Genomic DNA, 57,671 nt, shown 5'->3' with positions numbered 1-57,671 from the left:
GGAGGTGCAGCCATTCGGCATCGCCCGGCCCGAAATCAGCATGCTCCCTGATGGGGTCCGTAAAGATTGCCACTGCACCTCCATTTGCGACGCCGGTTTGCTAGCGTCGGACGATTGACCTCAAGAGCCTCAATGCTACCGACAGTGAGGCCATATCGTCCGACTCGAGGGCGTTGACCTCATCGAACATGTTCTTGGCGCGCCCCAGCTGCTCGGCGTTCATGGCCTCCCACTCCTTGAGCCGGGCCTCCGGTGCGTTCGCAGCGGACGTCGCGTCCAGCACCGCCGTCGTCATATCCGAAACCGTGGAATACAGGTCGTCCCGGAGCGCAGCCCTGGCCAGCGCCTGCCACCTGTCCTGCCGCGGCAGGGCACTGATCCGTTCGAGCAGCGAGTCCGCATGGAAGCGGTTGAACACCGTGTAGTAGACGGCCGCAATCTCTTCCACGGGGTCCTTGCGGACCCGGGCAATTTTGGCGATGTCAAGCAGCACGAAGCTCTCGAAGAGCTCCGCCCACCGAACGGCGAGCCCTTCGGGAAGCTCCCATTCGCGGCCCTTCTCCAGCCAGCCTGCCACGCGTTCGCGGTCGTCGCCGCGCAGGTAGTCCAGCAGGCGGGCGCGCATGGGGTCCATCAGGGGCTTGAATTCGGACACGACGTCGGCGATGGGCCGGGACACGGTGCCCTGGGTCAGGAGCCACCGGACAGCGCGGTCCAGCAGCCGCCGGATGTCCAGGTGCACCGTGCTCCAGTGCTCGGTCGGGAAGGAGGCGGGCAGGCTGTTCAGCTCGGCAACCATGGCGTCGAGCTCGTAAATCTCCCGCAGGGCGACAAAGGCCTTGGCAACGGCAACCTCGCTGGCGGACGTTTCCTCCATGACCCGGAAGGCAAAGGTGATGCCGCCCAGGTTGATCATGTCATTGGCCACCACGGTCGCGATGATTTCCCGGCGCAGCGGATGGCTGTCCAGCTCGGCGTCGAACCGCTCCCGCAGCTGCTGCGGGAAGTAGGCCCGGAGGGTCTGCCGGAACCAGGGGTCGTCGGCAAGGTCGCTGTCGAGGAGCGCCGATGTCAGCTCGATCTTGGCATAAGCCGCCAGCACCGAGAGCTCCGGTGACGTCAGGCCCTGGCCCTGCTGGAGCCTCTCGCGCAAGGACTCGGTGGTGGGCAGTGCCTCGAGGTCCCGCTTCAGGTCCGCGGATTTTTCGAGCCAGTCCATCAGCCGCTCGTAGCTGGGGCTCCACTCCGCCACCTTGGTCCGGTCATTCAACAGCAGGATGTTCTGGTCAATGTTGTCTTCCAGCACCAGGCGCGCCACCTCGTCCGTCATCGACGCCAGGAAACCGGGGCGTTCCTCTGCCGACAGCTTCCCAGCAGCAACCATACGGTCCACGAAGATCTTGATGTTGACCTCGTGGTCGGAGCAGTCGACCCCGGCCGAGTTATCGATGGCGTCCGTATTGAGAATGACTCCCTGCAGGGCAGCTTCAATGCGGCCGCGCTGGGTCATGCCGAGGTTGCCGCCTTCGCCGACCACCTTGACGCGCAGGTCCCGGCCGTCCACGCGGATGGCGTCGTTCGCCTTGTCCCCCACCGAAGCGTTGGTCTCGGTGCTGGCCTTGACATACGTGCCGATGCCGCCGTTGTACAGCAGGTCGGCAGGTGCCAGCAGGATGGCCCGCAGGAGTTCGGGCGGGCTGAGTTCCGCCGTTTCCGGCGGAAGTCCCAAAGCCGTGCGGACCTGTGCGGATACCGGAATGGACTTGGCCTGCCGGGGATAGACTCCGCCGCCCTCGCTGATAAGGGACTTGTCGTAGTCGTCCCAGGAAGACCTTGGCAACTCGAAAAGCCGCTGCCGCTCAGCAAAGGAGGTCTCCTCGTCCGGGTCGGGGTCGAGGAAAATGTGGCGGTGGTCGAACGCGGCGATAAGGCGGATGTGCTTCGAGAGCAGCATTCCGTTGCCGAAGACGTCGCCGGACATATCCCCGACGCCCACCACTGTGAACGGCTGGGTCTGGGTATCAAGATCCAGCTCGCTGAAGTGCCGCTTCACGGATTCCCATGCCCCGCGGGCGGTGATCCCCATGGCCTTGTGGTCATAGCCAACCGACCCGCCGGACGCGAAGGCGTCACCAAGCCAGAACCCGTACTCCGCCGCCAGGCCGTTGGCGATGTCTGAGAACGTTGCGGTGCCCTTGTCAGCCGCGACCACAAGGTAGGAATCGTCGTCGTCGTGCCTGACAACGTTCGACGGCGGCACGAGCCTTTCGCTGTCGCCTTCAGTCACGAGGTTGTCGGTCAGGTCGAGCAGGCCGCTGATGAAGGTCTTGTAGCTCTCGACTCCCTCAGCCATCCATGCGGCGCGGTCCACGGAAGGATCCGGCAAGTGCTTGGCAAAGAATCCGCCCTTGGCGCCGGTGGGCACGATGACAGCGTTCTTCACGGTCTGTGCTTTGACGAGGCCCAGGACCTCGGTACGGAAATCCTCGCGCCGGTCGGACCAGCGCAGCCCGCCGCGGGCCACCTTGCCGAAACGGAGGTGAACACCCTCAACACGGGGTGCGTACACCCAAATCTCAAACATGGGCCGCGGGAAGGGCAGTCCGTCGATGCGGGAAGGATCCAGTTTGAAGCTCAGGTGCCGCTTGTTCTGGTAGTAGTTGGTCCGAAGCGTGGCCTCGATCAGGTTGGCGAAGGTGCGAAGGACGCGGTCGGCGTCGAGCGTTGCCACCTTCTCGATGGACGCGTCCAGTTCCCGGCGCACCGTCTCCTGCGCGTCCAGCCGCTCCTCCTCCGTGAGTACAGGATCGAAGCGCGCCGTGAAAAGAGCGATGAGGTTCCGCGTGACGTCGGGGTTGGCCAGCAGGGTGTCGGCCATGAAGCCGAAGGAATTGCTGTTGCCCATCTGGCGCATGTAGCGGGCGTACGCCCGGAGTACCGTGATCTGGCGCCAGTGCAGGCATTCGCGCAGGACCAGCCGGTCGAAAGCATCCGATTCCGCAGCGGCGGTGACGGCAGCGCTGAAGGAATCGGCCAGCAGCTCGCCGGTGGAGACGGGGTCCACTCCGGCCGGGTACTTCAAGCCGAGGTCGTACAGGAAGAAGTCGCGGCGGTCAGCCGTTTCAATCTCAAACGGCCGCTCGTCCAGGACCTCCAGTCCCAGGTTGTGGAAGAAGGGCAGGATCTGGCTGAGGCTCTTGGGCTCAAGCATGTACAACTTGACCCGGGCGTCCTCTTCCAGCGTCGCCCCGGCACCCTCCGGAAGGTAGACGTGCACGCCGGGCCGTTCCTGCGGGGCGCCCACAGCCCGTTCCGCCGCCGCGCCGTACTTCTCAAAGCGGGCAATGTCCTCAAGGGCGTCCTCCACCTCGTAGTCCACCCGGTAGCTCGCCGGAAAGGCTTCAGCCCAAATGGCCGCCAGCTCTTTTGCTTCCTCGGCGTCCCGGCCCTCGCGCAGGACCTCGGCGATTCCTTCACTCCAGGAGCGGGCGGCCCGGACCAGCCGCTTCTCCAGTTCCGCCGTGTTGACGTGGTTGACGTCGGCATTCTTCGGCAGGCGTATGCGGAAGAACAACCGGGCGAGGGCCGATTCCGTCATCCGTGCCTCGTAGTCGATGGACACTGCCTGGAACGTCTCCCGAAGCTCCTGTTCAATCCGGAGGCGCACGTTGGTGGTGTACCGGTCGCGGGGAAGGTAGACGACGGCGGACATGAACCGGCCGTAGATGTCAGGCCGCAGGAACAGCCGGGTCCGCCGGCGCTCCTGCAGCTTCTGGATTCCCATGGCAGTAGCGGCCAGGTCGGGGACTTCGATCTGGAACAGCTCGTCGCGGGGGTAGGTTTCGAGGATGCCCAGGAGGTCCTTGCCGGAGTGGGAATCCGGCGGGAAGCCGGCACTGCGCAGGACGGCATCCACTTTCTCCCGGACGATCGGAATGTTGCGGACCGATCCGGTGTAGGCGCTGGTGGCGAAGAGTCCAATGAAACGGCGCTCGCCGTTGACGTTGCCGGCGGCGTCGAAACTTTTGACCCCGATGTAATCCAGGTAAGCGGAACGGTGGACGGTGGAACGGGAATTCGCCTTGGTGATGACCAGCGCCCGCTTTTCGCGCGCCTTTTTCCGCCCGGTGTCCGTCAGGTGCTGGATGTGCGGCGAGTCAGCTGCTGCGCGCAAAAGCCCCAGCCCACTGTCCTCGCGAAGTTCAAGGACGTCTTCGCCGTCGACAGTAACGAGGTCGTACTCCCGATAGCCAAGGAACGTGAAATTACCGTCGTCAAGCCAGCGCAGGAGATCCTTCGCCTGCCGCAGTTCGGCGATCTGCGCAGGGTTGGCCACCTGGTCAAGGCTTTCGGAAATCTGGCGGGCCTTCTGGCGCATTTTGGGCCAGTCCTCCACCGCGGCGCGCACGTCGTTGAGCACCCGGTTCAGGCCCTCGAGGAGGGAGCTTTTCGCATCCTCCGAAATGCGGTTGATTTCGACGGCAATCCAGGACTCCATGTGCGACGCGTCCTCACCCTGGGCAATCAGGTGTGACACGCTGGGCATCGCAGCCGTATCACCGCTGGAGATACCAATATGGGCAGGGACCCTGTTGACCTTGACGAGGTTCCCGGTCTCCTTGTTGCGCGTGGCGACAATGAGCGGGTGGACCACGAGCTTGATGGCGGCATGCTGGCGGACCAGTTCCGCGTTAACCGAGTCGACCAGGAAAGGCATGTCATCCGTGACGACGTAGACGACGCTGCTGTCCTCCTCGTCCACGATGGCGGTCTTAGCCTGGCCGGGGCGGCGTACTGAGGCGACCTCACGATGGTTGTCCGCCCGCGCCACGAGCACCTCGCGGGGGTAGCTCCGCGCGTCCTCCTCGGCCAGATGCTGGTAGTAGTCCCCAATGAAGCCTTCCACGCCTTCCATGGAAAGGGGCTGATCCTCCACGCTGGATCCAGACGACATCGACACACGCCTCCATCACAAGTATTTGCTGCCCCGTCGCAGCTCTTATGGCGAGCCTAGTCCTTTGCCCTGCGCCGTGCTGTGGAAGAAAAGACAGAGGATTTGGACTTTTGCTGGTCAGGTGCACAAACCAGATCACGCACGGCGCGACGCAGGGCAGAATCAGGAGCAGCTTCAAGGAGGAGCGACCCTGCCAGCAATGCCGTATCTGCCGCTCCGGGGTCATATGGCAGGAACTTTTTGAGCTCGAAGGCAGGGCCGAACCTTTCCCAAGCATCCCGCAGTTGGCGTTCAGGGCTTCTGCCCACTGAGGAGGCCCGAACTTTGTTCATAACAACGGTGGGGGACGCCTGCGGCACAGCAGCTTCAAGTTCCGCGAGGCCGCGTACGAGCCGCGGTACTCCGACGGGGTCGGCGGCACCCACGGCAAAGACGGTGTCCGCCAGCTCGAGCGGCCGCAACGTGGCTGCGTTGCGGCGGGGAGCCATGGTGTCAAAGCTCAACTCCTCGTCAGCTTCGAGGCAAAACCCGGTGTCGACCACCACGACGTCGGCGTATTGGCGGGCCCGTTCCAGGACCAGGGCAAGGGCCGGCGCGCGAAGCTCGGTCCACCGGTCCGGCCGGGTTATGCCGGTCAGGACTCGAAAGGTTCCGGACGTGGTGGCCACGGGAGTGGCAATCCTGGCCAGAGCGGCAGCATCGAGGGTTCCCTGGTCCGCCTGCCTGCATGCCTGCGCCAGCCCCGCCGATTCATCCATCAGGCCCAGCACGGCGGCGATGCTTGCCCCGTAACTGTCCGCATCCACAAGGAGTACTTTCTTGCCGTCCGCCGCCATCTCCCCGGCGATGTTGGCAGCAATGGTAGTGCGGCCCGGAGCCCCTGCCGGCCCCCAGACAGCGATGATCCGTCCCGCACCCGGCGTCTCTGGAGACGGCGGTTCTGCCGGTGTGACCTTCAGTGCCGCGCCGGTATCTGCCAGCGAACTCCGGCCCGGCCCATGTGCCCCGGCTCCGGTCAATTGGTCCACCGCGTCCGCAATGCAGGCTGACAGCTCGGCGGAGTCCACCGCCGTCAGCGCGGAAGCCACTCCGATCTTCCGAAGCCTGGCCGCTTCATCCTCGTTGTCAGTCAGCGCGATGATCGCGACTCCCACCGCTCCCAGCCTGTCTACCAGCGATGCGGTGAGCCCCTCCGATCCCTCAGCGATGACGGCAGCCCGGGCAAGTCCGCTCTGGCATGCGGCGAGGAGTTCCGGCAGTTCGGCGCACCGTCTGACAACCGTTACAGGGCCGTGCAGGCGTTCCAGTCCGCCCACCAGATCATCACGGCTCTGGCCGACGGTAACGACCGGGATGCTCATCGGGTTCCGCCGCCCGGATTCCACACAACAGAGATCTTTGCGTCATTGGCCTGCGCTCCGAGCAGGGCCGGCATCCGGTCATCCTCGACAAGGACCATGAGGATCGTGGTCTTGGTGGACCCCAGGGCGGTGGAGCCTTCGGCCACCTCTGCGATCTCGGCGCCGGGAAGGAGGAGCTTTGGCTCACTGAACCCATTCTTTGCATCGGGCTGGGCCACCCAAACGTCGACCCTGGCGCCCTCCACCGCCTGCGACGGAAGCGCCTGGTCGATGGCGAGGGCCACCGGCTTACGGTCCAGCTCGTCCACTTCCCCAAGGCTTGCCCGGGGAACAAGCTGGTCCTTGCCAATCCGCTGCACGGCAACAACGCCCTCCGGAAGGCCTGCTGCAACAGGAATGTAGTGCTGCTCCGTCTCGCCAAGCCGAACTTTTGCCCGCACGACGTTTTCCGGTGTCAACGCTTCACCCACCGCGATCGCATCCCTGGCCGCATAAACCTCGGTGGTCCGATCCGCGCTGTTGACGAGGAAAACAACGCCTGCCACCGACACCAGCACCAGGAGGACGCCCAGCAGCAGGCGGGGGTCTTTCCAGGACGGGCGCCTCAGGCGTGCAGCGGTGGCAGTAGGATCAGGAACCATGCCGTTTCTCCCGTGATAGCCGGCGCCCCCAGTTGGCCGGACACCTCATTGTTACGGCAAGGGCGCCGGAACGAAAGTCATGGACGCAAATGGGGCCAATCTGTGGATAACGACAGCAAACCCGGTCTTGTGATGCAAAATGGATGCATGCCCAGGTTCCTGACTCTGGCGGACGTCGCCGAGCAACTTCAGATCAATTCGCCGGCCGCTTATGCACTGGTTCGAAGCGGAGAACTGAAGGCCATCCAGGTGGGCGGCCGCGGCCAGTGGCGGGTTGAAGAAAAGATGCTTGAGCAATACATCGAGGAACGGTACGCCGAGGCCAGCCGGATGATCCAGGAATCCAAGTCCTCGAAGTCGATGTGATCCGGCCCCTTCATAAAGCCGCTGCTATAGGTCCCTCGCCAGCCGCGCCCGGATGGCGAGCAGTGCCGTAAAAGGAATAGTGGAAACGTGGCTGACGTGGCCGCTGCGGCGCGCCTCGCCGGGCGTGACGGCGGCAAGGTCCAGATAGTCCTTTCCCACTCTGTCAATGACCCCTTCCATCCGCTGGTTGCCCGCGCTGCTTCCGAGGGTTACCGTCAGTTCGGCCCGGTCCCTGGCAAGGGCCCGCAATGCGTTCCCCAGCCCCAGCCCCCGCCGCACCTGTGAAGGTTCTGCGCGCAACGACCTTCCCAGGCCTACGAACCGTGCCGCAGCCGTATAGGGAACCAGAACCTGGTGCGGGTCTTCATCCAGCACCAGCGCGTCAGCCCCGGCATAGCTCACCACCCCGTGGATGGTATCGCCGCTCATCAGGTGGACCGCAATGCGGCAACCCAGGGAGCCCCGCAGTCTGTCCGCGAAGCCGGCGCCCACCATCTCGATTCTTGCGCGCTCGTTGACCTCGGCTTCCAGGGACAGCCTCCCGGATTCGGCGAACTGGCTTTCCATATCGTCAAAAAGGGCAGCCCAGCGCATCCAGTCAGCCTAAGGACTGCATTCACCCACCGTCAATGCACGTAAATTTCTCCTCCAGTGTCTAGACAAATAGAAAGGTCTGCGGTCAAACTGAAGCAGACAGGAGCAAACTGCATCAAAGTGCATCAAAGAGGAATCGGATGACAACGCTGGACGCAAACCGGGGACGGGCTGACGCCGCAATGGCAGTCGGCCTGTTGCTTTTGGGAACCCTGCTTTTCCTGAGTGGCGCCGGACTGGCCGGGCAGTGGCAGGCTTCCCTGGCGGGAAACCGGGCTCTCACTATCGAGCAGCTCTTGGGAACCGCAGCAGCCGTTTCCGGGGCAGTCCTGGTGCTGTGGTGGTGTGTAGCCTTCAGCTGCGCAGCAGGTGCCCTTGTCCTCGAGCGGATCGGGAAGGCAGGGGCTGCCCGGGCGACGCGCAAAGTGTCCCCTGCCTTTATGCAGCGTTTGGTGCTTGCGGCCGTGTCCTTCCAGCTGCTGTCCGGTGCTGCCGCCCATGCCGCGGTTCCGGTGCCGGGGCCTGCATGGGGACCCACACAGGGGCAGGAAGCAACGGTCCCGGCAATCCCGGAAGGTGCACAGCCCGTCCGAAGTGACGGCGGACTTAGTGCACCAGCCACACCCGACCCAACGGTGTCTGTGCAACCAGGAAGCGCCAGTCAAACTCCGGGTGCAGGTGCCAGCGGCTACGCGGAAATGGCAGCCGCGGGCCCGGATCCAGCGTCGGCCGCGTCACCCAGTGGCCAGGACGGTGTCCCGGTACCCGAAGCAGGTTCCTACTCACCCTCGGCTCCTCCGTCATCCTTCAATCCCGGCTGGCAGCCGTCCGCTCCCGTTGTCGACCCCGGATTGCTTGCCGCACCTGCCGCCCGCGATGCTCTCCAGGCCCAGCAGCCGGTTGGCGAGGGGAACGGTGGGGTGGCTGTCCTGTCCGGGGACAGCCTGTGGGACATTGTGTCGGGTTACTTGGGGCCGGGGGCGTCCGATGTGGACATCGCGCTCGAATGGCCGCGATGGTACGAAGCCAACAAGTCCGTCATCGGCCCGGATCCGGACACCTTGCTCCCGGGACAAGTTCTGCTGCCGCCGGCAACTGCATAGCTCCAAACTCCAAACTGGCAGGCACTGGGCCGGCCGGGACCAACTCAAAGAACAAAATGAGGGGAAAACAATGTCCGCAGTTACGCCGATCCGCGCTGCCCAAGGGCGAACATCCACTACACCAGGAACACTCCGGGCGGCCGGTCAGGAAGGGCGGCAACGGCAGCCGGAGCAGCCTCGAAGCGGCATTGCAGGGATCGCCCGTCCACCCGTCCTGAGGTCTGCGGATCCGGACGCGGAAGTGCGCGCCATCATACGCGGCACCATCCAGGCTGCGATGGAGGTTCTGGCCGGGATCCGCCCCGTACATCAGCTCGCGCGCCGGTTGGATCCCCGGTCCCTGGCCAATCTGCAGCACCGCGCAGCTCTGATCAGGCGGGAGTTCGTCCGGACAGGCAACCCAGTATTGGCACGGCTGCACCGGAATTCGACCGTGCGCTCGGTCCGGGTCTGCGAAGTGGCTGACGGCATCTTCGAAGCCAGCGCGGTGGTGATTGATGACATCCGTGCCCGTGCCGTCGCAGTCCGCCTGGAACGCGCCAAGCAGGTTTGGCGGGTAACCGAACTTGTCATCGGCTGACTATGGAAAACAGACAGGTCCGAACCGCGGTCCGGACCTGCCTGCAGCTGGCTGGCAGTCTTGCCAGCCGCCCCGTCAGCGCTTTTTCTTTTTCGCCGGGCGCCGGGCCGCGTCCTGGGCGGCGGCCTTGGCCGGATTTCCGGATCGCCCGGAAGAGCGGGTCTCCACCTTCGTCTGGGTCCCGCCGGTTTCGCTGGGCGCGGTGTACTGCAGCTGTGCCGGCTTCTCCGGAGCTTCCAGGCCGGCCGCTCTAACCTGCGGTTCCAAGTGCTCGGTGTGCCCGCCGGAAGCGTCCGGTACCACCACATCCTGGGCCGGCGTGACTTCCACTTCGAGGTTGTACAGGAACCCGACACTTTCCTCGCGGATGGCTTCCATCATGCTCTGGAACAGGGCGAAGCCTTCCCGCTGGTACTCCACCAGCGGGTCGCGCTGGGCCATGGCCCGCAGGCCAATACCTTCCTTGAGGTAGTCCATTTCGTAGAGGTGTTCCTGCCACTTGCGGCCAATGACCGACAGGATCACGCGGCGCTCCAGCTCGCGCATGCTTTCCGGGCCGATGGCTTCCTCCCTGGCCTGGTACACCAGGCGGGCGTCAGACAGCAGTTCCTCCTTGAGGAACTCGACAGTGAGCCGGGACTTGCCGCCGGCTTCCTCGATGATGTCCTCGGCCGTGACGCTCACGGGATACAGCGTCTTGAGATTGGTCCACAACTGGTGGAAGTCCCAATCGTCGCCGGTGCCCTCGGCTGTGGCGTCATCGATCAGGGCGGTGATGGTGTCCTCGATAAAGAACTGCACTTTCTCGTGCAGGTCGTCACCTTCTAGGATCCGCCGCCTGTCGCTGTAGATGGCCTCGCGCTGGCGGTTCAAGACGTCGTCGTACTTCAGGACGTTCTTGCGCTGCTCGGCATTGCGCCCCTCCACCTGCCCCTGGGCGGAGGCGATGGCCCGCGAAACGAGCTTGGATTCCAACGCGAGGTCATCCGGGACTGAGCTGTTCATGAGTCGCTCGGCGGCACCGGAGTTGAACAGCCGCATCAGGTCGTCCGTCAGCGACAGGTAGAACCGGGACTCACCGGGGTCACCCTGGCGGCCGGAACGGCCGCGTAGCTGGTTATCGATGCGGCGGGATTCATGCCGCTCCGTACCCAGGACGTAGAGGCCACCCAGGTTCAGGACTTCCTCATGCTCGTCCTTGACCGACTGCTTGGCTGCCTCGAGGGCGGCAGGCCACGCGGACTCGTACTCCTCGGAGTTCTCCTCCGGGTCAAGGCCGCGCTTGGCAAGTTCGGCAACAGCTGTGAACTCGGCGTTGCCACCCAGCATGATGTCGGTTCCGCGGCCAGCCATGTTGGTGGCCACGGTGACGGCGCCCTTCCGGCCGGCCTGGGCAACAATCGCAGCTTCACGGGCGTGGTTCTTGGCGTTCAACACTTCGTGCCGGATGCCTTCCTTGGCCAGCAGCCGTGAAAGGTACTCGCTCTTCTCCACGCTGGTGGTGCCCACCAGGACGGGCTGGCCCTTTTCGTGGCGTTCGGCGATGTCCCGGACGACGGCGTCAAACTTGACGGTCTCGTTCTTGAACACCAGGTCCGGCTGGTCGATCCGCTGCATGTCGCGGTTGGTGGGAATCGGCACGACGCCCAGTTTGTACGTGCTCATAAACTCGGCAGCTTCAGTTTCGGCGGTGCCGGTCATGCCCGAAAGCTTGGCGTACATGCGGAAGTAGTTCTGGAGCGTCACCGTGGCCAGTGTCTGGTTCTCGGCCTTGATCTCGACGCCTTCCTTGGCCTCGATCGCCTGGTGCATGCCCTCGTTGTAGCGGCGGCCGGCGAGGATACGTCCGGTGTGCTCGTCCACAATCAGGACTTCGCCGTCAAGGATGACGTAGTCCTTGTCCCGCTTGAACAGCTCCTTGGCCTTGATGGCGTTATTGAGGAACCCGATCAGCGGGGTGTTCGCGGATTCGTACAGGTTCTGAATGCCAAGGTAGTCCTCGACCTTCTCGATGCCGCTTTCCAGGACGCCGACGGTGCGCTTCTTCTCGTCAACCTCGTAGTCCTTATCCGGCTGGAGCCGCAGGACCACCTTGGCGAACTCGCTGTACCAGCGGTTGGTGTCACCCTGGGCTGGACCGGAAATAATGAGCGGCGTGCGGGCTTCGTCGATGAGGATGGAGTCGACCTCGTCGACGATCGCGAAGTTGTGCCCGCGCTGGACCAGTTCGTTACGGTCCCAGGCCATGTTGTCGCGGAGGTAGTCGAAACCGAACTCGTTGTTGGTTCCGTAGGTGATATCGGCCGCATATTGCTGGCGCCGCATTGCAGGATCCTGGTTGGAGAGGATGCAGCCACTGGTCAGGCCGAGGAACCGGTACACACGGCCCATGAGGTCGGACTGGTATTCGGCGAGGTAGTCGTTGACGGTGACCACATGGACACCTTTGCCGGTGAGGGCGTTCAGGTAGGCGGGAGCGGTTGCCACCAGAGTCTTGCCTTCACCAGTCTTCATTTCGGCAATGTTGCCGAGGTGGAGGGCCGCGCCGCCCATCAACTGGACGTCGAAGTGGCGCATCCCCAGGGTCCGCGACGAGGCCTCGCGCACCGCGGCGAAGGCTTCCGGGAGGAGGTCGTCGAGTTTTTCGCCGTCCTGGTGCCGTTTGCGGAGCCGGTCCGTTTCTTCCCGAAGTTCGGCATCGGTAAAGGTCTTGAAGGAGTCTTCGAGCGCATTGATGGAGTCGGCATAGTTCCGCAGTTGCCGCAGGGTTTTTTTGTCACCCGTACGGAGTAGTTTTTCGATAAGTGATGCCACGTGAAAATGCTCCCAGTCTCATGCCGCCGAATTCTGGCGTTTTTAGTCTACGGGAGAGAGAACGGCCAGGCGCCGGTTTCCCTGAGAGCGGATCCGCACCTATAACATCGCCACAGCACGTGCCAGGTCCGGGGCGAGGTCCCCGGCCGGGTGCACCTGCACCTCCTGCAGCCCCAGCCACTGGGCCATAAGGAGCAGTTCAGAAGCGAGTTCGACGGCGGTGTCCGGCGGAGCGTCCGGCTCGCCAAAGGCGGCCCTCGCCAGCAGCTTCCCGGCTGCGCGGTCAGCCTTCAGGTCGACACGCGCCACGATCCTGTCCCTCAGGAGAAACGGCAGAACGTAATAGCCGTAGCGCCGCTTATGTTCCGGGGTGTAGATCTCGATGCGGTAGTGGAAGCCGAACAGCTCCTCAAGCCGCCGGCGTTCGAACACCAATGAATCGAACGGACTCAGCAGGGCCCGTCCGACGGCACTGCGGGGCAGGACGGCATCGACGTGCCGGTAAAGGTCCCGTTCCCAGCCTGCCACTTTCACCGGTTCCAGCCTGCCCAGCCGCACCAGGTGCTCTACCGAGCGCGCCGTTGCTTTTGCGGGCGTGCGGAAGTAGTCGGCGAAACACCGTACGCTTCCGATGCCATGTGCCTGCGCAGCCGCTTCCGTCAGCCGGTGCAACGCCCCTTCCGGATCACCATCGTGGCCGTCGAGGTTCGGCAGCACCCTGCCGGTGAGCGTATACCTGCGCTCGAACTGCTCCGTCCGGGAGGCAGCGGAAACTGTCCCTTCCTCAAAAAGATGCTCAAGGACCCGTTTCACCGCGTTCCAGTTCCAGCCCCAGTTGTCCCGTTGCCTTTCCTCGACGTGGCCGATCCTCGCTGTGAGTTCGGATGCCGTCAAGGGACGGCTGCGCGCAAGGGTCTCAAGTATCCTGGCAGCCACGGCGGCACGCTGGCCGGGATCCATCCGCCCGGCGCCAACCCAGGCGCGTTTCTGCCACAGCAGCAGGTCCTGGTAATGCTCGGGACGGATGTAGCTCGCCTCGTGGGCCCAGTACTCCACCATGCGCCGCGGGTGTGTCCCGGCCATCCGTTGCAGGATGGTCCGGTCGTAGTTGCCGAGGCGCGAAAAGAAGGGCAGGAAGTGGCTGCGCGAGAGGACATTCACGGAATCAATCTGGACGAGCTGGATCCGGGCAAAGGTGCGGCCCACCGTCCGTGACGTCACGGGGCCGGCGGGCCGTCCTTTGTGGAGTCCCTGTGCTGCCAAAGCGATCCGCCGTGCCTGGTTTAGGCTCAGCGGTGCTGACACATCAGTCCTCTCCGGTGGCTGCTGCCACCTCAGGCGTTGGCGGGGGCATCATCCGAGCGGTAGGCAAGGACCTTCTCTTCAATCACCGTCTCCCCGGGTTCGCATTCGTGGTCCAGGGTGATGACGCCATACGTCCAGCCGCGGCGCCGATAGACCACCGACGGGGTGTTGGTCGCTTTATCCACGAAAAGGTAGAAATCGTGGCCGACGAGCTCCATGTTGTCAACGGCATCGTCCAGGGAAAGCGAAGCGGCGGGAAATACCTTGCGCCGGATGAGTACCGGTGAATCACCGGCGGGAATGTCGTTGTCCACGTCGTACGGGGACTTTTCAACGGGCGGGGCCGCAGTGTCATTCCGGTGGCTCGCCTCGACGTACAGCGGTTCGTGGGCACTCGCGGGCTCAAGCGTGGCCGTCGCTTCACGGACAGCCTTTGGGGTGTGCCGGCCGTGGTGGACCTTCTTGCGGTCCTTGGCGCGGCGCAGGCGTTCAAGCAATTTATTGTAGGCAAGGTCAAACGCCGCAAACTTGTCAGCGGCACTGGCTTCGGCACGGATCACAGGTCCACGGCCCAGTACTGTCACCTCAACGGTCAGCTGGTCGCCGGTCTGCCGGGCATTGGTCTCCTTGGAAACCTTGGCATCGACACGCTGGACCTTGTCTCCCAGCGACTCGATTTTAGAGATTTTTTCCCCGGCATATTCGCGGAACCGGTCTGAGACTGTCAGATTTCGTCCGCTGATCTTAAACTCCATGGTGCCCTCCAAATGACTTCGGTGACACGACGGCGGCGCTTCACTGGGCCGATCTGTTTGACAGTCGAGCCCCTTTCCGAGCCGCCATCGACAGGTACCGTCGGTTCCTGGTACCCACCACCGACGTTAGTTCATAGGCATCCGTTATTCATCCTTTCCTGGTTTATTTTTTTCTAAGTCATGGTTGCTTTCACCGGCTGCCCGGAGGCATGGCTGCCGCTTGCCGCATCGGGCGGGCGGGTCGCCGCTAGGACCACCGCGCCGGTCACGATAGCCCCTGCCTGATGGAGCGCGCGGGCCGCCTCCGCCAGTGTCGAACCAGTGGTGAGGACGTCGTCGACAACGATGCAGCGGCGCCCCGCAAGCCTCCCTCCCGCCCGCCGTCGGACCTTCATTGAACTGCGCACCCGCTTGGCACGCGCACCCCGGTCAAGGCCCTTTTGCCCGCCCGGCAACGCCAGGCCTGCCTGGCCGTTCTTCACCAGGACGTCCAGGTGTTGGACGCCCTGCAGCTGCCGGGCCGCCTCCGCCAGGAGCAACTGGACGGGGCTGAAGCCGCGGCGCAGGTATGCCGCCGAACTCGTGGGAACAGGGATGAGGCATGCCGTCTCCCCCTCCCCCGCTGCCGCGCGGACGGCACCGGCGAGCGCACGGCCAAGGCTGGCGCGGATCCGGTGCTGGCCGTGCCGTTTGAAGGACAGCAGCGCCTGGGCAAGTTCCTCCCGGTAGACGCCGGCAGCCACCACGGGCAACAGGACCCTTCCGCCGATGTCCATCAGAACCGGAGCTCCGCTTTCGGCGCGGAAGGGCGCTTTGGTCAGGCGCCTGATCCGCCGGTCACACTCGTGGCAAAGGGCAGAGTCTTCCGCCCCGCAGCACACACAGTCCACCGGTACGGTCAGGGCCAACAGGTCGGCAGCCGCACCTGCCAACTGGTCCACCAGGCCAAGCACCTTACGTTGGTGGTGCGAGCGGTGCCTTGCAGCCCGTTGCGGAGGTGGAAAGAGGTCCGGGTCAACGCGCATGCCGCCGGGAGGCGCCGATCGGGTGGCTTTGCTGCTCATGCCTCCACCCTCGGTGCCGGCAGCGGCGAACACCAGCAGGTCTCCCCTGCATGTGGATAGCGCCAGGCAAACTCACCATCACCCAAGACCCAGGCAACCGCCGGGAGGTCCGCTGCCTATCCAGGGAAGGCCGGATCGATGGGTCCCTTGATCTGCGGCGACCAGCCGTTGCCGAGGCGCTGGAAGACGCCCTCCGCGGACTGTCCGTAGATCTCCTCTGCCCCGTTTCCTGCGCTGAGCGCCACCAGCCCGGGCCACGGCGCAAGCTGCTGGGGCTCTCCGGAGGTAAGGGACAACAGTTCCGGCGTGACGTTGGAGGACGCCGAGCCCTTCATCACGGCAACCGTGGTGTCACTGACCCAGACACCCTGGTCCGGATTGCTGTCGGTAGCCAGCGTGACGGGAGCCGTGAGTTCACGGGGTGTTCCGTCTCCCCCGCGGATGACGCCCGCTACCTGAACCCGTGTTTTACCGTTCTGTTCGGAAATGACCAGTGCACGCACTCCCTCGCGGGAAATCCGGAACTCCTTGACGGTCCGGCCTGCCAGCCAGGCAGGAGCAAGGGTCACGGACGGAACGGAAGCCCCCTCTGCCACCCCGGCGGGACGATACGCAACCACTTCAGTGTCGCCGTTCGCCCCGGGCCCGGCGGTCCAGACCCAGTCGTTCAGCCCGAACGACGGGCGGCTCAACGTGCCTCGCGTGGTGAGGGCACGCGCCGGCTGTCCCGGGGTGATGCTGTACAGCGTGGTCCTGCTGTCATTGAGGAACGCTGCGGTCTGCGATACCGGCGATTCGGCCGGAAGTCGCGGATTCAGGGCGGAAACCGGCTGCATGTCCGGCAGCGGCAACACCCTGTTGTTTTCGTATCTGACCAGCTCGTTGCCGCTGATCGCGATCTGGCGGGACGGGACACTCTTGTCCTGCACAGGCGGAAGCACTGATCCGTCGTCTTCCACCCGCACCAGGTCCTGGTTGGCCCGCAGTTCAACATTGACGACGTCAGGCTGGCTGCGGAACGTCAGCGTCAACTGCATCTGCATCCGAAGGCGGTCCTCGGGCGAGATTTCCATCAGTTCCTTGGCCGTCAGGTCCACCTGGGCAGCACCGGAAACAACAGGGACCGATTCGCGGGCCAGCTTGATTCCCGAAGGGAAGGCACTCGCCACGGCGCCCCGGAGGTAAGGAGCAGGGCCGGCGAGCAGCGCACTGGTCATGGCCTTCACCGTCTTGTTCCTGATGAACCACCGGACATCCGGAACGGCGAACGTGAAGGTGGGGTCGTAGAAATAGATGGGATAGGCCCCGTAGATCACCTTGAAGGTTTCCTCGGCGATGGCGGTGCCGTCCGGTATCGCCGAGATCCGCCATTCCCCGTCCACCTGGGTGACGGTGACCGGAATGTTCTCGATGGTTCCTTCGGGTGACTGCGTGGCGATCCCGTCGACGTCCACCGTGTACGCGACATCGAGCTCGTAGTTGTAGACGTTCTCGGTATCGGTGGCCACCACCCGCGCATTCCGGTAGACCAGCGCGCGCTGGTCCGGTTTCCAGGACACAGCGGAGGCCTGCGTCAGGTACTGCCGTGCGACGGCGTAGTCGTCCTCGTAGCCGCTGCCTGCTCGGTAGAAGTAGTCAATGATGGTTTCCGGTGACGCCCCGGGTTGCGGGGCGGCCGGCAGGAACACCGGAGCATTGAGGTTCCCGGCGCTGCCTTCGCTGCTTTTGCCTACGGGCCCTGAAGTGGGAATGCGGGCGCAGCCGGCCAGGACGAGCAGGAGGGCCAGTAGGAAGATTGCGGCGCCGCCCAGGCGCCGCCGCATCAGGGCGTCTCCTTCGATGTCGGCACCGGAGCCAGCCGCGCTGCGCCGGTTTCCAGGACAAGCATGTTGCGGTTGTCCCCTTCCCGTGGGATGTTGCGCGGTTCACCGGGGAACATTACATCGTCCGGCTCGAGCTGCACCGGAGACTTGTCGATGTCCCCGCCCTGGCGCAGCGGCAGGGTGAGCCGGAAGTTGGCACCGCTGCCCTTCCTGCCCCATGCCTGGAGCCATCCGTTGTGCAGCTTGGTGTCTTCCATCGCGATGGACAGGCCCAACCCACTGCCGCCGGTGGTGCGCGCGCGGGCCGGGTCTGCGCGCCAGAACCTGTCGAAGACCCGGGCGGCCTCGGCCGGTTCCATGCCAATGCCCTGGTCGCGGACAGCAATGCCGACGGCGGTCTGGCTGGCTGCCACAGTGACCGTCACGGGTTTTCCCTCGCCGTGTTCGACGGCGTTGAGGATCAGGTTGCGCAGGATCCGGTCGATGCGCCGGGCGTCCATTTCGACGATGATGGCACCCGCCGGTGCGCTCAGGACGATCTCGGACCCGTACTCGGCCGCGACCGGCGCCGCCCCTTCGATGACGTGGGCAACCACCTGCAGGATATCCTCGGGCTCGGCATCCAGGACGGCCACGCCGGCGTCGAACCGGGAGATTTCCAGCAGGTCGGACAGCAGCGACTGGAAGCGCTCCACCTGGTTGTAGAGCAGTTCGGCGGAACGCTTGTTGATGGGATCGAACTCGTCACGGGCGTCGTAGAGGACCTCTGCCGCCATTCGCACCGTTGTCAGCGGCGTCCGCAGTTCGTGGGAAACGTCCGACACGAAGCGCTGCTGCATCTGCGACAAGGTGGCCAGCTGGGTGATCTGTTCCTGCAGGCTGGCGGCCATGTGATTGAAGGATGCGCCCAGGCGTGCCACCTCGTCCTCGCCGCGGACCACCATCCGCTCCTGCAGCTGGCCGGCCGCAAGCTTCTCCGAAACCATGGCCGCGTGGCTGACGGGGCTGACCACGTTCCGGGTGACATACCAGGCCACCGCCCCGATCAGCAGCACCAGCACTGCGCCGCCGGCCCACAGCACGCTCTGGATCTCGTCCAGGGTCTGCTGCGCGGTGTTCAGGTCGTAGATCAAGTAGAGCTCGTAGACCGTGCCGTTGAAGGTGACTTTGTTGCCCACGGCGATGCCGGGCCGGTCCTCGGTGCCCACCGGAATGACGGTAGACGCCCAGTACTGGTCCTTGCCGGATTCCTGCACGGCCTTCCTCAGTTCCGGCGGAATGACGCTCACGGTCAGTTGGTCCGACGCGCGGGATTCCACCCACCGGTTTCTTGGTTTGGTCTGCTCGGGCATGGCTTCGAACACGTAGCGGCGCTGGATGACCGAGCCGCGGCCTTCCACCGCGTTCAGCGTGTCGTACACCAGGGTGATAACGCTCGACTGGTCGGTGACCTGGGCGCCATCGAACGTGTCCTGGACCTGTTTCACGTTGTAGCGTGTCTCGGACTCCGCCTGGGCCAGGCGCTCCTGGAAAAGGTTGTGGGCAATCTGGTGCGAGAGGTACGCCCCCACCACCGCGAACGAGGTAACGGCCAGCAGCAAGGTGGTGAGTACTGTGCGGAACTGCAGGGACCGGCGCCACCGCCGCTGCAGCGCCCGCCCGATGTAGCGCAGGGCGGGCAGGAAACGCCGGAACCCCATGCGCACCAGCCGTGCCACGCGGAGGGTGACGATCAGGGCTCGGCGCTGCCAGATCATCGCACGGAATGTCAGGCGCCGAACGCTGGGGACCATCCCCTCTGTGCTTTCAGCGCCAGGGCGAAGGCCGGCCGCCCCGGGATGGTGGTCGTCGGGCAATGGCGGTCCGGGCGGAGGAACCTGCGGATCTCTTCCCCCGTCAGAGGCAGCGGGGTCAGACCCCTGCTTTGTAGCCGACACCACGCACCGTCAATACGACTTCCGGAGCTTCCGGATCCTTCTCAATCTTGGACCGCAGGCGCTGGACATGGACATTAACCAGGCGCGTGTCTGCCGCGTGCCGGTATCCCCAGACCTGCTCGAGCAAAAGTTCGCGGGTAAACACCTGCCACGGCTTGCGGGCGAGGGCCACGAGGAGATCGAACTCAAGCGGAGTAAGGGAGATGCGTTCGCTGCCCCGGCTGACGGTGTGGCCGGCGACGTCGATGCTGATGTCGCCGATGCGCAGGGTTTCCGGCGCCTTCTGGTCTCCCGGGCGGAGGCGGGCGCGCACACGTGCCACCAGCTCGGCGGGCTTGAAAGGCTTGGGCACGTAGTCGTCGGCACCGGATTCGAGGCCCCGGACAACGTCTGAGGTGTCCGACTTGGCGGTGAGCATGACGATCGGCACGTCCGATTCGGCGCGGATCTGCCGGCAGACCTCAATGCCGTCCACGCCTGGAAGCATAAGGTCCAGCAGTACCAGGTCCGGCCTGGATGACCGGAATACGTCAAGCGCCTGGGCACCGTCGGCGCAGAAGACCGGCTCGAAGCCGTCATTGCGAAGAACAATTCCAATCATTTCGGCCAGCGCTTCATCATCATCAACCACCAGAATGCGTGCCTTCATAGTTATATATTCGCTTATCAGGCAGGCTTTGTCCTGTTCAGCCGCCTACGGCATGGCGGAATGCTATGACGGCCGACGCCGGAACTATAGGCTGGTGCCATGCCGGACCTTCCCGGGCGCCCTCCCCGGAAGTCGGGCCGGGCGCTGCGGGCAGCAGACGGACTTGTACGGGGGAGGAACAGGGTGTCACCACAGGATTCGGGCCAGCAGTGGCCGGGGCAGCAGCCATGGCCGAGCCAGCAGCCGTGGGGCCAGGGGCACCAGCAGTGGGGCCAGCCGGGCTGGCAGCCGCAGCCGCCGGGCCAGCAGCCGCCGTGGGGACAGCCTTCGTACCCGGGGCCCCCGTCCTACCCCGGTTCCCCCTATCAGGGAGGGCCCAACAACCCGTTCGGCCAGCCCCGCTACGTCGCCCCACCAAAGCCGGGGATCGTGCCGCTCCGCCCGTTGATGTTCGGGGAAATCCTTGACGGCTCCTTCCAGGCCATCCGCCGCAACGCCAAGGCAATACTGGGCGCCGCCCTGCTGGCCCAGTCGCTGACGGCCATCCTCGCCGCCGTCGTCACCGCTGTCACCGCAACATCCATGGGATCGATCGAGGCCTGGGCCGACTCCGCAGCCGCCGAGGACGTGGCCGCACTGGGCATCGGCTTCTTCGCGGCAGTCCTGGTGGTTGCCCTGCTGACCCTGTTTATCTCCGCGGTCCTCCAGGGCGCCATGGTGGTGCCGGTGGCGCGGTCCATCCTCAACCGGCCCACCAGCTTCCGCCGCATGTGGGCGCTGTCCCGTTCCCGGGCGGGAGCCCTGGTCCGCCTGGCGCTGCTTTTGCTGGGGGCTGGGCTGCTGGCCTTCGTGCTCCTGGCGGTCCTTGCGGTTGCACTGGTGTCCGCCATGGAAGGGACCGGTGCCCTCCTGCTGATTCCCGTGGTCCTTGGTTTCATCGCGCTGTCCATATGGATCGCCATCAAGGTGCTGGTCGCTCCGGCCGCGGTGGTTGTCGAGGAACTGGGGGCCGTGGCCGGGCTCCGCCGGTCGTGGGAACTGACCCGCGCCAACTGGTGGCGCATCCTGGGCATCACGGTTGTGATCAGCATCATGGTGGGAATCGTCAGCCAGGTAGTGATGATCCCCGTCAGCCTGCTGACAAGTTTCCTCACCACCGTCGCAACGCCCCATGCCGGAAACGAACAGACGGCAGCCGTCGCTGTGGCGGTCGGCGTGGCAACCGCGGTCCTCGGCGCCCTGGTGGGAGCCCTCGGGTATGCCTTCCAGACGTCAGTAATGGCGCTGCTCTACATGGACCTCCGAATGCGGAAAGACGGACTGGACATCATCCTCCTGCGGCTGATGGAATCCGGCGCGGACCCCGACGGCGTCCCCGGCCGCGGTGCCGCGCCCGGCGTTTCCGGACGGGACGGCCCAGGCCCTGCCTCGGGGGCATGGCCGGATGTCCGCTGAACCGCCGGTCCTGCCGGACGCAGAGGAAGCCCGGCGGTGGGCAGCCGAAGAACTGGCCAAGCCGGAGTACCGGGAAGCAGCCCCCTCCTGGGCACAAACGTTTTGGGAGAACTTCCTGGACTGGCTCTCGTCCCTGGACGGCTCCACCGGGTCCCCCGGGCAGCTGCCTGCCTCGGTGATAGGCATCGCGGTTGTGCTGGTCATTGCGGTTGCGGTGGTCCTCGCCCGGCCCCGGCTGAACGCCGCCGCCCGGCGGCCCGGCGATGTTTTCGAGCCGGGCACCAGCCTTGCTGCAGCAGACTACCGGCAGCGTGCCGAAGCCGCGGCCGCGGCAGGAAAGTGGGGGGACGCCGTCGTCGAACGCTTCCGGGCGCTGGTGGCTTCCGCGGAAGAGCGCGTCATCCTCGATCCGCAGCCGGGGCGCACGGCCGATGAGGCAGCGCGTGGTCTTTCGGCGCCGTTTCCGTTTGCAGCCGCGCGCCTGGAGCGGGCGGCAGGGACCTTTGACGCTGTCCGCTACGGCAACAGGGCGGCCAGCCGCGGGGACTACCAGGAGGTGGCCGGACTGGACGCTGCCCTTGATGCAGCCAGGCCCGGACAGGCCGCCGCCGGTCACGACGCGGCGGTGCGGCCATGACGGATGTCCTGCCCGCCGGCGGGCGCACAACGGGCAGCGTAAATGGGACACCGGGCACCGGGCGGCGTTCCGCCCTTGCCTGGCTCCGCCGGCACCGGGCCCTCTCAGTCTTTGCCGCGGTAGTGGCCGTCGCCCTTGGCATCGTGGTGTGGGGCCAGTTGGCCCCCAAGGGTGACAGCGTACCCCTCTCAACTGGCAATGCCGGTCCCGGCGGTGCCCGGGCAGTCAGCGAAATCCTCGGGCGGCACGGCGTTGAAGTGCAGAGTGCCGGGAAGTTCGAGGACGCCATGTCCGCGCTGGAGGCAGGCTCCTCCCCCACCCTCATGCTGTACGACCGCAGCGGTTTCCTCGATGAGCCCCGGCTCCTTGAGCTGGCAGCAGCGGCCGGCCGGATGGTCCTGGTGGCGCCCCGGCTGGAAACGTTGACCGCGCTGGACAACGACATCCGGCAGGCAGGCGTTGTCCCGGATGCTTCACCTCTGCTCACTCCCGGCTGTCCGCTGCCGGACGCCGTCGCGGCCGGAGAGATCTCGGGGGAACAAGGCTTTGTGTACGACGGCGGCACGTCCTGTTACCGGCCGGCCGGCGGCGCCGCCGGGCTGCTTGCCGTCAGCGCCGACGGCAGGCTGACCGTCCTGGGCAGCACAGCAGTCCTGGACAATGAGCGGCTGGACGAACAGGGGCATGCTGCACTCGCCCTCCGGACGCTCGGCAGTTCGGCGGACCTGGTGTGGTACCTGCCCTCACTTGAGGACCTGGACACGTCCGCATCAGGGCAGACACTTGATGAGCTGGCACCGCGCTGGGTCCATTTCCTGGGACCCTGGCTCCTCGTGGTTGCCCTGGCCGCCATTGTTTGGCGCGGCCGCCGCCTGGGTCCGCTGGTGTTCGAACCGCTTCCGGTGGTGGTGAAGGCGGTGGAAACAGCAGAGGGACGGGCCCGCATGTACCACGATGCCCACGCGGTGCAGCAGGCGCGAGACAACCTCCGGGCCGGAACCCTGGTGCGGCTGGCCGGTAGACTCCGGCTGGGGCCGGGCGCCACGGCAGATGAAGTCATTGATGCGGTGGCCCGCCACCTGGGGCGGTCCGCCGCCGACGTGCGCGGCCTTGTCAACGACCAACCGGGAACGGAACCCCGGCTCGTGGCCTGGGCACAGGGATTGAACAACCTAGAGAAAGAGGTCAGCAGCCGATGAGTGAACACGGCAGCGGTCAGCGGGTCCTGGATCCGATGGAGCACGACTCAGCCCGGCAGGCCCTCCTGGACGTGCGCCGCGAGGTGTCCAAGGCCGTGGTGGGGCAGGATGCCACCGTCACCGGAATGCTGATCGCGCTGCTGTCCCACGGGCATGTACTGCTGGAGGGCGTGCCCGGCGTCGCGAAGACCCTGCTGGTGCGTGCACTGTCAGCGGCGCTGGACCTGGACACCAAGCGGGTGCAGTTCACGCCGGACCTGATGCCCGGTGACGTGACGGGATCGCTGGTGTACGACTCGCACACGTCCGAATTCACGTTCCGGGAAGGTCCGGTATTCACCAACCTGCTGCTGGCGGATGAGATCAACCGGACGCCGCCAAAGACCCAGGCGTCGCTGCTGGAGGCGATGGAGGAACGGCAGGTCTCCGTGGACGGGGTGTCCCGGCCCCTGCCGTCGCCGTTCCTCGTGGCCGCCACCCAGAACCCTGTGGAATACGAAGGCACCTACCCGCTGCCGGAGGCCCAGCTGGACCGCTTCCTGCTCAAGCTCACCATGCCCCTTCCGGAGCGGGGGGAAGAGATGGAGGTCATCCGCCGCCACGCTGCCGGCTTTGATCCCCGGGACCTGTCAGCCGCCGGGGTCCGTCCCGTGGCCGGCGCCGCGGACCTGGAGCGGGCCCGGCATGCGGTGACGGGCGTCGCCGTCGAGCAGGAAATCATCGGCTACATTGTGGACCTGGTGCGGGCCACCCGCTCCGCACCCTCCTTCCTTCTGGGTGTCTCTCCGCGCGGCGCCACGGCCCTGTTGAACACGTCGCGGGCCTGGGCCTGGCTTTCCGGCAGGAGTTTCGTGACCCCCGACGACGTCAAGGCCCTGGCGGTGCCCTGCCTGCGGCATCGGGTGGCGTTGCAGCCGGAAGCACAGATGGACGGTGTCCGTGTGGACGAGGTGCTTGGCAGCATCCTGGCCTCGGTTCCCGTTCCGCGCTGATGGCAGTCTCCGGGCGCTTCGTCCTGCTGGTCCTGCTGGGGACGGTGCCGGTCCTGCTGCTGCCCGGCTGGGGAACGGTACTTGCCGTCCTGGCCGTGCTGGCAGCCCTGGCCACCGCCGACCTGCTCCTCGCCGGTTCACCGAAGCACGCGCGCGTGCTGCGGTCCGAACCCGGCAACGTCACCCTGCACGGGACAACGGAGGCCCGGCTCACCATCCACAACGACGGAAGCCGGCGCCTGCGCGGCACGCTCCGCGACGGCTGGCAGCCGTCCGCGGGAGCGCTGAACCCCGTCCAGCGGATCGGTGTCCCCGCCGGCGAAGGCAGGCGCGTTGCGGTAAGGCTGCGGCCGGTCCGCCGCGGCGACCTCCACGCCCCGCACGTTACGGTGCGGTCCTTCGGTCCCCTGCTGCTCGCCGCCCGGCAGCGCACCTTCGGGTGTCCGGGGACGCTGCGCGTGCTGCCGCCGTTCCATTCGCGGCGGCACCTGCCGTCCAAGCTTCGCAAGCTCCGCGAGCTGGACGGAAAAGCGGCCGTCCAGATCCGCGGGGCGGGCACCGAATTCGATTCGCTCCGGGACTATGTCCGGGGTGACGATGTGCGCTCCATCGACTGGCGGGCAACCGCCCGCCGGTCCGCCGTCGTGGTCCGCACGTGGCGCCCGGAGCGTGACCGCCGTGTGGTGTTGGTCCTTGACACCTCGCGGACGTCGGCGGCCAGGATCGACGACGAGACCCGGCTGGATACCGGCATGGAAGCCGCCCTCCTGCTGGGCGTCCTGGCCGAGCGGGGCGGTGACAGCGTGGACTTCCTGGCCTTCGACCGCCGTCTCCGTGCCCGGGCGGGTTCCGCTGTGCAGGGCAACCTGCTGGGACAGCTGGTCCAGGCCATGGCACCGCTGGACCCGGAACTCATCGAGATGGACTGGCCTGCCGTTCCCGCCCAGGTCCGGGCGGTGACCGCGCACCGGTCGCTGGTGGTGCTGCTGACATCGCTCGACGGCGGCGCACCGGAGGAGGGGCTGCTTCCCGCCGCTGCCCGGCTGGCGCACGACCACGTGGTGGTGGTGGCAGCGGTCCGTGACCCGCAGCTGGATGTCATGCTGAGGGAGCGTTCCGACGCTGCCGGCGTGTTCCGGGCTGCTGCTGCCGAACGTTCCCTCCTGCAGCGTGCCGCCGTCAGCGCAGAGCTCCGCCGGCACGGCGTGGAAGTGGTGGACGCCGAACCGCGCCAGCTCCCCCCGCGCCTGGCAGACATGTACATCCGGCTCAAGGCGGCCGGTAGATTGTGAAACCAGTGATGTCTTTCCGGGAGGAGCTTCGTGAACGTACCGATCTACCAGCAGGTCCTTGGCGCGGACTTTGGCGGGCTGCAGCCTGAACTGCAGGACTACTTTTCGCTGGTGCCCGGCTCCGGAACGTACGGCGTGGGCGAAGGCACGTTCGACGTGGTGGGGTGCCGGCAGGAATGGCTTCGGCCCCTGCTGCGCATGACGGCCGGCGAAGAAGCCTTCTTCCCTGAATACGGGGAAAACATCCCGTTCCGCATCGAAAACCACGCCCACCAGGACCCGTTCGGACGTTCCAGCCTCACGGCACGGCGGGAGATCCGCTTCCCGGGCCGGACCCGGATGTTCCAGGACACCACCAGCGTCACCAGCCGGAACGGGTCCCCGCAACTGGTGGATTACGTGGGCCGCTACCGCCGCATGGTGACAGACCTGAATCTCAGCGTCACGGCGGAGGGACGGCTGCGCGGCGTCTCCGAAGCATCCCGCCTGTTCCTTGGGCCCCTGCGGATTCCGCTGCCCGCAGCATTGGACGCCAAAGCCTACGCTGAGCAGTGGTGGGATCCGGCCGAAGGCCCTAACGGCCGGCACAGGATCCAGGTCAAAGTCATCCAGCCACACATCGGACTGGTCCTGGTGTACGCCGGCGGCTTCGACTACAGGCTGCGCCCCTATACGGGAGGCAGCCCGGCGCACAGCTTCCTGCCCCGCTACGCACAGCCGGACCGCTGGGAAAACCGGATCTAGCAGCTTCTCCGGCTACCCCAGGGCGAGCTGGTTCAGCCCGTCCGCAAGCTGGGTCAGGCGTCCCAGCACGGCGGTGGCTTGCGCCGGGGTGTGCCCCGCAAGCCCCGCCGACGGAGTGACCCGGATGGTGCGCAGGGACGAGGCCGGCAGGCCAAGCTGGCGCCACGGCCGCCACACCGAGTCCACGCAGTCCGCCACTTTTGGAAGCTGCGCGCCCTCGACGTCAAGTGCTCCCGCCCACAGCCGCTTGCCCGCCTCGACTGCGCCGGCGAGTTGCTCCCACTGGCGGGTGGTAAGGGGCTTCAGTGGCACGGCGATGCCGTCAGCGCCCGCCGCAAGGACGGGTTCGAACGGCGCCTCGATGGCTGGAACGGACACCACCACTTCGCTGGCCCCGGCAGCACGGAGGGCATCCATCACCAGCCGCCATGATTCCCTGGCTTCCGAGGGTGCCACCGCCCGCAGTGTGCGGTAGCCGCTGGCGGTGGGGATGGTGCCGGCCAGGACGGCGGCGATCTCCGGTTCATCGAGCTGCACTACCAGCCGCGCTCCCGGAACTGCTGCGGAGACCCGGGTGAGATGGTTTCCGACGCCGGCGGCCAGTGAGGCGGCGAGGTCGCGGCGGGCGCCGTAGTCAACCAGGGCGCGCTCCCCGTTGTGCAGGTGCAGGCCTGCGGCGAGGCTCAATGGCCCCACCAGCTGGACCTTGATCCCGTCGGCGGACGTTTCTTCGGCTCCTGCGACGTCGGCCAGGACGTTGACATCGGTTGCGAGTGCGGAGGCTGCCCGCCGGAAGTCCTTGCCCGGGCGGTCGACAAGCCGCCATCCATAGGGCTGGACGTCAACGGCAAGTTCCTCGAGCAGGGAGGCGGTACGCCCCAGGGGATCGGAGCCCACGCCGCGGGCCGGCAATTCGGCGAGGAACGGCAGGTGCGGCCGGCCAAGTTCGCCACGGATGATGCGCGCCGCTTCGAGGGGGTCCCCGCCCGGCCACGGTCCCAGCGCGGTTGCGGTTACTTCCGTCGGCACTGCCTTCCCCGGTTCAGCGGCAGCCTTATCCGGCCCGGGCCGTTCAGCCACCATCATGCGAGGGCTGAGGCCTGCGGGTGCTGGCCGGACCCGGCGGCGGTCTGGTGGTCCTCGGCTATGGCCTCGTGGTGCCGGATCACCTCACCGATGATGAAGTTCAGGAACTTTTCGGCAAAAGCAGGATCCAAGTGGGCGTCCTCGGCGAGCCGCCGGAGCCTGGCGATCTGCGCGGCTTCGCGCCCCGGGTCGCCCGCGGGGAGCCGGTGGGCAGCCTTCAGGAATCCCACCTTTTGCGTGGCCTTGAACCGTTCGGCCAGGAGGTAGACCAGTGTGGCGTCGATGTTGTCGATACTGGAACGGATTGAGAGCAGTTCAGCCATCACCGCGTTGTCCACCTGGCCGGCCAGGGAACTGGCTGAAGGATCGAAATCATCGGGGTCAGGTGCCGGGAGGTTGTGCTGCGTCATGATCCCAGTCTATGGGCAGGGAGTTAGAGCGCAGCGCGATGGAGGGACCGGGCGGCGTCGATGGTTGCCTGCCCCAGGACGCGGGTCCCTTGGTAGAGGACCACCGTCTGCCCGGGGGCCACGCCGCGCAGCGGGTCTGCCAGCCGAACCACCAGCTGTCCGGAAGAGTCACCGCCAAGCTCCATGCGGGCGGTCGCGGGAACCGGATCACCGTGGGCGCGCACCTGGGCGTAGCAGTCGAACTCCTCGCCGGAGTCAACCTCGGCGATGGGCAGGCCGGCCCACGACACCTTGATGCCGCGGATCTCGTCGATAGCGAGCAGCGCCTGTGGTCCCACAACCACCTTGTTCTCTTTGGGCCTGATCTCCAGCACGAACCGCGGCTTGCCGTCGGCGGCGGGAGTGCCGAGCTTCAGGCCGCGGCGCTGGCCGACGGTGAAGGCGTTGGCACCGGCATGTTCACCCACCTTTGTCCCAGTTTCGTCCACGATGTCGCCGGTGGTCATCTCGATCTTTTCAGCCAGCCATCCTGCGGTGTCGCCGTCAGGGATGAAGCAGATGTCGTGGCTGTCAGGCTTGTTGGCCACCGACAGGCCGCGGCGCTCGGCCTCAGCCCGCACCTCCGCCTTGGAGGGGGTGTCGGCCAGCGGAAACATCGAGTGCTTGAGCTGTTCGTGGGTGAGGACACCCAGGACGTAGCTTTGGTCCTTGGCCCAATCGGCGGCGCGGTGCAGTTCGCGGTTTCCGTCGGCATCCTCGATCACCTTGGCGTAGTGTCCGGTGCAGACGGCGTCGAAGCCCAGCGCGATGGCTTTTTCGAGCAGCGCCGCGAACTTGATCCGTTCGTTGCAGCGCATGCACGGGTTGGGGGTCCGGCCAGCGGCGTACTCATCGATGAAGTCCTGGACCACGTCCTCCTTGAACCGCTCTGAGAAGTCCCAGACGTAGTACGGAATGCCCAGCACGTCGCAGGCGCGCCAGGCGTCGCGGGAGTCTTCAATTGTGCAGCATCCACGGCTGCCGGTCCGCAGGGTGCCCGGCATCCGTGACAGCGCCAGGTGGACGCCGACGACGTCGTGCCCGGCCTCGACGGCGCGGGCGGCGGCAACGGCGGAGTCGACTCCGCCGCTCATGGCTGCTAGAACTCGCATGCTGGCTTTCTGTTGTTGTGGGGAGGGTGCGGGCCGACGGCCGGAAGAGACGCGCCGGCCAGGCGGGCGTGCGGAAACAATGTTCGCCTGTCTATTCTACGGCCTTCTGCGAAACCGCACTCCAATGTGCGGTCAGCGGCCTGCCTGGCCCTGCCGGGCAATGGTGCCGGCGGTTTGGATCGAGGACTCATGTCCGGCCATGCCTGCCTGCCGTGCCCTTGCATAAGCATCCGGAAGGGCCGCCAGCAGGACATCCACGTCCGCCTGGGTGGATGCGTGGCCGAGGGTGAAGCGCTGGGCTCCCCTGGCCGTTTCCTCGTCCAGCCCCATGGCCAGCAGCACATGTGAAGGACGCGGAACGCCGGCGGTGCAGGCGGACCCGGTGGACGATTCCACGCCGGCAAGGTCCAGGAGGAACAGCAGTGAGTCCCCCTCACAGCCCGGAAAAGTGAAGTGCGCGTTCCCGGGCAGCCGGCCGGCGCCCCGCGCACCGCGCAGGACGGCGTCGGGCACGCGCTCCAGGACGCCGTCAATCAGGCGGTCGCGCAGCGCTGCGATGCGTTCAGCTTCCGTGGCGAGCGCCGCCGTCGCAGCTTCGGCCGCAGCGGCGAAGGCCGCGATGGAGGCCGTGTCCAGGGTGCCCGAGCGGACGTCCCGTTCCTGTCCTCCGCCGTGCTGGACCGGCGTCAGCTTCACCGCCCGTCCCAACAGGAGCGCGCCCACCCCCACCGGGCCGCCGATCTTGTGCCCGGAGATGGACATGGCGTCCAGGCCCGACTCCCGAAAATTCACGGGAAGCGAGCCGAACGCCTGCACCGCGTCCGAGTGCACGGGAACCCCGGCAGCATGCGCCAGCTCCACGATGCGGTGGACCGGCTGGATGGTGCCCACCTCATTGTTGGCCCACATCACCGTCACCAGTGCGATGGAGTCCGGCTCGCGCGCCAGCTCCTCCCCGAGGACTGCCAGACCCACCACGCCCTCCTCATCAACGGGCAGCCAGGTCACCTGGGCGCCCTCGTGCCGCTCCAGCCACTCAACGGTGTCCAGCACCGCATGGTGCTCGACGGCGGAGCAGAGGATCCTGCGCCGTGCAGGATTCTCTGCCAGCCGGGACCAGTAAAGGCCCTTGACGGCAAGGTTGTCCGACTCCGTCCCACCGGATGTGAAGATCACTTCGGACGGGTGGGCACCCGCGGCCGCGCCAACAACCTCCCTGGCATCCTCCACCGCTCGACGCGCACGGCGCCCGGAGCCGTGCAGGGACGAGGGGTTCCCGGTGCGGGTGAGTTCGCGCGTCAGGGCAGCCAGGGCCTCGGCCGAAAGCGGGGTGGTGGCAGCATGATCGAGGTAGACGGGCACCTGTTAATTCTAGCGGCCCCGCCTCCGGCGCCGGGTGGCCTGCCGGGTTCCGCCGCTAGTTCGACGGCGGCAGGACCGCCAGGTGCGCGGATACATCAGCACGGGCGGCGGCGAAGGACGCAACGTCCGGACAGGATACCGAGACGTAGACGGACGAGCCGGCCGTGCCGAACAGCCGCGCCAGGACCGCTGCGGCCCTGCCGGCGGGCGGCGCCGCCTGCTCCAGCACCAGCACTTCCACGCGGCGCACCGGCCCATTCCGGTTGTCTCCCCAGCGCAAGCCCTCTGTCTTCAGGTAGCCAGGCAGGATGGTCGGGTCCAGGTACTCGAACAGCGCAACAGTCGATTCCCGGTCATCGCCGCGGGCAAGCGTTCCCTGGTTGTTGCGGACTTTGGTTGATACCAGGCAGCCGTCGGCTTTTACATACTGGCTCTCGCCCGCCACCTTGTCCTTGACCTGCTTCCAGCCGGGCGCATCCTTCAGCCCGTCCGAGATGCCCACCGGCACACCGCGGGCAAGCGTGCTGCCTGCGGCAAAGGGCAGGTCCCGGGCGGCCACCGCTTCGGCGTCATGTCCGGGTTTGATGGTGGGCGTGGCCAGGGCCGGGGCGCTCTCCACAAGGGCCGGAACACTGGGGTGGGGCATGTCAACGCTGCAGCCGCTGAGGAGGATACCGCCCACTCCAGCCGTTACCGCCGCCCTTAGCCATCCGGCAACGGCCGGTTGTCCCGCCGTCGGCATCCCCATGTCCACCCCGCTGCATCTGCCACCGCCCCTCCGGCCGTGCCCCCATGAGTCTAGACTGCGGGCAGGCGGGGAACCCGTGGAACCGTGGCACTCGTTATCCCAACAGGACCGGCGTTCGGCTGGCTAGACTGGGCTGGCCCGGCCTTCGGTGCCCACGAGAGAAGGATGAGTGCTTGACCGAGCGCAGCAGCTCCCACTACCAGGTCCTGAAGGTGGCTGTAACTGCCACGGATAAGGAAATCAAGGTGGCCTACCGCCGCGCTGCCCGCACCGCGCACCCGGACCACGGAGGTGATGCGGCCACGTTCCGGCGTGTTACTGCGGCCTACGAAACCCTCATCGATCCCCAGCGCAGGAAGGCATACGACCGGTCCTATGCCTCCGGTACCTACAGGGATACTCCTGCCGACAATGAACCGCATTTCGATGCCCCGCCGGCGGGCAGCCGTGCATCTGCCACCGTGCACCGGCCCGGCAGCGGCAGGTACACCGCCGGCGACCCGCCAATCTATACGCCGCCCTACGACGGGACCGGCGTTCCGTTGATTCCGCTGGCGGAGGCCGGCCAGCAGGTCCACGGTATGCCGCGGAAGCGCGGTATTTTTGGCGCCGAAGCCCGGATCCAGCGGGAAATGCGGACCGTCCAGCTCCTGACCCGCCAGGTGCTGCCTGCAATTCCGGCGGCCCGGCTGATCAACGGACTCCAGTCGCCGGCGGACAACAGCCACATCGACCACGCCGTCCTGTCGGGCTACCGGCTGGCCCTGGTGAACTCGATGCTCCTGCCGCAGGGCGCCTACGCCTGGAACGGCAGCACCCTGAACCACGGGGCACGTACCATCGCCCCGCCGCGGCTGGACCACCTGGTACGGGCCATGCAGGACATCTTCCCGGAACTGAATGTCACCGGCTGGACCGTGGTCCTCAGCCCCAGCGGAAACCTGCACGAGCCCGTCATCGACCACCACCGCCGCCCGGCCGGAGCCCTGGAGCCCGTGCAGATCGTCAACGGGGCCGGCATGGTCCGGGGCATCAAGGAGTTCCTCGCGTCCGGGCCGGCCCCCAACACCGTCAACGTTCCGGTCCTGGCCAGGCTGCTGCGCGGCATGCACTAGCGCTGTCGCTAGGATGGACGTGTGTTCCGCATTCTTTTCCACGAGCCCGAAATCCCCGGCAACACCGGCAACGCCATCCGCCTCGCCGCCATCACCGGCGCGGAACTGCACCTCGTGGAACCGCTCGGCTTCGACTTTTCTGACGCCAAGCTGCGGCGGGCCGGCCTCGACTACCACGACCTCGCTGTCGTGACGGTGCACAATTCCATCGAAGACGCGTGGCAGCACCTGCAGCCGGAACGCGTATACGCCTTCACGTCGGACGGGACGTCCAGCTACACGGATATTGCCTACCAGCCCGGCGACGTCCTTATGTTCGGCCGGGAGTCCGTGGGCCTTCCTGCCGAGTTGAAAGCCGACCCGCACGTCACAGCCACGGTGCGCCTGCCCATGCTTCCGGCCCTGCGCTCGCTCAACCTGGCCAACGCCGCCTCCATCGCCGTGTACGAGGCCTGGCGGCAGCAGGGGTTCGCGGGCGCGTGCCGGTAGCACCTGCAGGCCGGGCCAAAAAATCCGCCCCTGCCCACCCATCCACGCCCGGGTCGGCACCGAACTGCTTCCGGGATGAGGTGCAGCGGTGATCGAGGAGCGGCAGGTGACATTACTAGGGACAGGTTCCCGGGCGGAGCCCTACAACCGCGGCGGAACCGCTGAGGATTCGCCGCCGGGAGACTTATGCTTGGTAGTAATGGAAACTCCCAACGCGCCACATACCGAGGCTTCCGCCGCGGTCACAGATCCGCCGGCTGAGCTTAGCCATCGTCTAGCGGTCCTGCTGGGGGGAATTGCCCGGCGCGACCAGGCGGCCTTTGCGGAGTTCTACCAGCTGACGTCGCGGCGGGTGTACGGCATGGCGCGCAGGGTACTGGTTGACCCCGAACTCAGCGAGGACACCACCCAGGAGGTTTTCCTCCAGGTGTGGCAGAACGCGGCGAAGTTCGATGCCCGGGCAGGCAGTCCCCTCTCATGGCTCATGACCATCTCGCACCGGCGGGCGGTGGACAGGGTGCGGTCATCGCAGTCGTCCACGGACCGCGAGGCCAGGTATGGAGCCAGCACGCAGGACATCGACCACGACTCGGTGTCCGATGAAGTGGGCAGCAAACTGGAGGCGGAAGCGGTGGTCCGCTGCCTGGGGACGCTGACCGAAACGCAGCAGGAGTCGGTGCGCCTGGCATACTACGGCGGGCTTACGTACCGGGAGGTCGCTGAACGGCTGAACGCTGCAGTACCCACCATCAAGTCCCGCATCCGCGATGGACTGATCCGACTGAAGACCTGCTTGGGGGTGAGTTGAGATGACAGAAATGAACCATGGGCGTAACGGCCGTCCCGGCGCGTTTAGCGATACCGTTGCCATGGACCTGGCCTCCGGCCGGGCAGTGGATCTGGCGGAGCTGTACGCACTGGACGCCGTCACGGACCAGGAACGCCAGGCAATTGAGGACTATGTCTCAGCCGCCCCGGAAGCGGAACGGGCCGCATTCCTGGCGCGGGTCCGGCAGGCGCGTGAAACGCTCGCCATGACCTTCCGGGTGGAAGAAGAACCGCCCGCAGACCTGTTCAACCGTATCGTCGCCCAATTGCCGGCGGAGGCTGCGCAGCAGGAGGAAAAGCCCGACGCCGGCACTTCCGTTCCGCTGTCCGGTCGGGCTGCCGTGCCGGGAAGCGGAGATGAACTTGCCGCCGCACGGCAGCGGCGGAAGGAACGGCGCGGGCCCGCCGGGGCGCGCCGGTGGCTTGCCGGGGTGGCTGCGGCAGCCGCCGTCGCCCTTGGTGGCGTTGGTGTGGGCTCCTACATCGCCGACCAGAACGATCCCTTGAACCAGGTTGTCCGCGCCGGCGACCTTCGTGAGGCTTCCGTGGATGTCTCCGGGGGCGGCACGGCCACGCTGTTGATTTCTCCGTCCGAGGACGCCGCGGTGGTCAAGATGAACGGTGTGCCCGCCCCGCCGGAAGGCAAGGTTTACCAGATGTGGCTGATCCCCAAGGACGGGTCGGCGCCGGTGTCGCAGGGACTCATGGACGAGGATGCATTGTCAAAGCCTGCGGTGGTGCGGGGAATCTCTTCCGCCGCCGCCTTGGGAATCACTGTAGAACCGGTGGGAGGGTCCCAGTCCCCCACCATGCCGGCCGTCGCCGCGGCGCCGCTGGGCGCGTAACAGGCGAAGCAGCGAGCAGAAACGCCCGGTACCCTTCCAGCGGGATTGGGGACCGGGCGTTCGGCTACGACAGGCTGCAATCAGGCGATGCTAGAAGCCGGCAATCGTCCCCGGTCCGTTAATGGCAACAATATGGAACGCCTCCGCGCTGCTGCCTTCAGGCAGGCCGGCGCGGACAGCGTTTGCGCGCAGGCCATGGCGGACGGTGGTTTCCATGGACTCAACGTCCGGATGCTGGCTCACGTGGACGTGGATGGCGGCCAGTTTCGCATCCACCTGGCTGGTGACATCCACAAAGTGGTTTTCGCGTTCCTCAGGGCCTGCATACAGCCAGAGCCAGGGCAGCTTGTAGGCCTCCAGGCCGGATTCCGCGAGTTCCGGATAAGCGAACGGGTTCTCCACGGCCGGATAGACGGCACGTGTCACCGCCTCGCCCACGGCAAGGTGGTCCGGGTGGCTCTTCTGGATCCGACGCCAGTTCCGCTCCGGGTGCATGGACAGCACGACGTCGGGCCGGATCTGCCGGATCAGCCGCACCACGCCTTTCATCACCTCGTGCGAGGGTTCGAGGTACCCGTCGCGCTGATGGAGGTAGTGGATGTCCGAAACGCCCACCAGTTCGGCCGCCCGGCGCTGCTCGGCATCCCGCATGGCGATGATGTCCGCCCTGTGCGCGGGGTCGAATCCGCCGGCATCACCATCCGTCATGATGCAGTAGCTGACCTGGACGCCGGCCGCTGTCCAGGCGGCAACGGTGCCTGCCGCACCAAAGTCGATATCGTCCGGATGGGCCGCAAAACAGAGCACCCGCTCAACCCGGTCCGTGGACGGATTGAACGGGCTCTGTGCCTGTGTGGAGGCAGCCAAAGAGTCAGCCTTTTCGCTTCCTGATCTCCGCGGTTGCCTGGGGCAGCACGTCGAAGACGTCTCCGATGATGCCGAAGTCCGCGATTTCGAAGACCGGTGATTCGGCGTCCTTGTTGACGGCAACAATGACCTTGGCGGTCTGCATGCCGGCCTTCTGCTGAATGGCGCCGGAAATGCCTGCGGAAATGTACAGCTGCGGCGATACGGTTTTGCCGGTTTGCCCCACCTGCGCGTCATGGCTGATCCAGCCGGCATCCGTGGCTGCACGCGATGCACCCACCGCAGCACCCAGGGCATCGGCGAGTTCCTCGACAGGTCCGAAGTCGCCGTCCAGGCCGCGTCCGCCTGCCACCACGATGCGGGCGTCCGTGAGGTCCGGGCGGCCGCTGGCCACCTTTTGCTCGCGGGCGGTGATGCGGGCGGCTGCAGCGGTGGCGCTGGCAGGCACCTCCACCGTGGATGTCCCGGGTGCCGAGGGGGCAACAGCCGGCTCCGGGTTGACGTTGTTGGCCTTCAAGGTCACAACGGAGACGGCCGTCTTCGCCTTGCAGGATGTGTTGTAGGACCCGGCAAGCACGGACTTGTGTGCGGTTCCGTCCGCATCCACCCCTACAGCGTCCGTGATGACACCGGCGTTCAGGCGGATGCCCACCCGGGCCGCAATTTCCTTGCCCTCGGGCGAGTTGTCCAGCAGGACAATTCCGGCACCGGCGGATTCGGCGGCAGCTGCGACAAAAGCCGCCTTGGGCGCGACCAGGAAGTCGTCAAGGTCCCGGGCCGAGGGGCGCAGGACCATGCTGACGCCGTATTCGGCGAAGTCGGCCGCAACGCCGTCGGAAACATCTCCGTTGACGGCAACAACGCTCTCGCCCAGGGTACGGGCCAGCGTCAGCAGTTCCAGGCTGCTCTTTTTGAGCCCGGCGCCTGGGTTGTCAAGAAAAACGAGTACTTTTGCCATGTCTGTGATCCCTCTTAGAGCAGCTTCTGTGCGGCCAGGAAGTCAACCAGCTTGATGCCGGCGTCGCCTTCGTCGGTGATGATGGTGCCCGCGGTCCGCGGCGGGCGCTCCTCGGCGCTGAGCACGCTGGTCCAGGAACCGGCGTGGCCCACCTGGGCCGGGTCCACGCCGATGTCAGCAAGGGACAGCGTGGTGATGCTCTTGCGCTTGGCCGCGATGATGCCCTTGAAGTTGGGGTAGCGGGGCTCGTTGATCTGGTCCGTCACGGACACGACGGCGGGCAGCGGGGCCTCGACAGTCTCGCTGGACGTGTCCGCGTCACGACGGGCGGTCAATTTACCGCCGCTGACCTCGAGCGAGGAAGCGAAGGTGACCTGGGGCAGGCCGAGGCGTTCTGCCAGCTGCGCCGGAACCAGGGACGTCTCGCCATCGGTTGAGGCCATTCCCGTGATGACCAGGTCCACCTGGCCCAGGTGGCGGACGGCTGCCGCGAGCGCCAGCGAGGTGGCGGCGGCGTCCGAGCCGGCAAGGGCGTCGTCGGTAAGGTGGACGCCCTCGGTGGCACCCATCTGGAGCGTCTTCTTGATGGCGTTGACGGCACCGGCCGGTCCCATGCTCAGGGCGATGACCTGGTTGCCTGCCTTGCTGCCGCCCCGCGCCTCGGCCAGCTGCAGCGCCGCCTCGAGGGCGTATTCGTCGAGCTCGGACAGGATGCTTTCACCGCGGTCCACGGTGTTGCCCTCACCGTTGAGGTGGCGGTCGAACTGGGCGTCCGGTACATGCTTGACCAGGACGACAATCTTCAATGTATCTTCCACTGTATTGACAGCAGCCTTCCATGCTTGTGGACAGCCAGCCGGGTGAGGTCGTGGCCGCGGGATGCCCGGCATACGGGTAGCTCCTAGCTAACCATATTGGCCGCGCCATATGACGCCCCGTTAACGCCTGTGTCAGTTCTCTTCCGGCCGGCAGAAGGAACGACGGCGGCGCCCCCGCCCGGGTGGGGACGCCGCCGTCGTAATTCCTTCTTCATCCGTCCGCAGGGCCTAGCCGGCCGCGGTGCCCAGCGTGACGTCGAACGTCTGTTCCTGGCCGTTCCGCTGCACGGTGATCTTCACCTTGGAGCCGGCAGGCTGTTCACGGACCGCCGCCGTCAGCTGCTCCGGTTCGCCGACCACGAGGTCGTTGAACTTGGTAATCACGTCGCCCACCCTGATGCCGGCCTTGGCTGCGGCTGAGTCGGGCTCAACGGTTGCCACGTCAGCCCCTACAGAGAACTCCGACGACGAACTGGACACCTTGCGCTTCACGCTCACGCCCAGCTGGCCATGCGATGCCTTGCCGGTTTCGATGATCTCCTCGGCCACGCGCTTGGCATGGTTTATCGGGATGCTGAAACCAACGCCGATGTTTCCGCTGGTGGACGACGCGCTGGAGCCCGCCGAAGCGATGGCGACGTTGACGCCGATCACCTCGCCTTTGCTGTTGACCAGGGCGCCGCCGGAGTTGCCGGGGTTAATGGCTGCATCGGTCTGGATCACGTTGATGGAAATCTCGCCCTGTTCCGCCGTCTGCTGGCTTTGTCCGCCGCCCGGAGGCGCGAACTGGAAGCCGCCCTCGTCGTCGCCCTCCGCGTTGTCCCCCTCTTCGGGAGCTGCCGCCGACGCCACGCTGATGGTCCTGTTAAGGGTGGACACGATGCCGTCGGTGACTGTCCCTGTGAGGCCGAGCGGCGAACCGATGGCGATGGCCGTATCACCCACGTTCAGCTTTCCGGAATCGCCAAAAGTGGCAGGCGTGAGTCCGGCGCCGGCATCCACCTTGATTACGGCGAGGTCGGAGAGCGGATCCGTCCCCACCAGCTTGGCGGGGATGACGCGGCCGTCGCTGGACCGGACTTCCAGTGTGGCGTTCGCCGTCTGACCGTCCAGGGTGACCACGTGGGTGTTGGTGAGGATGTGTCCCTGGTCGTCGAGCACGATGCCGGAGCCGGTGCCGCCGTTGCCGCCGCTGGCGGCACTGATGGTCACGACGCTTGGTGATGCCTTAACAGCCGCTGCCGTTATCTCGTTGACGGAGTCCTGGTTATTGACGATGACGGTTCCGGGCTGGCTGTTGCTGATGGTGCTGGCCGGGGACCCGTTGCCGCCGAACAGCTCGTTTGAACCCACCGTTGCAACGCCGCCTCCCACAAGGCCTGCCGCGAGCATGCTTGCAACCAGGGTTCCCACGCCGAAGCTGGCCTTACGGCGCGGCGCGTCCTTCGGGTTCGGTACGAAGCCCACCGCACCCCCATGTACCGCGTTGTGTTGCTGCTGGTAGGCCTGGGGGTTGTACTGCGGGTACTGCGGGCCGTGCTGCTGGGGCTGCCCGTAGCTGGACTGCCCGTAAAAAGGCTGGTGCCGCGGATAGACCGGGCGGTTTGCTCCAGGAAGCTCCTGGGTGGGATTCTCCGGGTGCCGGTCCAGCGATTCTGCAGGGTACTCCCGCCCGGCGCCGGCGCTGTTGCCGCCGCCGGGCTGATCGGATTCCTGACCGGAAAGGCCGCCCCCGGGCCGAGCCTCCGCGGGATGCTCCTCCTGCTGCGCGGAGGGCTGCTGCCAGGGATCCTGGCGGCCCGGGCGCCCCTCGGGAGCCTGGCCGGGAGTGTTGTTCTCAGTCATGGGACTTCCTTTCATCCTCGTCTGCAATTAACTATGGCCCCCTTGACTGGAACAAGCTCGGATGTTTGCTGAGAGCTTTCTGATGGCCTTCCCTCATGCCTCTATCGGGCGGTGTAAGCGTTTCGCTGGTGGCATAGTCGCCTTAATGGACGGGCTGTGGGGTGCACCATAGAATCAAGATGAATTGCCACAGCGACCTGCGGCTTCACACCAAGCGTGGGGGCGCTGTTGGATTCTGAGACGATCGATTCGTCCCGAATCGGTGTCAGGCGTGCTGAAGGGTTGCAGATGCGGTCAAAGTTCAAACGTGTACTCGCCGTGATCGGCCTGACCGGGCTGCTGGCGGTGCCCGCCGGCATGGCCTGGGCTGAACCACCGGTGACGCTGGATCCCGCTACCAAAATCGTCGACTCGGCAGGCGTGCTGGGTGGAGACAAGCCAGAAGTCGAAGCCGCCATTAAGAAGCTGGGTACCGATCACGCTACCGTCCTTCACGTTGTTACCGTCAAAAGGTTTGAAGACCCCGCCGATCGCGAAGCCTGGACAGACGCGGTAGCTGAAAAAGCCGGGCTCGGGCCCAACGCACTGATTCTGGCCGTGGCTACCGACAGCCGGCAGTACATCCTCAACAAGGGTGGAACCAAGCTCACCGATGAACAGATTGAAAACATCAAAAGCACCGCAATCGGTCCACAACTTTCCAACGGTGACTACGCCCAGGCCGCAATCAACGCTGCTGAGGCTGTTGGCAACGCAGCAGGCGGTGGCAGCGGAAAACTCTCATCGGGTGATGGAGCCGGCACAGCCGTCCTCGTCGGCACCGGCGTAGTGGCCGCCGGCGGCGCCGGCGCGTACCTGTACTACCGGAACAAGCGCAAGAAGGCCGCCGGGCAGGCATCGTCTGCCAGCTACGGCCCGCAAGGCGACGCCCAGGTTGATCCGCTGGCATCGCTCAGCATCGAGGAACTGCGCCGGAAGAGCGGATCCTTGCTGATCGAGGCCGACGATGCCATCAAGTCCAGCGAGCAGGAGTTGATGTTCGCCCAGGCCCAGTACGGCGATTCCGCCGTCGGGAACTTTACCAAGGCGCTCGACGAGGCCAAGGCCCACATGTCGGAGTCCTTCAAGCTCCAGCAGCAGCTCGACGACCACATCCCGGACACCGAAGAGCAGCAGCGGACCTGGCTCGGTGAGATAATCCGGCGCTCTGAAGCTGCGCTCGCGTCCCTGCAGGAACAGAAGGCGGACTTCGATGCCCTGCGTGAGCTTGAGAAGAACGCCCCGCAGGCCCTGGCAAGAGTCAACGCCGGAGCCCGCGAAGCTGATGCCAAGATCGCCAGCGCCGAGCAGACTCTGACGACCCTCCGGAGCAAGTACGCCGAAAGCGCGCTGACCCAGGTGTCGGACAACATCCTGCAGGCCAAGGAGCGCCTGGCATTTGTCCAGAACGCCACTGCCACGGCCCAGCAAAAGCTTGCCGAAGGCGAAGGCAGCCTGGCAGCCGTCGCGGTCCGTGCCGCTGAGGAAAGCCTGCACCAGACGAACGTGCTGCTGGACGCAATCACCAAGGTGTCAGCCAACCTCGATGAGGCGCGGAACAGGCTGGAAGCAGCCGTTGTGGACACCTCGCAGGACCTGGCCCAGGCGCGCGCCATGATCCAGTCCGGATCCCACGCCGAACTGGCCGGACCCGTTGCGGGCGTGGAGTCAGCGCTGGCACAGGTCAAGGCGGAAATCCAGGACGGCAAGATCGACCCCATCGCCACGCTGCAGCGGGTGGAAACCGCGCACCAGTCGCTGGACCAGGCCCTCACCGGCATCCGCGACCAGCAGGAACAGTCCCGCCGTGCACAGGCCTCACTCCAACAGACCATCATGGCCGCCCAGGCCCAGATCAGCGCCACGTCGGACTACATCACCGCACGCCGCGGCGGCGTGGGCACCGAGGCCCGGACCCGGCTGGCGGAGTCCCAGCGCAACCTGGACTACGCACTCTCCATCTCCCGGACTGATCCCGTCACCGCCCTGACCTATGCACAGCAGGCCCATGCCCTCGCGGCACAGGCAGCGCAGTTGGCGCAGGCAGACGTAGACCACTTCGACGGCTACGCGGGCCAGGGTTACGGCCGCGGCGGCATGTTCGGCGGAGGAGGCGGCGGCCTGGGCGGCGCCATCCTGGGCGGCATCCTGATTAACTCCATCCTCAACGGCGGCGGTCACGCGGGTTGGGGTGGCGGCCATAGCGACGACGGCGGCGGCTGGGGCGGAGGCGACTTCGGCGGCGGTGATTTTGGCGGCTGGGGCGGAGACTCGGGCGGAGGCGGCGACTTCTAGCAGCGGCACGACTTGGTGCCTGCTGGAACCGGCGGGCACCGGAGCAGTACACCACTGTTGACGGATTCAGTGGTGACCACAGAGCAGGACGAAAGGTAGCACCATGGTTAAGCAGTCCATTTTCGGCCGTATCGCGCAGCTTGCAAAGGCGAACATCAACTCCCTGCTGGACAACGCCGAGGATCCGCAGAAGATGTTGGATCAGATGGTCCGGGACTACACCAACAACATCGCCGAGGCAGAATCCGCCGTCGCGCAGACCATTGGCAACCTCCGCATGCTCGAGGATGACTACAACGAGGACGTCAAGAACGCACGGGATTGGGGAAACAAGGCACTCGCCGCTTCCCGGAAAGCTGACGAGTTCCGCGCCAGTGGCAACGCAGCCGACGCGGAAAAGTTCGACAACCTGGCCAAGGTAGCCCTCCAGCGCCAGATTGCCGCTGAGAACGAGGCCAAGGGTGCCGAGCCGGCCATCATGTCCCAGCGCGAAGTGGTGGACAAGCTGAAAAGCGGTTTGGACCAGATGAAGAACAAGCTCAACCAGCTCACCAGCAAGCGCAATGAACTGGTGGCCCGATCCAAGACGGCTGCCGCACAGTCGCAGGTGCATGACGCCATCAAGAGCATCGACATCATGGACCCCACCAGCGAGGTGGGCCGGTTCGAGGAGAAAATTCGCCGCGAAGAAGCCAAGGTCCGCGGCCAGCAGGAACTTGCCGCGTCCAGCCTGGACGCGCAGTTCAACCAGCTCGAAGACCTCGGCGAACAGGTGGAGATTGAGGCCCGGCTGGCCGCGCTGAAGTCCGGTGGCGCCAAGCCGGCCATTGGCGCGGCTTCGACCAACACCGCTTCCGGAACCACCGTGGACGAAGCGGACTTCGACAAGCTGTAGACTTCCGTTCCAGCTTTGCGCGCAAAGACGAGGGCCAGGACGCGGCGTCCTGGCCCTCACCCGTCCTCCCAGCGAGTAGCGTGATGGCATGGCTCCCACCGATAAGACGTCCCTTGTGTGGCTGCGCGACGATCTTCGCCTGGACGACAACCCCGCCCTCGCTGAGGCCTCAGGACTCGGACTCCCGCTGACTGTGGTGTACGTCCTCGACGATGAGTCAGGTGGAATCCGGCCCCTGGGAGGAGCTTCACGATGGTGGCTGCACCATTCCCTCGCCGCGCTCTCCGCCGCACTTGAAGCAAGAGGCTCCCGTCTTGTACTGCGCCGCGGACCCTCCGGCGACGTCATCAGGAAAGTTGCCACCCAGACTAACGCCGGCCACATCTTTTGGAACCGCCGGTATGGTTTGCCGGAACGGACCATCGACGCCGAGCTCAAGGATTGGGCAGGCGAGAACGGCATTGAGGCCTCAAGCTTCCAGGCAAATCTCCTCTTCGAACCCTGGACCATCCGGACCGGTGCCGGCGGGCCCTATAAGGTCTACTCGCCGTTTTGGCGGGCATGCCTGGCCGCGGGCGACATCCGGGAGCCGCTGGACATCCCTGCCACGATGCCCGCGCCTGCCGCCTCCGGAGGCAGCCTGCCGACCAGCGATCCGCTGGGGAGCTGGCAGCTGCTGCCTTCCTCCCCCGACTGGAGCGGAGGCCTCGCCGCCACCTGGAGGCCCGGCGAGGAAGGCGCCCTCCGCCGCCTTGAGGATTTCCTTGATGGCCCCATCGAAAACTATGGCACGGGCCGGAACATTCCAGGCACCGAGGGGACCAGCAGGCTGTCTCCGCACCTAAGGTTTGGCGAGGTCAGCCCGTTCCGTGTCTGGCACAGCATCGGACGCCGCTTCAAGCGAAAGGTGCCAGCCGACGTCGGGACTTTCCGCGCTGAGCTCGGCTGGCGCGAGTTCAACTGGCACCTGCTGTACCACAACCCGGACCTCGCCACCCGCAACTACCGGCCTGCATTCGACAACTTCCAGTGGGGCCGGCTGAGCCGGCAGGAGCTTTCCGCCTGGCAACAGGGCAGGACCGGCTACCCGTTAGTGGACGCCGGCATGCGCCAGCTGTGGCAAACGGGCTGGATGCACAACCGGGTGCGGATGGCCGCGGCATCCTTCCTGGTCAAGAATCTCCTGACGGACTGGCGCATTGGCGAACAATGGTTCTGGGACACGCTGGTGGACGCGGATGGGGCCAACAACTCCGCGAACTGGCAGTGGGTGGCCGGATCAGGCGCAGACGCCTCGCCGTACTACCGGATCTTCAACCCGGTGACCCAGAGCAGGAAGTTCGACCCCGACGGCCGCTACCTGCGAACGTTCATCCCCGAGCTGGAGAATCTTTCGGGCAAGCAGATCCACGAACCGTGGACTTCGCAAGCGGACGGCTACCCTAAACCCCTGGTGGACCTGGCGGAGTCGCGGGAACGCGCCCTGGAAGCGTACCGGCAGCTCAAGGACGGGCAGGGCTAGCGGCTGCTGACTTTGCCCATCAGCGAAGCAATGGGCCGCAGGAAGATCGGGCGGGCCAGGAACCAGGCGGCCACCATGACCGCCACCGAGGCGGCGAAGACCCAAAAACCGAACCAGCCGTCGTCGTCACGGACGCCGTACATGTGGTTCAGGTTGCGCAGGGCCCCGGTGGCCAGCACCAGGAAGACGTGGACCGCGATGAACGCCACGAAATAGATCATTACCGGGAAGTGGACGGCGCGTGCCCATTCAATGGGGAAAGCCTTGTTGAGGCCGGTTGCTTTCTTGGGCCAGGCCCCGGACATCCGCAGCCCGGTGATGAAGGCCAGCGGGGCTGCAATGAACACGGTCACGAAGTAAGAGAGCAGCTGGAGTGCGTTGTAGTTGACCCAGCCGTTTTCGGTCGGCCAGTTCAAGGACGCATACTGGAGCGCCGCAGAGAGCGCGTTGGGGAAGACATCCCAGCTGGTGGGAACAATACGCATCCACTGCCCGGTGGCGAAGAGCAGGACGGCAAACACGATTCCGTTGAGGATCCAGAGAACATCCAGCATCAGGTGGAACCACAGCTCCAGGCTGATCTTGGTGGGCGCGTTCCTGGTCCGGATCAGGCCCTTGTTGTTGCGCGTCCAGTACCCGCCGGGCCGGGTGGTGGTACGTACCTGCCAGCCCGTACGGATGATCAGGAGCAGGAAGAAGGCGTTGAGGAAGTGCTGCCACGCCAGCCATGCCGGGAAGCCAACCGGTGCGTTGTCCGGAAGTTCGGAGTGGCCAGGGTAGTCCGCAACGAAGGAGGCCACAGCTGGCAGCCCCATGAGCCACTTGGCAACCAGCACCACCAGGACAAGCGCCCCGAGGACAGCGGGCACGCCCCAGTAGAGTCGGGACCGCTTAGCCGCGGCGGTACCGCGCTTCTTGGTGGGTGTGGACATCGAGCAACATTCCTCTCGAGAATGACTGGCCAACTGCTCACGGCTGTGAGGCTCTGCGAAAGAGAATACTAGGAACTGCGCGTATTCAAGGAAAAAGAAGACCCCGCCCGGCTGGTGCCGGTCGGGGTCTTTCCATAGTTGCGGGGACAGGATTTGAACCTGTGACCTCTGGGTTATGAGCCCAGCGAGCTACCGAACTGCTCCACCCCGCGTCGCTGGATCTACACTACCCTATTTTCGCTGCAGCCTTGACCACTGTCCCAACGCGCCAAGGTGCGGCTGCTTAAGCAGGAAGGACCGGACACTGTTTCCAGTGTCCGGCCCTTCCGTTCGTTGCGGGGACAGGATTTGAACCTGTGACCTCTGGGTTATGAGCCCAGCGAGCTACCGAACTGCTCCACCCCGCGTCGCAAGAACTACTTTACCGGGACGTGAACAGCGGGCCAAATCGAAGCGGCGTGATCTCCGTTACGGAGCCCCGGCACCCGCTCCGAAAGGGGCAGGTGCCGGGCGCCGCCGTCGGCCTTAGCTGCCTGGCGACGGCGACGGCGACGGCGTAGCGTCAGCAGCGGGCTCCGGGGACGGGGAGGCGGCGGGGGCAGGAGCCGGGATCTTGGCCTCCGCGTCCACAGCCTTTTGCAGTGCGGCTGAGATCCGCTTCTGGGCTTCGCCATAGGCGGCGAAGTCACCCGAAGCGAGCGCTGCCTGCCCTGCCTGGATAGCCGCGTTGGCCTCATCCAGTGCAGCCTTCAGCTCCGCCTTGGCGTCTGCCCCGCCCGGCGCGGGCGGAGCCGCGGGATCGGCCGGCGCCTGCCCGTTGTTGTCCGAGTCGCCGGCAGCGGCGCCGGAGTCTCCGCCGAACAGCTGCTTCAACGCCTCATCGAGGGTGGGAGCAAAACCGACCTTGTCGCCGAAGGCCACCAGCACACGCTGCAGGGTGGGGTAGGACGTCTCACCAGTTGACTTGAGGTAGACAGGCTGGACGTACAGGATGCCGCCGCCCACGGGCAGGGTCAGCAGGTTGCCGTTCAACACATCCGAGGCACCTTGGCGCAGCAGGTTGAGGGCCTGCGACACGGTGGGATCGGAGTTGAACTTGTTCTGCGCCTGGCCGGGACCCGGAACCTGGATCTCCGGCGGAATCTGCAGCAGCCGCAGCTTGCCGTAGCTTTCCGCCTTGACCCCGGCCTCGTTGCCGGCATCCGAATCCGCAGCCAGGAAGCCGTACAGGACGTTGCGGGCATTGCCGTTGACGATCTGCGGGATGAACGACGAGGTCAGCTGGAAAGCGGGCTTCTCCTGGTCCGGCATCTGCAGCGACATGTAGAACGGCGGCTGCTTGACCTCGGCGCTCGAATCCACGGTTGGATCATTCGGCACGCTCCAGACGTCCTTGGTCTGGTAGAAGGTGGACGGGTTGGTCACATGGTACTCGCCCAGGAGCTGCCGCTGGACCTTGAAGAGGTCCTCCGGGTACCGGACGTGGCTCATGACGTCACCGGACATTTCCGTGTAGGGCTTCAGCGACGTGGGGAACACCTTCTGCCACGCCTTCAGCAGCGGGTCCTGGTCGTCCCAGGCGTAGAGGGCGACGGACCCGTCGTACGCGTCCACGGTTGCCTTGACCGAGTTGCGGATGTAGTTGACCGTGCTGTTGGGCAGGGCGACAGTACGTCCGGATGTGGTTTGGGAGTCCGCGGTGGCGTCTGAGAGCTGTTCCTGCTGCGAGTACGGGTAGTACTGGCTGGTGGTGTAGCCGTCCACGATCCATTTGACCCGGCCGTCCACGACGGCGGGATACGCGTTGCCGTCAACCGTCAGGTAGGGGGCAACCTTCTCCACCCGGTCACGCGGATTGCGGTCGTAGAGGATCTGCGATTCCTGGTTAACGCCGTCGGAAAGCAGCAGATCCGATGACTGGAACTTGATCGCATACAGGACGCGGTTGAAGAACGTTCCCACATTGGGACCGCCGTTGCCCTGGAAGGTGTACTGGGTCTCGCCCTCGCCGGACGGCCGGTCCTGCTCCCGCGGCGGAGCACCCTCAGGTGCGCCCACGATCGAGTAGTCAGGCGAGTACTCACCGAAGTAGATGCGGGGCTCATAGGTCGTGTCATCACCCAGGACACCGGTGGAAGGAATACCGGACTGCAGGAACTCCGGCTTGCCGTCCACGGTGAACTTGTTTCCCTTGGCTGCCACCACTCCATATCCGTGGGTGTAGACCACGTGCTGGTTGAGCCAGCCCTGCTGGTTGGTTGCCACGTTGGTGGGATTCAGTTCCCGGACAGCGATCACGGTGTCCTGGATCTGGCCGTCAACTTCGTAGCGGTCCACATTGAGTGACTCGGGGAAACGGTAGTACGGACGGTACTGCTCCAGCTGCGCGAATGCATCCGAGATCAGGTTTGGATCCAGCAGCCTGATGTTGGCGGTTGTTTGTGCATCAGGCGCCAGCGCGCCAGTGCTGGCGGTGTTCGTGGCGTCGTACCGGCTGACCTGGATGGCGTCCAGGCCGTACGCCCTCCGGGTGTTGTCGATGTTGCGCTGGATGTATTCCTTTTCCAGGGTTTCCTCGGAAGGCCGCACCTGGAACTGCTGGATGACCCAGGGGTAGACGCCGCCCGCAAGGATGGACGTGATGACCAGCATCGCGGTTCCAATGACGGGCAGGCGCCAGCGGCCGATGATGGCGGCAACGACGAACAGGATAGCCACCAGGACGGCGGCGACGGCGAGGATGGCCTTGGTGGGAATGACGGCGTTGACGTCGGTGTACAGTGCGCCCGCCCACTTGCCGGAGTTGCTTTGCACCGCGGAGTAGCGGTCAAGCCAGAAGTTCACGCCCAGCAGGATCAGGAAGGCTGCACCGGTCACGGCGATGTGGATCTGGGCTGCGCGGCTGGTGAAGATGCCGCGTTCCATCAGCCGGATGCTGCCGTAGAGGTAATGGGTGAGGATGCCGGCGATGCCGGCGATGACCACCACGCTGATCAGGAAACCGGTGACGAAGCCGAGGAACGGCAGGACCATCAGGTAGAAGCTGATGTCCAGGCCGAATTCCGGGTCCTGCTGGCCGAAGCCCTCCTGGTTGAAGAACAACAGGACCTTCTGCCACTGGCTCGCGGCGGCGCTGCCGGCAAAGAGTCCGAAGAGGACGGGCAGGCCCACCATGACCACCCGGCGGACCGGCTCCAGCTGCGCCTGGTAGCGGTTGAGGTTGTCCCGGATGTCGGAGTCCGGGGCGTAGACGGGCCGGGCGTGGTAAGCGATGCGGATCGCGAAGAACACTGCGGCGAACATGATGGCAAAGCCGGCGGCGAAGATGGCAATCCGGGAGAGGTTCTCCGTGAGGAAAACCTCGATGTAGCCCAGTTGCCGGTACCAGAGGACGTCGGTCCAGACGTTGGCAAAGAAAATGAAGCCCACAACCACGAGGGCCACAACAATCAGCGTGGGCGTCAGCGCGCCCCGTCTGGAAGGGGGTCTGCCTGTGGACATGGTGCTGGCGGGACGGGACAAACTGGGTACCTCATAGCTGGTCGTCAGATATTTGGAGCGTGCGAGCGGGCGGACTCTGCCGGCCAACGGCTGGTTTTGTCCGCCATAGTTGCCACGAGTGGCGGTAAAGCATAGTTCCTGTCGAGTCTAGATGTGCCCAGTCTAGTTGTTTGTGCAGGTCGGCAGGCCGGATGTGTCCCCTCCGCTGCCAGCAAGTTCGACGGCGGCCCTCGCCTGCGCCAGGTTCTCCACCTTGACCACCTGCAGGCCGTCCGGGATGTTCCCGGCTACCTGCGGACAGTTGGCGGCGGGCGCGAGGAACAGGGTTGCTCCCCCGGCCCGGGCACCGTGCATCTTCTGCTCGATTCCCCCGATGGGTCCAACGGCGCCGTCGGGCGTGATGGTGCCCGTCCCGGCGATGTGCTTGCCGCCCGTCAGGTCACCCGGCGTGATGGTGTCGATGATGCCCAGCGAGAACATCAGTCCCGCGGAGGGGCCGCCCACCTTCTCCAGGGAAATCTCAACGTCGAGGGGGAAAGTAAACAGGTATTTGAGCATCACACCGAGGATGAACCTGCCCTCACCGTTGCCCTTCGGCGTAATCGTCTCGGTGACCTGCTGCCCGCCCCGCTCCACCACCACGGTGGCGGGGGCGCCCTTGCCGGCTGCCAGCTCCTCCTGGATGACGGAGAGGGCGGTGATGTCCTTGCCGTTGATGCTCTTCAGGATGTCCCCCTCCTGGATCTTGCCGGCGGAGGCGGAACCTTCGGACAGGCCTGCGGCCTGGAGCTGCTGCCCGAACGGGATGTCCAGCTCGTTCAGGGCGGAAGCAAGCGCGTTCTCCTGGGAGGTTGCCATGGCCACCGCGCTCTGCTCCTCGGCTTCCTGCTTTGTGGTGCCGGTGGGGTAGATCAGCTCCATGGGCTGGACGGACCTGGTGGGGTTGAGCCAGGCAGAGAAGGCGGTAAGGACGCTGACGGGGCCGGTGGGGCCGCCGTCCACGTACACGGTAGTCAGGTCCAGGTTCCCGGAGGCCGGAAAGGTTTCCCGTCCTGTCACCTTGATTACAGGTGCCCCCTGGCTCTGCCCGAGGGTGTTGTAGACGGGCCCGGGCGACTCCACAACGTACGGCACGGGAAGGGTGGCAACACCTATTCCCAGCCCAAGCGCCGCCATGCCCGCCAGCATCATGGCGGACACCCTGGGGTCCCGGGGCGACGCCCCCGCCCCGGGTACGTGTCCGCCGTCGTCCGTTCCAACGGCTGCTTTCTCCCAGGAAATGGCACCGCCGGGAAAGTCTGGGGCATGGTCCTCGGAAGGGTGGCCGCCGCGGGTTGTAGTCACCCCATCAACACTACGCGGTGGCGGACAAACGCGGTTCTTTGCCTACAGCGAACGACGCCGGAGCGCGGCAGACAGCCGACCACGGCCGGGGTACCGTGAAGGTTGATCAACAGTCACACCGACGATCGGCGGGATCATGAGCTCCAACCCACTTAATCCGTCCAACGGGGACGACACCCCCAAGGATCCGTTGACCGAGATGCTGCAGAACCTCATGGGCGGCAAGGGGATGGAAAACTTCGACCCCGCCGAACTGGCCAAGGCTGCCGGGCTGCCCAGCGACCCCAATGTGCTGGCACAGATGTTCTCCCAGGTCCAGGCAATGATGAGCGCGCCGTCCGAGGGGCCGGTGAACTGGACGCTCGCCCATGACAACGCCCGCAGGGTGGCGGCCAGCAGCGCCGACCCGTCCGTCACAGCCCAGCAGTCGCGGGACGTGGACGAGGCGCTCCGGCTCGCGGAACTGTGGCTGGACCCGGTCACGGACCTGCCCGCCACCGGGCTGATCGGCCGGGCGTGGTCGCGGGCGGAGTGGGTTGAGGCGACCCTCGGCACGTGGAAGAGGCTTACGGAGCCGGTGGCCAACAGCATCGCCAACGCGCTGTCCACTGCCATGACGGAGCAGATGCCCGAGGAAATGAAATCCATGATGGGCGGCGCGTCGTCAATGCTCCAAAACATGGGCGGCGCCATCTTCGGCATGCAGCTGGGGCAGGCGATCGGGGCACTCTCCACCGATGTGGTGAGCTCAACCGATATTGGCGTGCCGCTGGCGGATCTCGAGATGGCGTTGCTGCCGGCGAACGTTGCCGCATTCGGCGAAGGACTGTCGCTGCCGGAAAATGACATCAGGCTTTTCCTCGCGGTGCGCGAAGCCGCCCATGCCCGGCTCTTCGTCCAGGTTCCCTGGCTGCGCGGACACCTGCTGGGCGCCATTGAGGCTTATGCCCGGGGTATCCACATTGACACCTCCCGCATCGAGGAACTGGCACGCGACCTCGATCCCAGCAACCCGGAAGGCATCCAGGAGGCATTGTCCCAGGGTGTCTTTATGCCCCAGCGGACCCCCGCCCAGGATCAGGCCCTGGAGAAACTGGAAACCGCACTTGCCCTCGTGGAGGGGTGGGTGGACGAACTCACTGCCGCAGCCACCGAGAAGATGCTGCCCTCCGCCGGCGCCCTGCGGGAAACGGTCCGCCGCCGCCGCGCCACCGGCGGCCCCGCAGAGCATGCCTTTGCCTCGCTGGTGGGACTGGAACTGCGGCCCCGCCGGCTGCGGGACGCCGCCACGCTGTGGGCCACGCTGAAGGAAGAGCGCGGCATCGAAGGCCGCGACGCCATCTGGCACCACCCTGACCTGCTCCCCACCGCGGAGGACCTCGACGATCCCAAGGGGTTCAGCGGGCGCCGGAAACTGGCCGAGGCCAGCGACAGCGAAGTGGACGATGCCCTGCAGAAACTGCTCAGCGGCGGATTCGACGCCACTTCCCCGGATGCCAAAGAGGACGGGAAAGGGACGGACGACGACGGCGGGGACGGCCAGGCGAAAAGCTAGCCCGGGGCTGCTGGCCGGGTAAGCCGCCGGCTAGTCGGCGTCGTGCGGCCCGCGGTCCTGCTCCGCGAGGCCGCGCGCCGTGGCGAACGAAACACCTTCCAGGAAGGCTTTGGCGCGCTGCGTCTCCGGATAGGCCTCGAGGAGTTTCCAGAATGCCGCGTTATGCCCGGCCACCAGCAAGTGGGCCAATTCATGGAGCAGCACGTAATCGATGACCCACTGCGGCATGGGCCGCAGTTTGTCCGAGAGCCGAATGGTTCCGTCCGCAGGCGTGGCGGAACCCCACCGAGAGTGCTGGTTGCTGACCCAGCGCACCGACGCGGGCACGGCGCGGCCGCCCAGATACCGGTTCGACAAATGGGCGGCATGCTCCGCCAGCGCGGCATCGGATGCCGGCCGCTTCCGGCCCGGAGCCGCGCGCCGCTCCCCCTGGCGCTGCAGCTTAGCCAGCATCCGGTGCACCCATTCCGACTCCTGCGCCGCCGTAAAACGGGCCGGGATGGCAACAACGGCGGTCCCGTTCTCCCAAAACGCCGCCACGGTCCGCGTGCGCCGGGCAGAGCGCCGAACCTCCACAGGGGCGCCGTCGGGGGTGGTCAGCGGCGCACTGTGCTGTCCTGTCCTGTGGTTTCGCGCGTTGCGGTTTCCTGCCCGTTGGCGTCCTGCCGCGGATGCCTCGCTCACAGGGCCGCGCTTTCCGTGAGGACGCGGAGAACGTCCTCCCCGTATTTTTCCAGCTTGGAGGGCCCGACGCCGGCGAGCCGGGCGAGTTCTTCCAGCGACTTCGGGCGGGCCTCCGCAATGGCCGTCAGCGTGGCATCGGTAAACACGACGAAGGCCGGCACGTCCGCCGAGTTTGCCGCCTCGCGCCGCCAGCTTCGCAGTGCCTCGAAGGTTTGTTCTTCGTAACCGGGCGGGCAGGCATTACAGCGGCCCACCTTGCGCTCTGCGCCAGTGGAAAGCATGCTGCCGCACACCCGGCACATGGCCGGGGCAGCGGCTTTGCGGCGTGGAGCTGCGCCCTTCCCGCGTGCGGTGGAGCTGGCCACCGACTCGGGCCGGATGCCGTCCAGGAACCGGGAAGGTTTGCGGTTGGCCCTGCCCCCGGGGGTCCGGGCGGTGCTCCAGGAGAAGGCCAGGTGTTCGCGTGCCCGGGTGATGCCGACGTACAGGAGCCGCCGTTCCTCATCCACTGCTTCCGGTGTATCGGCAAACGAGATGGGCATCAGGCCCTCGCTGAGTCCCACCAGGAAGACCGCGTCCCATTCCAGGCCCTTCGCTGCATGCAGCGAGGCCAGCGTGACGCCCTGCACGGTGGGTGCGTGCTGCGCCAGGGAGCGCTCCTGGAGCTCGTTGACGAAGTCCGCCAGGCCAAACTGCGGGCCCCGGTTTTGGACCAGTTCGTCCGCCAGCGCCACCAGCGCTGCCAGCGACTCCCAGCGCTCCCGCAGCGCGCCTCCGCTGTGGGGTGCGGAGTCGGTGTACCCGAGGGACGAGACGATATCGCGGACGAGTTGCCCGAGGGGTTCCGGCGTCCCAGATTCGGCCACGGCCCTGGTTGCCGCCCGCAGCTGAAGGATGGCGTCGCGGACTTCCTTGCGCGCAAAGAACCGTTCACCGCCGCGCAGCTGGTACCCGATCCCTGCCGCGGCCAGCGCCTGCTCGTAGGCCTCGGACTGGCCGTTCGTCCGAAACAGGATGGCCACCTCGCTGGCCGGTGTGCCGGCGTCGAGCAGTGCCTGGATCTTTTGCGCCACCGCGGCAGCCTCGGCTTCGTCGTCGGCGCATTCCGTGAACGAGGGCACCGGACCTGCGGGCCGCTGCGCCACAAGCTGCAGCGGTGTTGCCCAGGCCGCGTCCGCTGCCGGCCCGCCGCTCCGCCGGCCTGCCAGGAGGTCGTTGGCCAGCTTCACCACCTGGGGCGTGGAGCGGTAATCCCTGATCAGCTTGACCACGTTCGCCTGCGGGTAGCGCGCCTTGAAGTCGAGGAGGTGCCGGGGCGAGGCGCCCGTGAAGGAATAGATGGTCTGGCTGGCGTCACCCACCACGCACAGTTCATCCCGGCCGCCCAGCCACAGTTCCAGAAGCCGCTGCTGCAGCGGGGACACGTCCTGGTACTCATCAACGACGAAGTGCCGGTACTGCTCGCGGACGGTGGCGGCGACTTTCTCGTCCTCCTGCAGGATCCCGACGGTGATCAGCAGCACGTCCTCGAAGTCGATGACGTTGCGGTCGGTCTTGACGTCCTCGTAGGCCTGGAACACCCTGGCCACCGCCGTGAGGTCGAAGCCGCCGGGGGTGCCCCTTCCCTGGGCGTTTTCCAGGTAGTTGGCCGGGGTAAGCATGGACACCTTGGCCCATTCGATCTCCGAGGCCAGGTCCCGGATGGAGGCGCGGTCCGTGCTGAGCCGCAGCCGCCTGGCCGCTTCGGCCAGCATCTGCGCCTTGTGGTCCAGCAGGTTGGGCAGCGACCCGCCAACAGCCTGCGGCCAGAAATACTGGAGCTGCCGCAGGGCGGCCGCATGGAAGGTGCGGGCCTGCACGTTGCCTGCGCCAAGATCACGCAACCGGCCGCGCATTTCGGCCGCTGCCCGGGCGGTGAATGTCACGGCCAGGAGCCGCTGCGGGGTGTAGACGCCGGAGTGTACGCCGTATGCGATGCGGTGCGTAATGGCCCGTGTTTTTCCCGTCCCGGCGCCCGCGAGCACGCACAGGGGGCCGTTCAGGGTGCTGGCCACCTCACGCTGTTCCGCGTCCAGGCCGCCAAGGATGCGGTCCTCCAGCGAGGCTGCCCCGTCAAAAATCTCTGTAGTCACTTCTGCTGCTTTGTGTCTCGGCCAACGCGTGCCTGGAGTGTCGTGAATTCGGGTTTAGGCGCCGGCAAGGTCCTCAATCCGGCCGCCGTACCAGTGCTCGATCAGCGCCCGGGCAATGGAAAGCCGGGTGGAGATGGTGACGTCCCCCCGGAGCACGGCCTCCTGGAGCTCCTCCCGGCTGAACCAGCGCGCCCTGGTAACCTCCACGCCGTCGGGCGTTGCCACGGCGTCTTCGGTAACGGCGGTAAATCCAAGCATAAGGGAGGCCGGGAATGGCCAGGACTGGGAGCCCAGGTACTGGCACGCCGTCACACGCACGCCCACTTCCTCAAAAACTTCCCGAACCACTGCCTGCTCCAGCGATTCCCCGGGCTCAACGAAGCCGGCCAGCGTTGAGTAGTTCCTGGCGTCCGCCGGGCCGCCGCCACCCAGCAACAGCCGCCCGTCGGCGCCCACTACGGTGACGATAATCGCAGGATCGGTCCGCGGATAGTGCTCGGAGGAATCCACCGGGCACCGCCGCATCCAGCCGCCCGATTCGACGAGCGTGGGCGTTCCGCAGCGGGGACAGTGGGTGTGGCCCGAGTGCCAGTTGGCGATGGCGCTCGCCTCGATGAACAAGGCAGTGCCGGTTGAGCCCAGGCCGGCCGCTACGTCACGGAAGCCGGCCCAGGCCGCATTCGCAGGAATGCCTGCGGTCCCGGGCTGGACCGGTTCGGAGAGGATAAACAGCAGCAGTTCGGTGCCGGCAGGAAGGTCCGCCGCAGGCAGGGCGGACCCGAGGTAGATCACCAGGTCCGGAACCACGGACGCGGCAGCCAATGCCTCCCGGAACTCCTTTGCGCCGGCCAGGAACAGGGCACCGTTCTGGACCAGCCCCTGCCGCCCTGACAAGACAACAGCCTGCGTGCCCGGCGCTGCCAGGAGTTCTTCCACCATGCCCTGCCTCATGCGCGCCGCTGACCCGCGGTCAACCAGGGCAGGCGGAACGGGAAGCAGGGTCTCCTGGAGATGATTGGCCGGCAGCAGCGCCGGTGCCCCCTGGTGGGCGGGTGTGACTGACTCTGCATGGCTCATGCATCCACCGTACTGACAGGGACCGACAAACCGCATTTCCGCAGGCTCCGGCAGCACCCGTTAGGGGTACCCCACTTTCACCTATCTGGAGACTCGCCGTGGGCAGACCGGCGACTTGGACGGCGGGCAATCTACCGTGGAACGGTGAGAAGAAAACCGATTGAACTGGCAGCCGTTGCAACCGCGGCAGTCCCCGGACTGACCCCAACGGCCGTTAGCTCCGCCCCGGATGATCCCGCGGATTTCGATTCGGCTCTGCTCCTGGATTCGGAAGGCAAGCGTTGGCGGGTCAGGTCGCCCCGGCACGCGGAAGCCAGCGCGAGGCTGGAAACGGAGTTCCTGGTGCTGCGCGCCTTCGCCCCGGGCATCCGGGCTGAACTGCCGTTCCTGATGCCCACGGTTGCCGGCAGCGTCCGGCTCGGCACGCTGAGCACCTTCGTCTACTCCCACCTGGCCGGCAGCACCCGAAGCGTTGAGGAACTCACCGCAGGGCCGGAGCCGCTGGCCCGCGAAATTGGCGTGGCCCTGGCCGCCATCCACGACCTGCCGCGGTCCCTGGTCAGCAACGCCGACCTGCCCAGTTACACACCCAACGAGTTCCGGCAGCGCAGGCTCAACGAACTGGACCAGGCAGCCACCACCGGCAAGATCCCGTCGTCCCTCCTGGTGCGGTGGGAACACGCCCTCGAAGATGTTTCCCTGTGGCGCTTTAACCCGTCCGTGGTCCACGGCGACCTGCACGAGGACAACATTCTGGTGGAAGGCCAGCGTGTCACCGCCGTGACCGGGTGGACGGACCTCCGCATCGGCGACCCTGCGGACGACTTCGCCTGGCTGGTGGCGTCCAACGAGCAGGACTTTGTTGATGCCGTGCTCGCCGGCTACACCGCCGGCCGCCGTGACACTCCGGACAGCCACCTGCTGCGCCGGGCCGCCCTGTCTGCCGAGTTCGCCCTCGCCCAGTACCTGGTAAAGGGCATTGCTGCCGGCGATGCCGCAATAGTGGCCGAGGCCGAAGGAATGCTGGAAACCCTGGCCGGCGACATCGCCGAATACGGCGGCCAACCCATCAGCGTAGAGCCGCTGCCTGCCGGCAGTGCCGCAGGTCCCGGCACCCCGCCGGCGACGTCCGGCCTCACCAAACCGGCAGTCGAAGGAGCACCTGTGCCCGGGGAACCCGCCGCCCCGGTCAGCCCGGTGCCCCACCGGCCGGCGGTCGAGGTAAAGCCCGTTCCCGCGCAACAGGCGGCCGCGGCAGAGCCCGGGCACGTGCGGCCGGCGGTGGACGTGGGTCCCCTCCCTGCACGCCCTGCCGTTTATGTGGCGCCTGTTCCAACTCAACCTCCCGCCGCCGGGGACGCGCCCGCCGGTCCGGACGATACCTCCACCACCGCCCTGCCCGTCGTCAGGGCACAGCAGACGTAGCCGGGCAGCGGCTGCCCTTACGCCGCTTCGTGCGGCCTCACTTCGCGTCGAGGGCCGCCGCCACAATCGCCTCAAGCTGGTCAGCTGTGCTGAGATCATGCGGTCGCACAACCTCGTTGTGGGCGACGTAGAAGAACGCCGCGCGCACGTCCTCCAGCGGGACACCCTTCAGCCGCGCCCATGCCAGCCGGTACACGGCAAGCTGCACCGACTTTGCCCGCAACCGGTCACCGGATGGCCGGCGGCCGGTCTTCCAGTCCACCAGGTCCCAGCGCCCGTCCGCGTCCTGGAAGACGGCATCGATCCGCCCGCGAACCACCACGTCTCCCACCCGTGTCTCTACCGGTACCTCGACGAAGGCAGGCGACCGTTCAGCCCAGGGTGACGCCCGGAAGGTGGCCACCATTGCTTCAAGGTCGTAGGCGGCGTCGATATGGTCGTCAGCGCCAGGGGCTTCCCCGAGGTCGAGCATCCCGGCAGTACCGAAGTACTCTTCCACCCAGGCGTGGAAGGCAGTTCCCTTGCGTGCGGACATCCCCGGCTCCCTTGGCACGGGCCTCCGAAGCCTTGCCAGGACCTCCGTCGGGTCCTCCCCCAGGTCCACCAGCGTGGACGCGGAGATGTGACCGGGCAGGTGGACGTCCTGCCTCTGCGACTTCCTTGCCCTGCGCTGCAGCAACAGGGCGGCCTCCCTGGCCCAGCCGGCAGCGGCTCCGCTCAGTCCTGGCCTGCCTGCTGCTTCAGAGCCACCCGCAACGTCCGGGGACGCCGCTCCAGTTGCTTCCGGGTGCTGTCTCTCCCTGACGGATTCGAGCTCCGCCAGGACGCGCGCCGCGGCCGCTTCCATGGCGTTCCTGCGGCCCCGTGCCAGCCGGAGCCGCTCCCCTGTCCGCGGATCCACCGGCCCCTCCAGTGGGTCATACGGCCAGCCGCCCACCTCAATCTTTGAGGACAACGGGTTGCACTCCGGCAAGGCTGCCTCATCAAGCGACCGCGGATGGACCTTCGCCTGCACAGGCCCCTCGGCAGTCGCCTCCAGGAGGACTTCGAGTTCGGCCAGGAACGGGGACATCTCAGCCATGGCCGCCCGTGAACCCACCCACGCCGCGCTGGACACCCACAAAACGTGTTTTGCCCGCGTATAGGCCACATAGGCAAGCCGGCGTTCTTCCGACTCCCCGTGCGCCTGGACGTCCGCCTTGAAGTCCTTTTCCGCGTCCAGCCAGCCCTTCTGGTCCGGCTGGTCCAGGTCCCACTGCGGCAGGTCGGCGCGGTCACCGCGCAGGGGCCACGGCAGGGCTGCGGCGCCGCTGCTCCACCGCGAGTCCTTGTCGCTGGGGAACGCCCCGGCGTTCAGGCCGGGAACGAAGACCACATCCCACTCCAGCCCCTTGGAGGCGTGGACCGTAAGCAGCTGGACCGCTTCCCGGTTCACGTCGCCCGGCGGCGCCTCCAGGCCGTTCTCCTCTGCGGCTGCTGCTTC

General features: G+C 66.1%; 46 protein-coding genes and 2 tRNA genes (2 of these 48 running past the window's edge). 18 read left to right on the top strand and 30 right to left on the bottom strand.

Features of this window, described 5'->3' with window-relative positions:
* The 4 genes in view from FDW83_RS04520 to FDW83_RS04505 are tightly spaced (at most 56 nt apart) and all read right to left on the bottom strand, a layout consistent with a single transcriptional unit that may run on beyond the window.
* Window positions 1–73 carry the 5' portion of a sensor histidine kinase gene (locus tag FDW83_RS04520; protein WP_138136385.1) on the bottom strand. It extends 1,394 nt beyond the left edge of the window, so only the first 73 of its 1,467 coding nucleotides appear in the window; its start codon is at window positions 71–73; its stop codon lies beyond the left edge, outside the window.
* Window positions 74–100: 27 nt separating this feature from the next.
* Complete coding sequence (locus tag FDW83_RS04515) at window positions 101–4,954, bottom strand: NAD-glutamate dehydrogenase (RefSeq protein ID WP_138136384.1); 4,854 nt, start codon at window positions 4,952–4,954, stop codon at window positions 101–103.
* A gap of 56 nt (window positions 4,955–5,010) precedes the next feature.
* Window positions 5,011–6,315: a P-loop NTPase gene (locus tag FDW83_RS04510; protein ID WP_138136383.1), complete on the bottom strand. Its 1,305-nt coding sequence runs from the start codon at window positions 6,313–6,315 to the stop codon at window positions 5,011–5,013.
* Window positions 6,312–6,956, bottom strand: coding sequence for a hypothetical protein (locus FDW83_RS04505; protein WP_138136382.1), 645 nt, complete (start codon window positions 6,954–6,956; stop codon window positions 6,312–6,314). The genes FDW83_RS04510 and FDW83_RS04505 overlap by 4 nt, the downstream gene beginning before the upstream one ends.
* 147 nt (window positions 6,957–7,103) lie before the next feature.
* Between FDW83_RS04505 and FDW83_RS04500 the strand changes: the two genes are divergently transcribed.
* A complete protein-coding gene (locus tag FDW83_RS04500; RefSeq protein ID WP_138136381.1) occupies window positions 7,104–7,322 on the top strand; it encodes a helix-turn-helix domain-containing protein in 219 nt (72 codons plus the stop codon).
* Window positions 7,323–7,346: 24 nt separating this feature from the next.
* On the opposite strand, the gene FDW83_RS04495 is transcribed toward FDW83_RS04500, so the two are convergent.
* Window positions 7,347–7,916, bottom strand: coding sequence for a hypothetical protein (locus tag FDW83_RS04495; protein ID WP_138136380.1), 570 nt, complete (start codon window positions 7,914–7,916; stop codon window positions 7,347–7,349).
* A 140-nt stretch (window positions 7,917–8,056) separates the two neighbouring features.
* Here FDW83_RS04495 and FDW83_RS04490 point away from each other — a divergent pair, with 140 nt between their 5' ends.
* Window positions 8,057–9,019 (top strand): LysM peptidoglycan-binding domain-containing protein, encoded by a 963-nt coding sequence (locus FDW83_RS04490; RefSeq protein WP_138136379.1) that lies wholly within the window; start codon window positions 8,057–8,059, stop codon window positions 9,017–9,019.
* A gap of 241 nt (window positions 9,020–9,260) precedes the next feature.
* On the top strand, window positions 9,261–9,599 hold the full coding sequence (locus FDW83_RS19065) for an Rv3235 family protein (protein WP_240720841.1): 339 nt from the start codon (window positions 9,261–9,263) through the stop codon (window positions 9,597–9,599).
* A 75-nt stretch (window positions 9,600–9,674) separates the two neighbouring features.
* Here FDW83_RS19065 and secA read toward each other — a convergent pair whose 3' ends face one another.
* The 7 genes from secA to mtrA all read right to left on the bottom strand — a co-directional run bounded on the left by secA (window position 9,675) and on the right by mtrA (window position 19,946).
* Window positions 9,675–12,413 (bottom strand): preprotein translocase subunit SecA, encoded by a 2,739-nt coding sequence (secA, locus tag FDW83_RS04480; RefSeq protein ID WP_138136378.1) that lies wholly within the window; start codon window positions 12,411–12,413, stop codon window positions 9,675–9,677.
* Window positions 12,414–12,512: 99 nt separating this feature from the next.
* Entirely contained in the window at window positions 12,513–13,718 is a 1,206-nt protein-coding gene (locus FDW83_RS04475; protein WP_138136377.1) for a winged helix-turn-helix domain-containing protein, read from the bottom strand.
* 29 nt (window positions 13,719–13,747) lie between these two features.
* Window positions 13,748–14,473, bottom strand: a complete 726-nt coding sequence (gene hpf / locus FDW83_RS04470) for a ribosome hibernation-promoting factor, HPF/YfiA family (protein WP_138136376.1) — start codon at window positions 14,471–14,473, stop codon at window positions 13,748–13,750.
* 173 nt (window positions 14,474–14,646) lie between these two features.
* Window positions 14,647–15,537: a ComF family protein gene (locus FDW83_RS04465; RefSeq protein WP_138136375.1), complete on the bottom strand. Its 891-nt coding sequence runs from the start codon at window positions 15,535–15,537 to the stop codon at window positions 14,647–14,649.
* A gap of 116 nt (window positions 15,538–15,653) precedes the next feature.
* Entirely contained in the window at window positions 15,654–17,360 is a 1,707-nt protein-coding gene (locus FDW83_RS04460) for an LpqB family beta-propeller domain-containing protein (RefSeq protein WP_138136374.1), read from the bottom strand.
* Window positions 17,360–19,153, bottom strand: coding sequence for an MtrAB system histidine kinase MtrB (mtrB, locus tag FDW83_RS04455; protein WP_171027443.1), 1,794 nt, complete (start codon window positions 19,151–19,153; stop codon window positions 17,360–17,362). The genes FDW83_RS04460 and mtrB overlap by 1 nt, the downstream gene beginning before the upstream one ends.
* Before the next feature lie 118 nt (window positions 19,154–19,271).
* Window positions 19,272–19,946 carry an MtrAB system response regulator MtrA gene (gene mtrA, locus FDW83_RS04450; protein WP_138136373.1) on the bottom strand — a complete coding sequence of 225 codons (675 nt, stop codon included), beginning with the start codon at window positions 19,944–19,946 and terminating at the stop codon, window positions 19,272–19,274.
* 183 nt (window positions 19,947–20,129) lie between these two features.
* On the opposite strand from mtrA, the gene FDW83_RS04445 reads away from it, so the two are divergent.
* Genes FDW83_RS04445 through FDW83_RS04420 form a run of 6 tightly spaced genes read left to right on the top strand, consistent with a single transcriptional unit; the run spans window position 20,130 to window position 26,265 of the window.
* A complete protein-coding gene (locus tag FDW83_RS04445) occupies window positions 20,130–21,401 on the top strand; it encodes a hypothetical protein (protein WP_240720840.1) in 1,272 nt (423 codons plus the stop codon).
* A complete protein-coding gene (locus FDW83_RS04440; protein ID WP_138136372.1) occupies window positions 21,391–22,038 on the top strand; it encodes a DUF4129 domain-containing protein in 648 nt (215 codons plus the stop codon). The genes FDW83_RS04445 and FDW83_RS04440 overlap by 11 nt, the downstream gene beginning before the upstream one ends.
* The gene (locus FDW83_RS04435; RefSeq protein ID WP_240720839.1) at window positions 22,035–23,237 is read left to right on the top strand and encodes a DUF4350 domain-containing protein; all 1,203 of its coding nucleotides are present in this window, start codon (window positions 22,035–22,037) and stop codon (window positions 23,235–23,237) included. Before FDW83_RS04440 ends, FDW83_RS04435 begins: the two co-directional genes overlap by 4 nt.
* Window positions 23,234–24,229, top strand: a complete 996-nt coding sequence (locus FDW83_RS04430) for a MoxR family ATPase (RefSeq protein ID WP_138136371.1) — start codon at window positions 23,234–23,236, stop codon at window positions 24,227–24,229. The genes FDW83_RS04435 and FDW83_RS04430 overlap by 4 nt, the downstream gene beginning before the upstream one ends.
* Entirely contained in the window at window positions 24,229–25,521 is a 1,293-nt protein-coding gene (locus FDW83_RS04425) for a DUF58 domain-containing protein (protein ID WP_138136370.1), read from the top strand. Before FDW83_RS04430 ends, FDW83_RS04425 begins: the two co-directional genes overlap by 1 nt.
* Window positions 25,522–25,551: 30 nt before the next feature.
* Entirely contained in the window at window positions 25,552–26,265 is a 714-nt protein-coding gene (locus tag FDW83_RS04420; protein ID WP_138136369.1) for a DUF4166 domain-containing protein, read from the top strand.
* Window positions 26,266–26,277: 12 nt separating this feature from the next.
* Here FDW83_RS04420 and FDW83_RS04415 read toward each other — a convergent pair whose 3' ends face one another.
* The 5 genes from FDW83_RS04415 to FDW83_RS04395 all read right to left on the bottom strand — a co-directional run bounded on the left by FDW83_RS04415 (window position 26,278) and on the right by FDW83_RS04395 (window position 30,920).
* Window positions 26,278–27,348 carry a hypothetical protein gene (locus FDW83_RS04415; protein ID WP_240720854.1) on the bottom strand — a complete coding sequence of 357 codons (1,071 nt, stop codon included), beginning with the start codon at window positions 27,346–27,348 and terminating at the stop codon, window positions 26,278–26,280.
* Window positions 27,348–27,761 (bottom strand): chorismate mutase, encoded by a 414-nt coding sequence (locus FDW83_RS04410; RefSeq protein WP_138136367.1) that lies wholly within the window; start codon window positions 27,759–27,761, stop codon window positions 27,348–27,350. The genes FDW83_RS04415 and FDW83_RS04410 overlap by 1 nt, the downstream gene beginning before the upstream one ends.
* A 23-nt stretch (window positions 27,762–27,784) precedes the next feature.
* Window positions 27,785–28,912, bottom strand: coding sequence for a tRNA 2-thiouridine(34) synthase MnmA (gene mnmA, locus FDW83_RS04405; protein ID WP_138136366.1), 1,128 nt, complete (start codon window positions 28,910–28,912; stop codon window positions 27,785–27,787).
* A 132-nt stretch (window positions 28,913–29,044) separates the two neighbouring features.
* Window positions 29,045–30,274 (bottom strand): cysteine desulfurase family protein, encoded by a 1,230-nt coding sequence (locus tag FDW83_RS04400; protein WP_138136365.1) that lies wholly within the window; start codon window positions 30,272–30,274, stop codon window positions 29,045–29,047.
* A gap of 55 nt (window positions 30,275–30,329) precedes the next feature.
* On the bottom strand, window positions 30,330–30,920 hold the full coding sequence (locus FDW83_RS04395; RefSeq protein ID WP_240720838.1) for a hypothetical protein: 591 nt from the start codon (window positions 30,918–30,920) through the stop codon (window positions 30,330–30,332).
* Window positions 30,921–31,195: 275 nt separating this feature from the next.
* Between FDW83_RS04395 and FDW83_RS04390 the strand changes: the two genes are divergently transcribed.
* From FDW83_RS04390 to FDW83_RS04375, 4 genes are all read left to right on the top strand, one after another.
* On the top strand, window positions 31,196–32,137 hold the full coding sequence (locus FDW83_RS04390; RefSeq protein ID WP_138136363.1) for a J domain-containing protein: 942 nt from the start codon (window positions 31,196–31,198) through the stop codon (window positions 32,135–32,137).
* A 21-nt stretch (window positions 32,138–32,158) separates the two neighbouring features.
* Window positions 32,159–32,626, top strand: a complete 468-nt coding sequence (locus FDW83_RS04385) for a tRNA (cytidine(34)-2'-O)-methyltransferase (protein WP_138136362.1) — start codon at window positions 32,159–32,161, stop codon at window positions 32,624–32,626.
* 199 nt (window positions 32,627–32,825) lie between these two features.
* Window positions 32,826–33,434, top strand: a complete 609-nt coding sequence (gene sigK / locus FDW83_RS04380) for an ECF RNA polymerase sigma factor SigK (RefSeq protein WP_138136361.1) — start codon at window positions 32,826–32,828, stop codon at window positions 33,432–33,434.
* A gap of 10 nt (window positions 33,435–33,444) precedes the next feature.
* Window positions 33,445–34,299 (top strand): anti-sigma factor domain-containing protein, encoded by an 855-nt coding sequence (locus tag FDW83_RS04375; protein ID WP_138136474.1) that lies wholly within the window; start codon window positions 33,445–33,447, stop codon window positions 34,297–34,299.
* A 90-nt stretch (window positions 34,300–34,389) separates the two neighbouring features.
* Here the strand turns inward: FDW83_RS04375 and FDW83_RS04370 are convergent, their stop codons facing one another.
* From FDW83_RS04370 to FDW83_RS04355, 4 genes are all read right to left on the bottom strand, one after another.
* Complete coding sequence (locus tag FDW83_RS04370; RefSeq protein ID WP_138136360.1) at window positions 34,390–35,166, bottom strand: PIG-L deacetylase family protein; 777 nt, start codon at window positions 35,164–35,166, stop codon at window positions 34,390–34,392.
* Window positions 35,167–35,170: 4 nt separating this feature from the next.
* Window positions 35,171–36,124 (bottom strand): electron transfer flavoprotein subunit alpha/FixB family protein, encoded by a 954-nt coding sequence (locus FDW83_RS04365; protein WP_138136359.1) that lies wholly within the window; start codon window positions 36,122–36,124, stop codon window positions 35,171–35,173.
* A gap of 14 nt (window positions 36,125–36,138) precedes the next feature.
* A complete protein-coding gene (locus FDW83_RS04360) occupies window positions 36,139–36,930 on the bottom strand; it encodes an electron transfer flavoprotein subunit beta/FixA family protein (protein WP_138136473.1) in 792 nt (263 codons plus the stop codon).
* 240 nt (window positions 36,931–37,170) lie between these two features.
* Window positions 37,171–38,787 (bottom strand): S1C family serine protease, encoded by a 1,617-nt coding sequence (locus tag FDW83_RS04355; RefSeq protein WP_138136358.1) that lies wholly within the window; start codon window positions 38,785–38,787, stop codon window positions 37,171–37,173.
* A gap of 288 nt (window positions 38,788–39,075) precedes the next feature.
* On the opposite strand from FDW83_RS04355, the gene FDW83_RS04350 reads away from it, so the two are divergent.
* From FDW83_RS04350 to FDW83_RS04340, 3 genes are all read left to right on the top strand, one after another.
* Window positions 39,076–41,121 (top strand): TPM domain-containing protein, encoded by a 2,046-nt coding sequence (locus FDW83_RS04350; RefSeq protein WP_138136357.1) that lies wholly within the window; start codon window positions 39,076–39,078, stop codon window positions 41,119–41,121.
* 103 nt (window positions 41,122–41,224) lie between these two features.
* Window positions 41,225–42,016, top strand: coding sequence for a PspA/IM30 family protein (locus FDW83_RS04345; RefSeq protein WP_138136356.1), 792 nt, complete (start codon window positions 41,225–41,227; stop codon window positions 42,014–42,016).
* A gap of 88 nt (window positions 42,017–42,104) precedes the next feature.
* Window positions 42,105–43,538, top strand: coding sequence for a deoxyribodipyrimidine photo-lyase (locus FDW83_RS04340; protein ID WP_138136355.1), 1,434 nt, complete (start codon window positions 42,105–42,107; stop codon window positions 43,536–43,538).
* On the opposite strand, the gene FDW83_RS04335 is transcribed toward FDW83_RS04340, so the two are convergent.
* The 5 genes from FDW83_RS04335 to FDW83_RS04315 form a co-directional block, all read right to left on the bottom strand.
* Window positions 43,535–44,470 (bottom strand): cytochrome b/b6 domain-containing protein, encoded by a 936-nt coding sequence (locus FDW83_RS04335; RefSeq protein WP_138136354.1) that lies wholly within the window; start codon window positions 44,468–44,470, stop codon window positions 43,535–43,537. The two genes, FDW83_RS04340 and FDW83_RS04335, sit on opposite strands and share 4 nt — an antisense overlap.
* A 138-nt stretch (window positions 44,471–44,608) precedes the next feature.
* Window positions 44,609–44,682 (bottom strand) — tRNA-Met (locus tag FDW83_RS04330).
* A 121-nt stretch (window positions 44,683–44,803) separates the two neighbouring features.
* Window positions 44,804–44,877, bottom strand: a tRNA-Met gene (locus FDW83_RS04325).
* Window positions 44,878–44,995: 118 nt separating this feature from the next.
* Window positions 44,996–47,971: a UPF0182 family protein gene (locus tag FDW83_RS04320; RefSeq protein WP_138136472.1), complete on the bottom strand. Its 2,976-nt coding sequence runs from the start codon at window positions 47,969–47,971 to the stop codon at window positions 44,996–44,998.
* A gap of 162 nt (window positions 47,972–48,133) precedes the next feature.
* Complete coding sequence (locus tag FDW83_RS04315) at window positions 48,134–49,252, bottom strand: PDZ domain-containing protein (protein ID WP_370281165.1); 1,119 nt, start codon at window positions 49,250–49,252, stop codon at window positions 48,134–48,136.
* 199 nt (window positions 49,253–49,451) lie between these two features.
* Here FDW83_RS04315 and FDW83_RS04310 point away from each other — a divergent pair, with 199 nt between their 5' ends.
* Window positions 49,452–50,870, top strand: a complete 1,419-nt coding sequence (locus FDW83_RS04310; protein ID WP_138136353.1) for a zinc-dependent metalloprotease — start codon at window positions 49,452–49,454, stop codon at window positions 50,868–50,870.
* 30 nt (window positions 50,871–50,900) lie between these two features.
* Here FDW83_RS04310 and FDW83_RS04305 read toward each other — a convergent pair whose 3' ends face one another.
* From FDW83_RS04305 to nudC, 3 genes are all read right to left on the bottom strand, one after another.
* Window positions 50,901–51,470, bottom strand: a complete 570-nt coding sequence (locus tag FDW83_RS04305; RefSeq protein WP_240720852.1) for a M48 family metallopeptidase — start codon at window positions 51,468–51,470, stop codon at window positions 50,901–50,903.
* 80 nt (window positions 51,471–51,550) lie between these two features.
* The gene (locus tag FDW83_RS04300; RefSeq protein WP_138136351.1) at window positions 51,551–53,686 is read right to left on the bottom strand and encodes an ATP-dependent DNA helicase UvrD2; all 2,136 of its coding nucleotides are present in this window, start codon (window positions 53,684–53,686) and stop codon (window positions 51,551–51,553) included.
* A 54-nt stretch (window positions 53,687–53,740) separates the two neighbouring features.
* Window positions 53,741–54,763 carry an NAD(+) diphosphatase gene (gene nudC, locus FDW83_RS04295; RefSeq protein WP_138136350.1) on the bottom strand — a complete coding sequence of 341 codons (1,023 nt, stop codon included), beginning with the start codon at window positions 54,761–54,763 and terminating at the stop codon, window positions 53,741–53,743.
* 144 nt (window positions 54,764–54,907) lie between these two features.
* Here nudC and FDW83_RS04290 point away from each other — a divergent pair, with 144 nt between their 5' ends.
* Entirely contained in the window at window positions 54,908–56,188 is a 1,281-nt protein-coding gene (locus tag FDW83_RS04290; protein WP_138136349.1) for a macrolide 2'-phosphotransferase, read from the top strand.
* Between the two features lie 37 nt (window positions 56,189–56,225).
* On the opposite strand, the gene FDW83_RS04285 is transcribed toward FDW83_RS04290, so the two are convergent.
* Window positions 56,226–57,671, bottom strand: the final stretch of a protein-coding gene (locus FDW83_RS04285; RefSeq protein WP_138136348.1) for an ATP-dependent DNA helicase. It continues 2,088 nt past the right edge of the window; 1,446 of the gene's 3,534 nt are visible here — the last part of the coding sequence; the start codon falls outside the window, past its right edge; its stop codon occupies window positions 56,226–56,228.

The organism is Pseudarthrobacter sp. NamE2 (assembly GCF_005796205.1).
Classification (GTDB): domain Bacteria; phylum Actinomycetota; class Actinomycetes; order Actinomycetales; family Micrococcaceae; genus Arthrobacter.
Note: the sequence above shows the minus strand (reverse complement) of the source record. Positions and strands in the feature narration are given on the sequence as shown.

Excerpts from the sequence above, each read along its gene's own strand:
- FDW83_RS04515 (WP_138136384.1), bottom strand. The coding sequence starts at position 4,954 with ATGTCGTCTGGATCCAGCGTGGAGGATCAGCCCCTTTCCATGGAAGGC.
- FDW83_RS04510 (WP_138136383.1), bottom strand. The coding sequence starts at position 6,315 with ATGAGCATCCCGGTCGTTACCGTCGGCCAGAGCCGTGATGATCTGGTG.
- FDW83_RS04505 (WP_138136382.1), bottom strand. The coding sequence starts at position 6,956 with ATGGTTCCTGATCCTACTGCCACCGCTGCACGCCTGAGGCGCCCGTCC.
- FDW83_RS04500 (WP_138136381.1), top strand. The coding sequence starts at position 7,104 with ATGCCCAGGTTCCTGACTCTGGCGGACGTCGCCGAGCAACTTCAGATC.
- FDW83_RS04495 (WP_138136380.1), bottom strand. The coding sequence starts at position 7,916 with ATGCGCTGGGCTGCCCTTTTTGACGATATGGAAAGCCAGTTCGCCGAA.
- FDW83_RS04490 (WP_138136379.1), top strand. The coding sequence starts at position 8,057 with ATGACAACGCTGGACGCAAACCGGGGACGGGCTGACGCCGCAATGGCA.
- hpf (WP_138136376.1), bottom strand. The coding sequence starts at position 14,473 with ATGGAGTTTAAGATCAGCGGACGAAATCTGACAGTCTCAGACCGGTTC.
- FDW83_RS04465 (WP_138136375.1), bottom strand. The coding sequence starts at position 15,537 with ATGAGCAGCAAAGCCACCCGATCGGCGCCTCCCGGCGGCATGCGCGTT.
- FDW83_RS04460 (WP_138136374.1), bottom strand. The coding sequence starts at position 17,360 with ATGCGGCGGCGCCTGGGCGGCGCCGCAATCTTCCTACTGGCCCTCCTG.
- mtrB (WP_171027443.1), bottom strand. The coding sequence starts at position 19,153 with ATGGTCCCCAGCGTTCGGCGCCTGACATTCCGTGCGATGATCTGGCAG.
- mtrA (WP_138136373.1), bottom strand. The coding sequence starts at position 19,946 with ATGAAGGCACGCATTCTGGTGGTTGATGATGATGAAGCGCTGGCCGAA.
- FDW83_RS04440 (WP_138136372.1), top strand. The coding sequence starts at position 21,391 with ATGTCCGCTGAACCGCCGGTCCTGCCGGACGCAGAGGAAGCCCGGCGG.
- FDW83_RS04435 (WP_240720839.1), top strand. The coding sequence starts at position 22,035 with ATGACGGATGTCCTGCCCGCCGGCGGGCGCACAACGGGCAGCGTAAAT.
- FDW83_RS04430 (WP_138136371.1), top strand. The coding sequence starts at position 23,234 with ATGAGTGAACACGGCAGCGGTCAGCGGGTCCTGGATCCGATGGAGCAC.
- FDW83_RS04425 (WP_138136370.1), top strand. The coding sequence starts at position 24,229 with ATGGCAGTCTCCGGGCGCTTCGTCCTGCTGGTCCTGCTGGGGACGGTG.
- FDW83_RS04415 (WP_240720854.1), bottom strand. The coding sequence starts at position 27,348 with ATGGTGGCTGAACGGCCCGGGCCGGATAAGGCTGCCGCTGAACCGGGG.
- FDW83_RS04410 (WP_138136367.1), bottom strand. The coding sequence starts at position 27,761 with ATGACGCAGCACAACCTCCCGGCACCTGACCCCGATGATTTCGATCCT.
- mnmA (WP_138136366.1), bottom strand. The coding sequence starts at position 28,912 with ATGCGAGTTCTAGCAGCCATGAGCGGCGGAGTCGACTCCGCCGTTGCC.
- FDW83_RS04395 (WP_240720838.1), bottom strand. The coding sequence starts at position 30,920 with ATGCCCCACCCCAGTGTTCCGGCCCTTGTGGAGAGCGCCCCGGCCCTG.
- sigK (WP_138136361.1), top strand. The coding sequence starts at position 32,826 with ATGGAAACTCCCAACGCGCCACATACCGAGGCTTCCGCCGCGGTCACA.
- FDW83_RS04375 (WP_138136474.1), top strand. The coding sequence starts at position 33,445 with ATGAACCATGGGCGTAACGGCCGTCCCGGCGCGTTTAGCGATACCGTT.
- FDW83_RS04365 (WP_138136359.1), bottom strand. The coding sequence starts at position 36,124 with ATGGCAAAAGTACTCGTTTTTCTTGACAACCCAGGCGCCGGGCTCAAA.
- FDW83_RS04355 (WP_138136358.1), bottom strand. The coding sequence starts at position 38,787 with ATGACTGAGAACAACACTCCCGGCCAGGCTCCCGAGGGGCGCCCGGGC.
- FDW83_RS04350 (WP_138136357.1), top strand. The coding sequence starts at position 39,076 with ATGCGGTCAAAGTTCAAACGTGTACTCGCCGTGATCGGCCTGACCGGG.
- FDW83_RS04345 (WP_138136356.1), top strand. The coding sequence starts at position 41,225 with ATGGTTAAGCAGTCCATTTTCGGCCGTATCGCGCAGCTTGCAAAGGCG.
- FDW83_RS04340 (WP_138136355.1), top strand. The coding sequence starts at position 42,105 with ATGGCTCCCACCGATAAGACGTCCCTTGTGTGGCTGCGCGACGATCTT.
- FDW83_RS04335 (WP_138136354.1), bottom strand. The coding sequence starts at position 44,470 with ATGTCCACACCCACCAAGAAGCGCGGTACCGCCGCGGCTAAGCGGTCC.
- FDW83_RS04320 (WP_138136472.1), bottom strand. The coding sequence starts at position 47,971 with ATGTCCACAGGCAGACCCCCTTCCAGACGGGGCGCGCTGACGCCCACG.
- FDW83_RS04310 (WP_138136353.1), top strand. The coding sequence starts at position 49,452 with ATGAGCTCCAACCCACTTAATCCGTCCAACGGGGACGACACCCCCAAG.
- nudC (WP_138136350.1), bottom strand. The coding sequence starts at position 54,763 with ATGAGCCATGCAGAGTCAGTCACACCCGCCCACCAGGGGGCACCGGCG.